The sequence below is a fragment of the Pseudarthrobacter sp. NPDC092424 genome, from assembly GCF_044754925.1.
Classification (GTDB): domain Bacteria; phylum Actinomycetota; class Actinomycetes; order Actinomycetales; family Micrococcaceae; genus Arthrobacter.
Genome location: NZ_JBIVQC010000002.1, coordinates 515,576 through 570,466, shown reverse-complemented (window position 1 = coordinate 570,466; position 54,891 = coordinate 515,576). Strand labels below are relative to the sequence as shown.

The window sequence follows — 54,891 nt, the reverse complement described above, 5'->3', positions numbered from 1 at the left end:
GAACAAAGGCAATGAATGAGGTCTGTGCACTGTGCGGCAGCTCGGTGGTGTACCAGAAGGTTGACGTCACGTGGCCCGGAAGCCCAACTCCGCACGACCTGTCCATTCCGGCCCACTGCAGCAACTGGCACTGCCCCCACGCGACTGTGCGCCACCAGCCGTTGGTGTGGACGGCACGGGAGCGGGTTGCAGGGCAGCCGGCAGCTGGGATGAGCAACGCTTCTTAGGGGCCCATGGGGATAAGCTCCCGGGCGCGGAAGCTGGGCGCCCGCCGTCCGGCCACCGAGAGATCACCGCGCGGCGAGGTACTCCCGCAGGCTGTCTTCTCCGATCGAGGGCGGCAGGCGGAAGTAGTCCACGGTTCCCCGGCGTGCGGCGGCCGTAAAGGGGATCAGGAACCAATTGCTGATGTTCCCCCGTTCCGGGCTCAGCGAAACTTCGGGACGCACCGAAGGAGGCCAGTGGGGTGGCTCCCAGTCCTGGTGCTCGCTCTTGTATCTGCGCCCTGACGGCGCGACCCAGCCGGGCGGTTCGTTCTTCGTTGCCGGAGTTGGTTTCCAGCCGCTGGTGTGCCTCAGCCGGTGGTGCTTGGGGCAGGGCTGTCCCAGGTTGCTGATTCCGGTGGTTCCGCCGTGGTGCCAGGCCAGCAGGTGGTCGGCCTCGTTGTCGAGGGAGTGGTTGCTGCATCCGGGGAATGGGCACTTTCCGTCCCTGAGACGAAGCCAGTTCCGCATGGCTTTAGTGAGCCGGTAGCTGGTACGGCCGATTTCCAGCGGTGCACCGTCGCGGGGGTCCACGAGCACCCGGTGGAAGGAGTCCGCTCCGCTGGCCACCAGCTGCCGCGCCATCGAGGCCGGGATCGGTCCGTAGCCATCCAGCATTGCAGGCTCGTCGGTCGTACCAAGGAGGGCGAAGACGGGGACGGTGACCAAGACTTCAGCGCGGGGAGCGGGAGCGTCGGCCGGTCCCCTTGTCCCGCCGTCGTCCGCGCTGCTGCTCGCGTTGTCACCGGCGCCGGTGCAGCGGATGCAGCCGCTGTCACCCCGAAGTGCTGCCGCAGCGAACAGGTCGGCGCGTAGCTGGGTGAGCGTTCGCTCCTCGTCCCGGCCCTGAAGGCCGCGGGCGACGGCGGTGATGCGGTTCCAGATCGCGTTCGCCTGGTGGGCCGGAAGGTAGGCGGACACCCTGGCCATGCCGTCCTGCTCGGGAGCGTATTCGAGGCACCGGTCCGCCACGCCTTTTGCATGGCGCGTTTCGATGCTGTGCGGATGGTTGCGTTCCCGCCAGATTCGGGCTTTCCGGCGGAAGCGGTAGGCGGGCATCTCCCCGGGCGGGCAGCCGCGCGCAGCGTCCGGTGCGTCGGGGTCGAGGAAGTGGGTCTCCAGCGCGGCTGCGGCGTCCCGGTCGAGGGTCGCGGTCTCTTCCACCATCACCCGGGCGTGCTGCCACGACACCGTCCCGGCACGAAGGGCTGCCAGCGTCCGGGGCAGTGTGGTCGACAGGGCGTAGGACTGTAATAGGAGGGCGCCGGCCGCCCGGTCGCCGATGGCGAGGACGCAGCCGACCTCCGCGGCGATGGCCATTTCCTGGGCCTGCACGGGCATGCCCGGGGCAGCGATAGACCGGGCGGAGTCCGCGTACCGGGCTGCGGCATCGGCTTTCAGGGCGGAAACCCGGGCCTCGGTCTGTGCCACACCCGCCAGGATGTCCAGGCATTCGTCAGCGACAGCCGCCAGGGGATCGTTAGCCTCAGGGACCCGGGCAGCCGATGCGGCTACCTCGGCGTGCAGCACGGCAAGGGCGGCATCGATCGCCTCGAATGCCCCCATCGCCGCTTCGCTTGCCATGTACTAACTATGAAAAGGGGGTCTGACATTTTGAGGGGGTTTGGGGGCCCGCGCAAAAAAACTTTCAAAAACTTTTTTGCGTGGGCCTACATCCGGGCGGCCAAAGCGGTGCCAAGTATTTGCTACCCGTTCGCTGAGGCCTGGTTGAGCGCTGGAGGGCGGAGAGCACCCATCTCCAGAGCCGCCGGCTCAACGCTTCAGCGTCGAGTCAAACAGTTCCCGCAACTCGCTGAAGTGGCGTTCTGTTGCAGCGTCGTTGTAGGCCGCGGAATCAGCCATGGTGTAGCCGTGGGCGGCGCCGAGGTAAATTTCGTTCGACGCCGGAAGGCCGGCCGCCGCCAGCGCCTTGCCCAGGCGGGCGACAGCATCCCGGTCCATGCTCCTGTCATGGTCGGCATGGCCGAAGACAAAACGTGCCTTCGCGTGGGCTAGCCCAAGGTGCGGACTGTCCGGGTCGTCCGTGGCCAGTCCGCCCCCATGGAAGCCCCCGCATGCGGCGATCCTTTCCGGGTGGGCCGTAGCTGTTCGGACTGCAAGGCGGGCACCCATGCAGTAGCCCGTGGTGCCCATGGGACCGGGGGAGACGCCGTCGACTGCGTTGAGGGCGCTGAGCCAGGCGTCGATGTCCCGAAGGGCTAGCCCGGCGGTTAGCCGGCCGATGCGGGGGAAAGCGAGCTGCCCTGCGGTTTTGCGTCCGGCCTCACTGGTCAGATCGATACCGGGGTCCAGTTGGGCAACCGTTCCCTCGCGGTAGAACACGTTGGGAGCCATGACGATGTAGCCCCAGTCTGCGATGCGCTGTGCCATTTCCTCGATCCGGGGGCGGAGCCCGAAGGCGTCCATGTAAAAGAGGATGCCCGGAAAAGGGCCTTCGCCGGTTGAGGGCCGGGCGAGGACGGCTTCGGCCAGGCCGTCCGGGGCGGTGATCTCGATCATTCGGTCAGGATACCGTCCGGCGCACTCACGCGGGCGGCAGCCGCTTTCGGACGGAAGTCGGGAAGATGGGGTATGCGTCAACGGAATGCCCCTCCTCGACCATCCGCACCGCCTCGAATCCGACAACCAGGCGCGCGGAAGGGCCCTCACCGGCGTGGTGGGTTCTTGGGCGACGTGGCACTTAGGCCGGAGCGCAGGGCAGGAGGTCTGCATCGCCGCGCTGCTGACGCCGCTTCCGTATCGCGATCTACAGGCTCCTTGAGCGCAAGGTGCCGGTAGGCTCTCGCTATGGAGGTTCCCACAGTTTCGGTAGTCATCCCTACCCGCAATGACGGTCCCGAGCTGAAGGTCTGCCTTGCCATGCTGGCCGGGCAGACCAGGCCCGCCGACGAGATCATCGTGGTGGACAATTCGAGCAGTGACGACACTGCTGCCATCTGCGCAGCAGCGGGCGTGAATCGGATATCCGTGGACCTGCCGGGCATCCCTGCGACTGCTGCCGCCGGGTTTGACGCGGCAGCGGGGACGATCATCGCCCGGCTTGACACGGATTCGCGGCCGCCGCGTGACTGGCTGGAACACGTGGAGCGGATCCTCCGTACCGCCGGAGCCCGCACGGCAGTGACGGGCCCTGGTGATTTCTATGGCGGAAACGCCCTGGTCCGCTGGGCGGGGCGGCACGTATTCCTCGGCGCCTACTTCAGCGTGATCGGCTTCCTGCTGGGCCATCCGCCAGTGTATGGCTCCAACTTCGCCCTGCGCCGCGAGCTCTGGGCGGCAATCCGCGCCTCCGTCGTCCGGGACAACGACCTGGTCCATGACGACCTGGACATCTCCTACCGGCTGCGGTCGGACATGGGCGTTGTGTACGATCCGACGCTGAAAGTCGGGGTTTCGGCTCGGCCCTTCGCCAGTTGGTCATCCTTCCGGCGCCGCATCGTGATGTCGCTGGTGACCTTCCGCGTCGAATTCCGGGACGAACCGCCCCTGCGCCGGCGGCGGGACCGTGTTCGGTGGCGCCGGGAACAGCTCTAGTCCTGTGGCGCCGGCCGGTCCGCCTTGGCGTAGAGGGTGATGAGGTCCCGGCTGAACTGGTGCGGTGTCGTTTCGCAGGGGCTGTGGCCTCCACGGTAGATGCCGATCCGTGCCTTGATGTCCTGGGCAAAGAGCCGGTGCAGCCGGAGCGGCCACAGGTCGTGTTCGCCCACGGCAACAAACTTGGGAAGGGATGCCTCCGCCAGTGTTCCACGGAGGTCCGGCGCTTTTTGCATCAGGGTGTAGATGTCGCGGACGGCTTGCCTGCGGGTGAACCGGAAGCGGTGGTTGACGAACCTGCGCCGCCCCGGCGGGACATGGACGAACCTGCCACTGCGGATGCCCCAGATCAGCAGGGCAGCACCGATCCTGCCATTCACCCAGCTGCTGAAGCGGCCCACGCGGCTTACGCCTCTGAAGCTCTGGCCGGCCTCGGGCGGACAGCTCTGGAGGGTCAGGGACCTGAACAGTTGCGGGCGCTGCGCGTAGGCAAGCTGGGCAACGATGGCGGCGAAGGAATAGGCCACCACATGGACCGGGGTGGCCGTGGTTTCCAGGACGGCCACGAAGTCATCGACGAACAGCTGGTAGTCGTAGTGCCGCCGGGGCGGAACCAGGTTTTCCGGGCCAGCGGCCGCGGAGCCGTACTGCCCGGCGAGGTCGTAGCTCAGCACGAAGTAGCCGGCGTCGGCGAGGTCGGGCATCATGAGCACGAAATCCTCTTTGGAACCAGTAGCGCCGGGAACCATCACGATGCACGGATTGTCCGGATTCCCCAGGGCCAATGCCGCCAGGCTGCCGCTGGGCGCTTCGATGGTGCGGCGCACCGATCCCTCGGGAGGTGTGGTCCAGTCGACGTCGCCCAGTTCTGCATCCAGGCGGGCCGCGGCATCCACCCGGGCAGAGCCAAACTCCTCGGGGTCAAGTTCCGTGCCTGGATCTGCCATGCTCCAAAGATAGCCCCGGCGGCAGTGCCTGGCCGGCGGCAGGGTGAGTGAGTTCGTCAGGCAACACGCCTGACGAAGGCATGGAGCCGGCGGTACACCTCCTGGGACTCGGGGTAGCGGTAATCCTGTTGCCATGTGTGCTCTGTGTTTGTGCTGGACCAGCCATAAATGAGGGTTTCCACCGGAACAGAAAACTGCCGAAGCCGCCTAATGAAGTTGAGGTTTGCCCGGTAGAAGAAGTCGCGTTCCGACGTGGTGACCAAAACCGGCGGGTGCCCCTCGTCCAGCCACTCAATCGGTGACACAAAAGCGGCCGCGTCCTTGAGGTGGCGGAGCTGCCGGCGCGACCGGAGCGACCGCCGCGCGCCTGCAGGCGGCACCGATGCCGGCAGCAGCATCCGGACAAAGTTCAAGCTGAGGACAAAGCTGTCTTCGAAGAATACGGAGAAATCAACGGCGCTGCAGTGCTGTACCAGTCCCTTGACGTGCGCACCCGGAACCGCGGGCTGCAGGGAGTAATGGGCAGCCAGTTCAGGCCGCAGGCTTGCTGCTGCGAGCAAAGCTGCGATTTGCCCGCCGGCCGAATCACCGCCCAGGACCAGGCGCTCCGGGTCCCCGCCGTAATCGCGAATGTGGCCGGCCACCCACGCCAGCGCCGCATTCGCGTCCTCCAGAACGTGGCCCATATGGAACCGCGGTGCCTGGCGGTAGTTGACGTTGACTACCACCATTCCGCCCAGCACCTGGCTGGCACAGTATTTGGTCACTGCCGCCTTGTCCCCGGACGTCCAACCTCCGCCATGGAAATAGACGTACACGGGCAGCGGATCTGCGGCGGCCTGATCCGGGGACGCCGGGCCCGTCAGGTCAATGTCCGTCAGGTCAATGGGTGCCAGGACATCAAGACGGTGGGCAGGCATGCCGTCACCGGCATAGTCAATGTCGTGTGTGTACTCCACATCCGTGATGGGGTCTGTGTTGAACCTTGCCCGCTCGCGCGGTCCCACGGCCATCATCAGAAGCCGCCAGGTCCACACCGGCACGCGGCGCAGCACTCCCCGTGCGTTGCGGGCGAGCGAAAATGGGCTCCCGGACTGGGCGGGCACCGCGGTCATCCCGCTATTTTACCGGGCTGTGCCGGGCGTGTGGACCCCGTCAGTCCTGGCGGCCCTCGAGGATGCGCCTGGCGTTCTCCTGCGCCTCCAATGCCTGCCCAGTCACAATTTCGCCCCGCAAGTGGCCCGCCGCGGAGAGGATGTGCCGGAGTTCCGGGACTGTGCGCGGCGTGCTGACGCCATGGTGCACCATGGCGTGGCAGTTGGCGCAGAGTGGGACAAGGTCCGTGACAGGATCCAGTTCGTAGCCCGCGCCCAGGCGGCTCGCCGGTACGGTGTGATGCACGTGGATGAAGCCATCGCCAATTTCTCCGTAGGAGGCCTCGAAGGAGAAGCCGCAGGCGGTGCAGGAAGTTCCATGGAACGCCAGGCAAACGCGGCGTGCATCGGGGTCGCGCTCATAGCGGTTGGCGCCAACAGTGCGGGTCGCCTCGGGCGGGCAGGTGCCGGGAACGACGTCGAAGGGGTCCGCCGCTACTGGCCCCAGTTCCCGCCAGAGCCTGCGAATGCCCGGACCGGCCGATGGCGGGACGGACAGGACATCGGCGTCCGGCGCGTCGACCCAGTGGATGTCCGGCACTGCCGCGGCAAGGGCGGCAAGCGGTATCTGCTCGCCCAGGGGCACCAGGGCGTCAAAGGCAATGCCCACGTACCGGCCGCCGGGAACGCCCGCGATTCCATGCCCGGGCCCGGCGGCCCGGGAAACCACCACGCCGTGCCCGACGATCCCGCTGCCTGCCTCACTGCTGCCCTGGAACAGCAGCCAGGCTTCCGTACCTGGCCGGATGTTGCGGTAACCACCGTTATGCCAGCTGGCCAGGTAGCGGCCGGATTCAAGGACCTGGTCGACGGCGGCACGGTAGTTCCAGCGGGTCCAGCGTACGGCGCTCCACACCAGGATCACGGCGGCCGCGGCCGCTCCGGGCTCAGTTCCTGCCATGAACGATCACCCGGCCGGTCCGCGCCGGGAGATGAGAACCGGGCCCCGGGCGTGGTGGAGGACGGCATGGGCTGTTGAACCAATCGTCTCCCTGAGGAAACCGTGCCCCTTGGTTCCCACAACGAGCATCCGTGCCTGGGTCGAGGCTTTCAGGAGGGCATGGGCGACTGAGGTGTCGGCGACGACCTTGCCGTCTACAGGGACGCCGGGCGCCAGGGCCCGGGCGCGGCTGACCGCCGAGGCAATGACTTCCCTGGCTGCCATTTCGGCGGCCAGGGCGTCGAACGGATCGGGGTGCCCGTAGCCGGCAGGGGTGTGCCGGACGTGCAACACCGTAAGTCCGGCCCGTGATACTGACGCCATCGCACAGGCATCTTCAAGTGCAGTAGGCGACCCCGACCCGTCGACGGCGGCGACGACGGGTCCTTCGGGGTGGGTGTCGGACCGGATGACGGCAACGGGGCAGGTTGCGGTGGCGGCCAGTTCGAGGCTTACCGATCCCACCAGCAGGCCAAGGAATCCGCCCAAACCCCGGCTGCCCACGGTAACCATAGCCTGGCCGGAAGACACTTGGGCCAACTGCGATGCAGGCAGTCCGTGCAGCAGGGTGCCTTCAACCTCCAGCCCTGGTACGGCTGACCTGGCTGTGTCCACTCCTTCCTCAAGGACCGCCTGTGCTGAACGCTCAAGCCCGCTGTCGGCAACACCGGGGACCGGACCCAGGTTCCTGGTCAACAGGGGCCAAATGGAGACATGAACCACGTGCAGGGGACAGCCGCGCAGGTCCGCCTGGTGCGCTGCCCAACGGAGGGCCCCCTCAGCCTCGGCCGACCCGTCACAGCCGGCAATGATGGCTTTGTCCTCCTGCACCCGCTCCTCCATTCCTGCCCGGGGGGACCTTCGGCACTGGAAGGGCCTGCGGGGGCGCTCCATGCTGATGTGGTGGGGCACTGTCCACCCGCTTATCTAAGCAGGCGTTGCAGGCTGGGGGAAGCAAGACGCTGACATCCGAGGAGCATCGCATGAACGGTGTGGCAGGAAGACATCACCCCGGGCAGATTCGATGGCCAGAACGTCATCGTGATCGGGGCGGCAACCGGCATCGGGATGGCGAACGTCCGGTGCGGAGGATCATTGGCGCCATGCTTGCCCTGGCAGCCCTGCTGCCCGGCTTCCCCGCCGCTGCTGAGGCTGTTCCGCCAGTAACTGTTCAGATTGAAGATACGGCAGGGGTCCTGGACCGGAACACGCTGCTGCCGGCCCTGGAGGATATCAAGTTTCACGAGCCTACCCGGGTGGTTGTGTATACCTACAACGGCAGCGCGGAGGACAACCTCAACGAGGAAGTCCTGAGGTTCGCGCGGGCCGGGCATCCGGAGTGGATCAGCCCTGACGGGCAGAAGTGGGCGGACGGACTCTTCATCTTCGCCCTTGACCCCGTAGGCCGCCATGTCGGTACCTACATGGGTGAAGACCGCAAAGTCTCCCTCCAGCAGCGGGACGCCATCCAGGACGCGGCCAGGGAGCTTTTGCGTGAAGCCCAATGGACGGAGGGGACCATTGCAGGCGTCCGGCGCGCGGCAGAGCTCATCAACCAGCCGTGGTATCAGTCCGCGGCCTTCCTGATCACTGCGTGGCTTACGGCGGGGACGGCGGCCCTGGGAGCGGCGGCCTGGCTGATCGTGCGCGCAGTCACCAGGTCTGCCAGCCGAAAGGAAATAGAACGCGGGGACCAAAGCTACGCCAACGTCAGCATGGACCTTGAGGTGACGGAACTGAACGCCGGTACCATCCCCGGGTCATCGCGGTACGGAGGCCAGGTGCTGGAGAAGCACCGCACCTTCCTCAACCGCTATGACCTGGCCAGCGGACTCGCCAACAGGGTGCATGCTTTGTCCAAGGGGTCGCTGGGCATGCGCAGGAATCTCAGGCTCGCCCGTGACTACGCCGATGCCGCGTCCGAACTGGACGCCCTGGACGACGTCATTGCGGACAGCAATGCCCTCCTGAACCGGGGCAGCACCTGGCAAACGGCCTGGGACCGGCAGTTGGCGCCCTTCCGCAGCGACCTCGCGGGACTGGAACAGCTCCTCAACAGGCGGCACGGGCAGGGAGGTTCGGCAACGGCGGCGGCGCTCCGGTCCTTCCGCGCCCAGAGCCTGCGGGACATCGAGCGGTGGACCGTTGACCTGGCAGAGGAAAGGATCAGCCCGGAAAGGGCGCTGGACGGCCTCTATGAAGCCCGGACCCGGCTGGCCGGCCTGTTGGAGAACCACGCAGGGACAGTCATCGAAGGCTATGCGAAGAATAAGCGTGAGGCAGAGCTGATGCGCAAGGAGATGGAAGCGGCACAGGACGGCCTCAACCACAAACGCCGGCCGAGCTACGAGCCGAGCATCCTCGGCACCGTTTACCCCTCCTACCAGTTCTTTTCCGTTGCCACCTTCAACTCAGGCTTCAACACCGGCGTCAGCAGCGTCAGCTCTGCCCGCAGCGGGGGCGGCAGCACCACCGGGTACGGGAGCAGCGGCGGGAGCTTCTCCGGGTCCGGCAGTTCGTCCAGCTTCTGAAGGGCTCCCGGCCCTTTGGAGGACCAGGACTACCGCGCCCGGCGCACGCTCCGCCCCCAGACCTGACGCGGCGACGTTATCCATCACGGAACCAATCACCGTCGCCGCCGCAGAAACTGCGGCGCATAGTACGGATGTCCACATACTCTGGGCACATGAGCGAGCGAAGCAGTACCTGGCATGTGCGCCACAAGGAGAGCCTGAGCCGCGGCGAGCGCGCGGCAGATGTCCTCCGCAACGGTATGGGCAGCTGGCCCTTTGTAGGATTCTTCCTCGCATTCATGGCGGCCTGGGCCGTGGTCAACTCCTACGTCCTTGCAGGAGGCGCATGGGACCCCTATCCCTACATCCTCCTCAACCTCTTCCTGTCCATGCTGGCCGGCCTCCAGGGCGCCATCCTGCTGATCGCTGCCAAGCGGCAGGATGCGATCGCCGCGGCGATGGCCCGCCATGATTACGAGACGGACGTGCAGTCCGAGTCAGAAATCGAACGGCTGACGGCCATCAACAATGAACAACTTGAGTTGCTGAACGAGCTGCGGGCACTGCTGCAGCGGGCCGAAGCGCTCGCGGACAAGGATGACGGCGGCCCGGCCCGCACCACGGGGGCGGGCACATAAAACACGACGGCGGCCGGCTGGCGGTTACGACGCCGGCCAGACCACCTTCGTCTGCCATTTGGCGGGATCCGGTTCCTTCTCCGGATCAGTCAGGTAGTACTCCCACATGCTGTCGGACGGCGTGAGGCCCTCCGCGTGCATCCGCTGCTGGATGGCGCCGTAGGTCTCCCCAAGGGTGTCGTAGGGTCCGATGTGGATGGCTTCGAAGGCGTCACCCCCGGGCAACACCACCGTCTGCACTCCATCTGCTCCGGTGAAGGGGTCGGCTATGGGGAAGCCCGCTTCGACGTCCACGGTGTCCGTGGGCATGCCGCGATACCTGGCGAAAGGAGGGCCGGCGGGGAAGACGCCCTGTTTCTGGGTGGCCGCCATGACGGCGCCGAAGGCACGGCCGAAAAACTCGGTGAGCGCGCTCATGGGGACACGCTCACGAAGTACAGCGGCCGGCTGCTCCGTGGTGTGGATCTTCCTGGGCTGTGCATCGTTCATGGCACCAGCCTCCGCTGCCGGCGGCCGGCGGGACAGGGCATAAAGCCCCTAAACCAGGTGCCGCCTCAGCCGGCTGCAACGTAGGCCTCGCGCATCCACTCCTGCACCTCGCCGTCGAGGGCGCTGCTGTCCTGGAGTTCCAGGTGGTGCATCCAAACGCCGGGGGAGGGATGGGCCACCTCCTTGAAGCGTGGTGATACATCATGCCGCGGAAGGGGAAGTGAAAGGACCAGCGGAATGTTCGAGGTGACATACATGCCCGGACGCCACAGGTACGCGAAGCTGCGGCGCCGGCTGAACGCGATCCGGCTCTTGCTGACACGGATATCCATCGGCCCCAGGCTGGCGGCCATCCGTTCCGCCGCCTCGTAGATTGCCTGGGCCGGGGGTGACCCTTCCAGGAAGCGGGCAACGGTCCAGGCATTGCCGTCGGGTTCCACGTGCCCGAAGCCCTTGACCCTATTTCGCGGCGTCGGCAAGGTCGTCCGCCCATTTGGCCGCCCGGCTTTCCTCGCCGGTGAGCAGTGGCCCTTCCGTGCCCTTGACGTAGAACGCCATGGGTCCGCCGATAATGCTGGCCCCGGCCTCCTTGAGGGCGCGGGTAATCTTCCTGCCCGCGTCCCCGTGGATGAACAGCTTGAGCCGGGTATCGAACGCAGCCGCCTTCACTCCGGCCAGTCCGCGGGCGGCCAGGTCTCCGAGTGCGCGGACGATCGCCGGAGTGGGCCGCCAGCCATTGATCGGACTACCGACGACGAGCAGATCGCCGGCCTGGATGCTCCCGGGCTCGAACCCGTCCACGGGAACAGCCCTGGCACCGGCGCCGAGTCCGGAAGCAACGGCCTCGGCAATCGCCTTGGTGTTTCCGTAGCCGGAGTCGTACAGGATGACAGCCTTCATATCGTCGCGTCCTTTGCGGTACCAGGAAAAGCGGACCTTCCGTTCCAGCAAGGTACCCGGAAAGCGCAGGCATGCGGCAGGGTCAAAAGTCACCAGACCGGGTGGAAAATACAGGCTGGAGCTCGGGCCTAAATGCCCTAGTTTGCCCGCGCGGGGCCGGATACCTTCGGCGTATGCATAACGACCCTCCGCAGCCTGCCACCGAAGTCCTCCGCCCGGGCGACTGCTGGGACCTCCTGCACGGTGTTTCGGTGGGGCACCTGGCAGTGACGGTGGACGACCATCCGGAAATCTTTCCGGTGAACTTCAAGGTGGACGACGAATCCCTCGTGTTCCGGACCGGCGAGGGGACCAAGCTTCGAAGTACCGGCGGCCATTCCGTCGTCGCACTGGAAGCCGATGGATTCGACGCCACCACCCGGACGGCCTGGAGCGTCCTGGTCAAAGGCCACGCCGTTGTGCTGAAGCCATCCCCGGAGCTGCTGACCGGCGTCGGGCTGACGCTTTTCCCGTGGCAGGCCGGGCAGAAAGACCATTTTGTCCGGATTGTTCCCGGATCGGTCACGGGACGCCGGTTTGGAATCACGTCACCGCTGACCTGGTGGAACCAGCTGGACAGTGCCCCGCGGGCGGACCGTGAATGAGGCGGCCGGCAGGTCCGCTTGAGGCTGCGGACACCACCGGGCTGACTGGGCACATGGCCGCCGGTTCTCCCCGGGGAAGCCGTGCCGGCAGACTTCTCCGGCTATATCCCCTGGTAGCGCTGACCTCAAGCATCATCCTGGTCACCCTGCTCCTGCCGCAGTTCGGCCTCGAAGAGCCGGTCCGGCTGCTCGCTTCGGCCTATGCCGCCGCCGTTGTGCTCGCCAGGTCCGTGTCCATGATCCGGTCCCTCCGAAAGGGCCGCTGGGGCATTGATCTCCTGGCGCTCATGGCCGTGGCCAGTACCGTCGCCGTGGGCGAATACCTCGCCGCGCTAGTGGTGATCCTCATGCTTGCCAGCGGAGAAGGGCTTGAAGACTTCGCCCACGGCCGGGCAGTACGCGAGCTGAGGTCCCTGCTGGACCGCGCGCCCCGGTTCGCGCACCGGGAGATGGCCGGACCGGTCCTGGACGACATACCCGTCGATGCGGTGGTGCCGGGGGATGTGCTGGTGGTGCGTCCCTCCGAGCTGGTGCCGGTGGACGGCGAGCTCCTGTCGGATTCGGCCGGCATGGACGAATCGTCGCTGACGGGGGAGAGCCTGCCGGTGGAGCGGCGCCGCGGGGAACTGCTGCTGAGCGGGTCAGTCAACGGCGAGGCGGCCATCAGGATGCGCGCGGCCGCCACTGCTGCCGATTCCCAGTACAGCCGGATCATCGCCCTGGTGGAGGAAGCTTCCGCCAGCAGGGCTCCGGTGGTGCGGCTGGCGGACCGCTACGCGGTGCCTTTCACCGTTCTCGCCCTCGCCATGGCGGGAACTGCATGGCTGCTGTCCGGGGACGCTGTCCGTTTCGCCCAGGTCCTGGTAGTGGCGACGCCCTGCCCGCTCCTCATAGCCGCACCGGTGGCATTCCTGGCGGGCACCAGCCAGGCGGCCCGCAAGGGCATCATCATCAAGAACACCAGCACCCTCGAACAGCTGGCCAGGGCGCGGACCGCCGTCTTTGACAAGACCGGAACCCTCACGTCCGGCCGGCCGGTGCTGGACAGGGTGGAACTGGCCGCCGGACCGGAAACAGGGTCCGGCGGCCCTCTTGACGAGGACCGGCTGCTGCAGCTGGCCGCATCCGCTGAACAGTTCTCGTCCCACGTCCTTGCCGCATCCGTCATCACAGCCGCTGCCGCGAGGAACCTTCGGCTCCTCCCGGTGGCTCAGGCAACGGAACAGGCCACGCAGGGTGTGGAAGCAGAGTGCGGCGGCCAAAGGGTACTGGTAGGCAAGGCAGGACTCGTCCACGCTTCAGCAGGCGGGTTCCGGGCAGTCGCGCTGGAAAGCGGGCAGCTGGCCGTCTATGTCGCCGTCAATGGAACCTACGCCGGCGCCCTGGTCATGAAGGACCCGCTGCGCGCTAACGCAGTGGATACGCTCTCTGCGCTCCGGCGCCTTGGCATCCGGCACACCATGCTGCTCACCGGCGACGCCGGCGCGACCGCAGCCCATATCGCCCGGGAGGCCGGCATCCGGCACGTCCAAGCTGAATGCCTGCCCGCCGACAAGGTCAGGTCCGTGGCCGCCATCGCCGACCGCCCGGTCCTCATGGTGGGCGACGGCGTCAACGACGCCCCGGTCCTGGCCGCGGCGGATGTTGGCGTCGCCATGGGCGCAAAGGGTGCGACGGCGGCTAGCGAGTCCGCCGACGTCGTTGTCATGCTGGATGACCTCTCCAAAGTGGCCCTGGCAGTGGCCGTTGGAAAACGCACGCTGTCAGTGGCGCTGACCAGTATCTGGGTCGGAATCGGTGCCAGCATCGCCTTGATGGCAGTGGCCATGACCGGGTACATACCGGCGGTCACCGGGGCCCTCCTCCAGGAACTCGTCGACCTGGCCACGATTGTGAACGGGTTGCGGGCCCTTCACGGTGCAGACCGCCTTCCGGGCATGATGTCCTCCGCCTCAACCACCCAGGAGGCGGAGTACATGTGAGGACGGCGGACGGCCTGACCTCCACGCAGGCGGCGGAGCTTCTCCAGCGGACAGGACCCAACCTCCTTCCGGCGGAAAAGCCCGTACCCCAGTGGCGGAAACTCTGGGGCGAGATGACACATTTCTTTGCCCTGATGCTGTGGTGCGCCGCTGTCCTTGCCTACGTCGCCGACATGCCGCAACTGGCAGTGGCGATTGTCGTCGTCGTCATCGTCAACGGCGTCTTCGCCCACATCCAGCAGGAACGTGCCCAGCACGCTGCCGCCAGGCTCCGCGGGCTTCTGCCCGCGGACGTGGTGGTGCGGCGGGACGGACGGGTCCGCACGGTCCACGCAAGCGAACTCGTGACCGGAGACGTGGTGCTCCTGGCCGCCGGTGACCGCGTGCCGGCCGACGCGGTCCTGGACACGGCATCAGCCTGCACTGTGGACGAGTCCATGCTGACCGGCGAGAGCGAGCTGGTGCCCAAGAAGGCAGGTGATGCCGCATGGGGTGGAACCTTCCTGGTCAACGGGGAGGGCGAAGCGGTTGTGACGGCAACCGGTGCCCGGACCCGGCTGGCCGGAATCGCTGCATTGACAAGCCTGGCCGCGCCTCCGCCCACACCGCTGTCCCTCGAGCTGCGCAGGATAGTCCGGGTCATCGCAGGTGTGGCCCTGGCAATCGCCGCACTCTTCTTCACCACTTCGCTGCTGGTGGGCTTCCAGTGGCGGGACGCCTTCCTGTTCGCCATCGGCGTGGCCGTGGCCCTCGTCCCCGAAGGCCTGCTGCCCACTGTCACTCTTTCGCTGGCCATGGGCGCCCAGCGGATGGCATCCCGCAAGGCACTGGTGCGCAACCTGGAAGCCGTGGAGACCCTCGGCTCCACCACCTTCATTTGCACCGACAAGACCGGAACGCTGACCCAAAACAGGATGAACGCCGTCGAAGTCCTCACGACGGCCGGCCGCGTCCAGCTGGCGGGCGAGGGGTACCAGCCCGAAGCGGCGGTGGAAGGGGAAGGGATCGACCGGGCAGCAGAGGCAGCGCTCGCGGCGCTCGCCGCATCCCAAGGAGGCGCAGAGTTCCGCGACGGGCAATGGCGGGCACAGGGGGATCCAATGGAAGCCGCCATCGATGTGCTTGCCCGCAGGCTGACCGGCCGTACCGCACAGCGGGAAACACCCTCACGCCGCATCGCCTTCGATCCTGCGCGCCGCCGCGAAACGGCGGTTATCGGAACGGACGCGTACTGCAAGGGCGCCCCGGAAGCCGTTTTCCCCTTGTGCCGCGACGTGCCGGCGCTCCTGCGGGACGAGGTGACGGGCATGGCATCGAGGGGCCTGCGGGTGATCGCCGTGGCACGGCGCCGGCTGGACGCCGATGATCCTGCGGCCGGAAGATGGGAGTCCTGTCCTGCGGAGCTCATCGAGCGTCATATGGAGCTGCTGGGCCTGGTCGGCCTACATGATCCGCCCCGGACCGACGCGGCGGAAGTCATTCAAGCCGCGCGCAGGGCGGGGCTCAAGCTGGGCATGATCACTGGCGACCATCCTGAAACTGCCGCGGCCATCGCCCGCGAAATCGGCCTGATCGGGTCACCGGAGTGCGTGCTGGAAGGCGCCGGCCTTCCCGACGACGAACAGATGCTCGGTGCACTGCTGGACCGGGACGGGGTGGTGGTGAGCAGGGTGTCCCCGGAACAGAAACTCCGCGTGGCCAAGGCATTGCAGTCCAGGGGCCACGTAGTGGCCATGACGGGCGACGGCGTCAATGACGGGCCGGCACTCCGCGAAGCCGATATCGGCGTGGCCATGGGCCTGACCGGCACCGATGTGGCCCGCGAGGCCGCGGACCTGGTCCTCCTCGACGACCACTTCGGCACCATCGTGGCCGCCATCGAGCAAGGCCGCGCCACCTATTCCAACATCCACCGGTTCCTGACCTACCACCTCACGGACAATGTGGCCGAGCTGACCCCTTTCGTCATCTGGGCGCTCTCCGGCGGGCAGTTTCCGCTTGCCCTCGGCGTCCTCCAGATCCTGGCCCTGGACATCGGCACCGACCTGCTTCCCGCGCTGGCGCTGGGGGCTGAGCCCCCGGGCAAGCACGTCCTGGCCCGGCCGCCGGAGCGGCGGCACCTGATGGACAGGCAACTCATGATCCGGGTTTTCTGCGTGCTGGGGCCCGTGGAAGCGGCGGTGGAAATGGCGGCGTTCTCCGCCGTGCTGTTCGGCGGCGGCTGGATCCGCGGCGAAGCCCCGGAGGCGGGGCTCCTGATGGCAGCCTCCGGGGCCGCCTTCACCGCCGTCGTCCTTGGCCAGCTCGCCAACGCCTATGCGTGCCGGAGCGCGACGGCGGCGCCGTGGAGCCTGGGCTGGGGCACCAACAGGCTCCTGGCCTGGGCCGTCCTGGCCGAACTGGCCGTCCTCGCCGCGTGCCTGTACATTCCCCAGGCCGCTGCGCTGCTGGGGCACGCCCCGCCGCCGCCTGCCGGCTTCGTCCTGGCGCTCCTGGCGATACCGGCGGTCCTTGCCGCCGACTGGGCCTACAAGGAAATCAGGGGCCGGAAGCGCCCGGGCTAGCCGCGGCCACCCGTGCCCGCCCGCCCGTCCCCGCAGGACCAAAGACTCTGCCCGCCGGGTTCCGGACGGGCACAGAATCGAGGAATGAAAGCTGCCGCGCCAACATCCGTCAATAACGCCCGTGTGATATGGATCGAGGAGACGGGCATCGGGGACATAGCCTCCGTTGGGGGGAAGAATGCCTCACTCGGGGAGCTCAGCCGGTCCCTGCGGTCGGCCGGCGTCAGCGTTCCGGAAGGGTTTGCGACCACGGCGTCGGCCTACAGGGCGTTCCTGGAAGCCAACGCCCTGGTGCCGCGGATCAAGGAACTCGTTGCGGACTACCGCAGCGGACAGTCAACGCTGCGGCAGGCAGGCGCCGCCATTCGGGAGCTTTTCCTCGCAGCGACCTTCCCGGAGGACACGGCTGCCGGCATCCGCGAACACTACCGGGCACTCTGCCGCCGGGCAGGGGAGCAGCAGGTGCCGGTGGCCGTCCGCAGCAGCGCCACAGCTGAAGACCTGCCCGATGCCAGTTTCGCCGGCCAGCAGGAAACGTTCCTGAACGTGGCGGGGGAGCGGGCGGTCCTGGACGCCTGCCGCCGCTGCTACGCCTCGCTGTTCACCGACAGGGCCATCACCTACCGCGAGATCAAGGGGTTTGACCACCTCGATGTTGCCCTGTCCGTGGGCGTCCAACGGATGGTGCGGTCCGACGTCGGTGCTTCCGGAGTGATGTTCTCGATCGACACCGAGTCGGGGTTTCCCGGCGCCGTCCTCATCAGTGCCGCGTGGGGACTCGGGGAAACCGTGGTGCAGGGAACCGTCAACCCGGACAAGTACCAGGTGTTCAAGCCCCTGCTCGCCAATGCTTCGCTGAACCCCGTCATTGAACGGCACGTGGGGGCCAAAGAACGGAAAATGGTTTACAGCCATGGCGGCGACGCCCGCACGAAAATGGCGGAAACCACCCCGCACGAACGCAGGTCCCTGGTGTTGTCGGATCCGGAAGTTGTCCTCCTTGCACGGTGGGCCGCGGCCGTTGAGGACCACTACGGGCGCCCGATGGACATGGAGTGGGCAAAGGACGGCATCACCGGCGAACTGTTCATGGTGCAGGCGCGGCCGGAAACCGTGCAGGCCCAAAAGACGGGCTCAACCTTCCGGACGTACCGTCTTCGGCAGCAGGGCAAGCTCCTGACCGCCGGGGCCGCAATCGGCGACTCCATTGCCCGGGGTCCGGCCTGCGTCATCCGTGACCCAAAGGACATTGAAGACTTCGTGGACGGCTCCGTCCTGGTGACCCGGATGACCGATCCGGACTGGGTGCCGGCGATGAAGCGGGCGGCAGGAATCGTCACCGACCATGGAGGACCCACCAGCCACGCCGCGATCGTCAGCCGCGAACTGGGGGTGCCGGCCGTCGTCGGCACACGGAACGCAACGGAAGTCCTTGCCAACGGCGCACCGGCGACCTTGTCCTGTGCCGAAGGCGAAGAAGGGCACGTCTATGAAGGGCTGCTGGACTTCGCCGTGGAAGAAGTGGACATGGCCACCCTTCCCGCCACCCGGACGGCTGTGATGGTCAATATTGGCAGCCCAGCCGCCGCATTCAAGTGGTGGCGGCTGCCGGCCGCGGGCATCGGCCTCGCGCGGATGGAATTCATCATCAACAACCTGATCCGCATCCACCCCATGGCCCTGGTCCATCCCGAGCGCGTCGCCGATCCGGAGGCCGCCGCGCTGATCGAAGACCTGACCCGGGGCTACCCGGACCGCCGGGAGTATTTCATCGATGTCCTGGCCACCGGGATCGCGAAAATCGCGGCGCCCTTCTACCCCAAGCCCGTCATTGTCCGCCTCAGCGACTTCAAAACCAACGAATACAGCCACCTCATCGGAGGCGGCGCCTTCGAACAACCCGAAGAGAACCCGATGCTCGGCTTCCGCGGAGCCTCTCGCTACTACAGCGAACAGTACCGGGAGGGGTTCGCGCTGGAATGCGAAGCCCTCAAGCGGGTCCGGGAACACATCGGCTTTTCCAACGTGGTCGTCATGGTCCCGTTCTGCCGGACGGTGGGCGAAGCTGACCTCGTGATCAAGGCCATGGCGGACCACGGGCTGGTCCGCGGCGAAGCGGGGCTCGAGCTGTACATGATGTGTGAAATACCGGCCAACGTGGTGCTGGCCGGCGACTTCGCGCGGCGTTTCGACGGCTTCTCCATTGGTTCGAACGACCTTACGCAGCTGGTCCTGGGAGTGGACCGCGATTCCGAGCAGCTGGCCGCGCTCTTTGATGAACGGGATCCGGCGGTCACCACCATGATTGCCGAGGCCATCGGCAAGGCCCACGCCGCCGGGATCAAAATCGGCATCTGCGGACAGGGCCCCAGCAACCACCCCGACCTCGCCGAATTCCTGGTGGACCAGGGCATCGACTCCATCTCGCTGAATCCAGACACGTACCTGCGCACCATCCCCATCATTGCGGCGGCCGAACAGCGGCTCGGCAAACAGGCCTAAAGGCACTGGAAGCGGCCGCGCCTTCACTGGTACTGATGAAGCCATGACCACGTCGCCGACCGCTGCTGCTGCGAAGCCGCCCTTCGACGCCGTGATCTTCGACCTGGACGGCGTGGTCACGAACACCGCATCCGTGCACCGCGCCGCCTGGAAGGACGCGTTCGACCGGATCCTGCAGGACCCCCGGATCCCGCCGACTGCAAACCGGGCCCCGATGACCAAGGCCGACTACCTGAACTTCATCGACGGCCTTCCCCGCGAGGATGGCGTCCTGAAGTTCCTCGCCGCCAGGGGAGTGGAGATAGACCGCGGGACGCAGGCCGACGAGCCGGGGGCATGGACAGCGGTTGGCCTTGGCGCCTTGAAGAACCGCCTGTTCCTGGAACGCCTGAAGCGCGGCGGCGTCCAGGCCTACCCGGGAACGCTGCAGCTCCTGCAGCGGCTTTCCGGCGCCGGGGTGCGGGCCGCCCTTGTCACGTCCAGCCGCAACGCCTCGGCGATCCTGGAGTCAGCAGGACTTACCCGCTATTTCAACGCGGTGGTGGACGGCACCCTGGCCGCAAGCCTCGGGCTGCAGGGAAAGCCCGCCCCGGACACCTTCCTCGCGGCAGCGTCCCGGCTCGGAGTCCTCCCGTCCCGCTCCGTCGTCATCGAGGACGCGGTGCCAGGCGTACTCGCAGGGCACAAGGGAGGTTTCGGCCTCGTCGTGGGAATTGACCGCAACGGAATCCGGCGCGAACTCGAGGCGGCCGGGGCCGCCGTCGTACTCAATGACGTTGCGGAACTGGACCTGGGACTCGTTGCCGGTGATCCCTGGCAGCTTGTCTACGAAGGATTCGATCCCGGGCACGAGGGGCACCGGGAAGCGCTAACCACGCTGGGAAACGGCTACTTTGCCGTACGGGGCGCCGCCCCCGAAGGGGGGCCCTTCAGCTATCCGGGCATGTACCTTGCCGGGGTCTACAACCGCGTGGTTGCCTCCGTGGCGGGTGAAGAGCTGCTGGAAGAGCACATGGTGAACGGCCCCGATTGCCTTCCCCTGGACCTGAGGTTGCCGGGCGGAACATGGTGGTCCGAGGGAGGGCTGGTGGTCCTTCGGGAACGCAGGACCCTGGACCTTCGGGCCGCCGTCCTGGAACGGCGGCTGCTCCTGGAAGCGGCCGGCGGGCGGCGCATGGAAGTGGTCCAGACCAGGTTCGTCTCGATGGCCGAGCCCCATCTGCTGGGCCTCGCCACGAGGATCACACCCCTGGGCTGGAGCGGAACCCTTGAAGTGCGCAGCGGCATCAACACCGGCGTCCGGAACGCGAATATCACCCATCCTTCCTCGGGGCCGGGAATCCACCTCACGGACAGGACCGGCCCCGGACTGGCCGGCACTGATCCGGCGGACAGCACGGCTGTGGTGCAGGCGGAGACCACACAAAGCCTGGTCCGGATCGCGTCGGCCTTCCGAACCAGCGTGGCCGGCGGAGCACTGCCAGGCCTGTCGGGCCGGAAAGGTGGCCTGCACTTCCAATCCTTCACGGTCGCCCTCGAGGAGGGGGCGACGGCGTCGGTCACCAAGACGGTGGCGGTGGTGACATCCCGCGACCACGCGATCTCCAGTCCCGAATCCGAAGCAAGGGCGGTGCTGGACCGCGCGGGCGGCGACTTCGACGCGCTGCTGGCTGCCCACAGTTCGGCGTGGCGGCAGGAGCTGCGGCCGTTCCTGGTGGAGATGGACGCCCCCGTGCAGGTCCGGATGGTGCTGAACCTGCATATTTTCCACCTTCTGCAGACCCTCGCCCACCACACCGCCGAGCTCGATGCCGGAGTCACCGCCCGGGGCCTGCACGGGGAGGGATACCGGGGGCATGTCTTCTGGGACGAACTGTTCGTGCTGCCCCTGTTAACGTCGCGGACGCCGTATGTCGCCCGCGCCCTGATCAACTACCGCTGGCGCAGGCTTCCGGCTGCCCGCCACGCTGCCCGGCTGCTGGGGCTGCGGGGAGCAAAGTTTCCATGGCAAAGCGGCAGCGACGGCCAGGAGGAAACCCCGAAGTGGCTGTACAACGAAAGATCCGGGCGGTGGGTCCGGGACCATTCCCACATGCAGCTGCACGCCGGGCTGGCGGTCGCCTTCAACGCCTGGCAGTACTTCCAGGCCACGGGCGACTCAGCGTGGCTCCATCACCGGGGAGCGGAACTCCTGATCGAAGTCGCCCGGTTTTTCGCATCCCTGGCCGAGTACGACCAAGCCTCCGGGCGATACCACCTCAAAGGAGTGGTGGGACCCGATGAATACCACACCGGCTACCCGGCGCGGAGCCGGCCCGGACTGGACGACAACGCCTACACCAATGTCATGGCGGCCTGGGTGTGCGTGCAGGCCGCAGAACTCACCACCACCGCCCACGGCAGCGAGCTGGCCGAACTGCTGGAACGCCTTGGCGTGGCCGGTGGTGAACCGGACGGCTGGGCGCGCGTCGGCAATGCAATGTACGTGCCTTTTGGCCCCGACGGTCTGATCAGCCAGTTCGAAGGCTACGAACACCTGCAGGAACTGGACTGGGAGCATTACCGGGAACACTACGACAGCATTGAACGGCTTGACCTGATCCTGGAAGCCGAGGGGGACGAAACCAACCGGTACAAACTTGCCAAGCAGGCCGACGTCCTCATGCTGCCGTACCTGCTGGGGCATGAAGGCCTCGTCGCTTTCCTCAACGGGCTCGGCTATGCGTTCACAATGGAACAGCTGCACCGGACCATTGAGTACTACCTCGCCAGGACGGCACATGGATCCACCCTCAGCCGTGTTGCCCACGCATCGGTGCTGGCCGGGGTCGATGCCGACCGCGCCTGGGACAGTTTCCGCGAGGCACTGGATGCCGACCTGGACGACACTCAGCATGGCACCACCAGGGGCGGCATCCATTTGGGTGCCATGGCAGGAACCATCGACGTCATCCAGCGCAGTTTCGCCGGGCTGCGGATGAGCGGCGACACCCTGGAGTTCGCCCCCAACCTGCCCACGGGCCTGAACGCCGTCGCCTTCGAGGTCCGGTACCGCGGCCACTTCCTTACAGTGCGCCTCAAAGACGGGCACATGGGCGTCTCCTCCGCGCCGGGAGAGGCGCTGCCCATCAAGCTCCGGGTGGACGGCCGGAACACGACGCTTGCCCCCGGCCAGGCAAGGGACTTCGCCTCTCCCCGCCAGACGAAGGGACCGGCCGCCTCATGACACCGGTGGAACGACTGGGGATCCTGACCAGTGGCGGCGACTGCCCGGGGGTGAACGCGGTGATCCGCGGTGCCGTGCTGGCGGGAGCCGTCACGCACGGCTACGAGTTCGTCGGCTTCCGCGACGGCTGGCGGGGAGTCGTGGAGCACGACGCATTGCCCTTGCCGCGGCACGCCGTGCGCGGCATCTCCCGGCTGGGCGGAACCATCCTGGGAACATCCCGCACCAACCCGCTGTCGGAAGGCGGGGCGGAGGCGGTGCGTGGCAGTTTCCTGCGCCACCGGCTGGAGGGCCTCATCGCGATCGGCGGCGAAGGCACACTGGCCGCGGCGAAGGCACTCGCGGACCAGGGCCTCCATGTCATCGGGGTGCCCAAAACGATCGACAACGACCTCGGCGCCACGGACTACACCTTCGGGTTCGATTCGGCAGTGCAGACCGCCACCGAAGCCATCGACAGGCTGCGGACCACGGGCGAATCGCACCACCGCTGCATGATTGCCGAGGTGATGGGCCGGAACGCCGGCTGGATCGCGCTGCATGCGGGAATGGCGTCCGGCGCCCATGCCATCCTGATTCCGGAACACAGGGTGGCCCTGCAGCAGGTAGCCGCCTGGGTGACCTCGGCCCGGGACCGCGGGCGGGCACCGCTGGTGGTGGTGGCTGAGGCATTTACGCCCGAAGGGGAAGACGCGCCCTACGCGCCCCGCGGCCTGGATACCTTTGGACGGCCCCGGCTCGGCGGAATCGGGCTTGCCCTTGAGCGGGAGCTGCAAGAGCTGACGGGGATTGAAACCCGGGCCACCGTCCTCGGCCACATCCAGCGCGGCGGCGAACCGACTGCTTTCGACCGCGTCCTGGCCACCAGGCTGGGTATGGCCGCGGCGGGGGCAGCAGCTGCAGGCCTGTGGGGAACGATGGTTTCTCTCCGCGGCACCGAGATCGTCAACGTCGGGCTGGAACAGGCCATTGGAGCCTTGAAGGTGGTCCCCGAATCGCGCTACCAGGAGGCGGCGGTGCTGTTCGGCTGACAGGCTGCGCGTGCAGTGGCGGCAAGGTGTACGCGGCTAGGCGTGGGCGGCCACGTATTCCACCAGGCCCCCCACGGTGGCCACCGTGGGATAGTCCTGCTCGGGGATGTCCACCCCCGTGGATCCTGCGATGGACTCCACCAGGCGGAGGAAGTCGAGGGAATCCAGCTCCAGGTCCTGGCGCAGCCTCGCGCCGTCGACGAGGTCCCCGGGTTCGACGTCGGGCGCCACCTGGCCGATTGCCGCCTGGACTGCCGCCCGGGCATCCTGCTGGTTCATAGCTCCTCCGGGGTCTGCAACAGCTCATCGATACGGGACAGGAAACGGCCGCCGCGCAGGCCGTTGCTGACCCTGTGGTCCGCGGACAGGGTTGCAGTGGCGGCGTGGCGGATTCCGAGCATGCCGTTATGGGCCCAGGGCTGCTCCGTGACCCTGCCAAAGCCAACCATGGCGACCTGCGGCGGATAGATGACCCCGTACACGCTTTCCACACCGAGGTCGCCCAGGTTGGTGACGGTGATGGTCGGATCGGCCATCTCGGCCCGCTGCAGCCGGCCGGCCCGCGCCCGGGCAACGAGGCCCCGCAGCTGCTCCATGAGTTCGTCGAGCGTCAGGGCGTCCGCATCATGCAGGGCAGGTGCCACGAGCCCGCCTTGGCGCAGGGCCACCGCCACCCCAAGGTGCACGGCTGTGCCGGGGCGGAAGGAGCCGTCCGCGAAGAAGCCATTCATCTCCGGCACTTCCTTCGCCGCCAGCGCCGTGGCCTTGAGCAGCAATGCTGACGGAACCAGGCGCGAGGCGACCGGCCGCTCCTGGTTGGCCGACGCCATCCACGCCATGGCAGCCGCCAGGTCCAGGGTTGTGGCCAGGTAGTAGTGCGGGATCTCCTTCTTGGAATGGGACATCAGCGCTCCCACCGCCTGCCGGAGGCTTTCCGCCTTCCCGCCCGGCGCCTCCTTCCGGGGTCCGCCGGATGCTTCGCGGCGCACATCCGCCTCGGTCACCGCTCCCTCCGGCCCGGTTCCGGACAGGCCCTGCAGGTTCACGCCAAACTGTTCCGCCAGCCGGCGCGCCAGCGGCGAGGAGCGCACCCGGCCGCCCCGGCCCGCGCCGGAGGAAGCCGCGTCCGGCACCCGGTCCGGGGCCGGTGCTGCAGGAACGGGCATCCTGGTGGGGGACGCTGCGGCGGCGCGTTCGACGTCGGCACGCGTCACCGCACCGTTCCGGCCGCTCCCGTGGAGCGAGCCGACGTCGACCCCCAGCGAGTGCGCCAGGTGCCGTACGGGGGGCGGAAGCTTTGCATTCCGGTCAGCGGGAGCCCGGCCACTGGGAGCCTGGTCAGCGGAAGTCCGGTCCCTGGCGGGTCGTCCGGAGGGCAGCTGCGCGGGCGTGGCGGTGATCCGGGCGATGGGCGTCCCCACATCCACCGTGTCGCCGATCTCCACGAGGAACTCGGCAACGACGCCTTCCTCGAAGGATTCAATGTCCATCACGGTCTTGTCCGTGTCCACCGCGGCAATGAGATCGCCTTTGCGGACATAGTCGCCGGGCCTGACGAGCCACTCCACCACCTTGCCGTGCTCCATGTCAGCGCCCAGGGACGGCATCCGGAACTCAGCCACGGGTACCCGCAGCTTCCCTTGCTGCAGCCACTACCCGTTCCACCGACGGCAGAGCGGCGAGCTCCATGTGCTTGGCATACGGCACCGGCACCTCCGCGCTGCAGACCCGTTGCACCGGGGCATCCAGGTCAAAGAAGGCATGTTCGCTGATCCGGGCTGCTATCTCAGCTGAGATGCTGCCGCTGCGCCAGCCCTCGTCCACCACCACTGCCCGGTGCGTCCTGCCGACGCTGCCGAGGATGGTGGCATCGTCGAGCGGCCGCAGGGTCCGCAGATCGATGACCTCCGCGTCGACGCCTTCCGCTTCCAGCTGGTCAGCGGCTTCAAGCACGGCCGGAAGGGTGCCGCCGTACGTGATGAGCGTAACGCCGGTGCCCGGGCGCAGGACGGCGGCCGTGCCGATGTCCACCGGTCCGGCGTCGTCCGCCAGCTCTCCGGCGACGTTGTACAGGGATCCGTGCTCAAAAATCAGGACCGGGTCCGGGTTTTCCAGCGCGGTCCAGAGCATGCCGCGGGCGTCGGCCAGCGTGGCAGGGGCCAGGATTCGCAGGCCGGGGATGTGCGCGTACCAACCTTCCAGGCTGTGCGAGTGCTGCGCGCCCAGCTGACGGCCGGCTCCGGTGGTCATTCGGATGACGATCGGCACGTTGAACTGCCCGCCGGACATGTGCAGCAGCGTCGCTGCGTTGTTGACGATCTGGTCCAGCGCCAGGAGGCTGAAATTGACCGTCATGATTTCGACGACCGGCCGCATCCCGCCCAGCGCGGCCCCGATGCCGGCGCCTACGAAACCCGACTCGGACAGCGGCGTGTCGCGGATGCGTTCCGGCCCGAATTCCTCCAGCAGGCCAAGGCTGACGGCGAAGCTCCCGCCGTAGCGGCCCACATCCTCGCCCATCAAGAAGACCCGGCCGTCGCGTTGCAGGGCGTCGCGGAGGGCCGCACGCATGGCTTCGCGGTACGTGGTCTTCATCCTGCTGCCCGTCCTTCCTCGGCGTCAACGCTTCTCTCGCTGTAGACGAACCGGGTGAGGTCTTCCACGGGTTCGAGGGTTCCCTCCTCGGCGAAATCGACGCCGTTTGCCATCTCCGCGTCGATGTCCGCCTGCAGGCCGGCCCACTGCTCTTCCGGCAATTGACCGGCCGACTCCAGCGCGGCCTTGAGCAGGAGGATGGGGTCCCGCTCCATCCAGCGGGCTACTTCCGATTTATCCCGGTACAGCTCAGGATCGAACATTGAGTGGGCGCGGAAGCGGTAGGTGCGCAGCTCCAGGAAGTGCGGGCCGCCGCCGGCCCGAACCGCATCCACCGCCCGCCGGGCAGCTTCCTCGACCACGAGCACGTCCATGCCGTCAACGGTCCAGGCCGGAATCTCATAGCCCGAGGCCTTGAGTGCCATGTCCGTCTGGGACTCCGAACGGCTCAGTGCCGTGCCCATCGCGTACAGGTTATTTTCGCAACAGAAAAGCACGGGAAGCTGCCACAGTGCTGCCAGGTTCAGGCTTTCGTGGAATTCGCCCTCGGCCACCGCGCCTTCACCGAAGAAACAGACGGTGACCCGGCGCCGGCCGCACATTTTGTCTGCCAGGGCCAGCCCGACTGCGAGTGGAAGTCCACCCGCCACGATCGCGTTTCCGCCGTAGAACCTGGTTGCGGCATCAAAGAGGTGCATGGAGCCTCCACGGCCGCGGCAGCATCCCTCGAGCCGGCCATACATTTCTGCGAGGATGGCCCCTGCCGATACACCGCGCAGGAGTGCATGGCCGTGCTCACGGTAGGTGGCCACCACCGCGTCCTCGGACGCGAGAATTTCAAGTACGCCTGCGGCCACGGCTTCCTCGCCGATGTAGACGTGCAGGAATCCGCGGATTTTGGCGGCGCTGTAGAGTTCGATGCACTTTTCCTCAAGCCTGCGAACCCGCAGCATTTGCCGCAGGAGATGCCGGGCGTGCTCTGCATCCGGGATGTCCTGGCCCCGCACGGCGTTCATGGCCGCTGCCCTGCTTGCTCCAGCGTCGACAGGTCACCCTCCGGCAGGCCCAGTTCACGGGCCTTCAACAGCCGGCGGAGGATCTTGCCGCTGCGGGTCTTGGGCAGGTCTGGAGTGAAATCGACCAGCCTGGGGGCGACGGCTGATCCCAGTCGTTTGCGGGCGAAGCCGATGATTTCCAACCGGAGACCTTCGGACGGTTCGTATCCTGGCCGCAGTTCGATAAAGGCCTTGACCACTTCGCCCGCTACGGGATCGGGCACACCGATCACGCCGGCCTCCGCCACTGCAGGATGCTCCATCAGGCAGCTTTCGACCTCGAAGGGGCCGATCAAGTGGCCTGACGACTTGATGACGTCATCCCCGCGTCCTACGAACCAGAAGTACCCGTCGGCGTCGCGCTTTGCAAGGTCGCCGGTGAGGTACCAGCCTCCCGCGAAACAGCGCCGGTACCTCTCCTCCTCGTTAAGGTAGCCGCGGAACATCGATGGCCAGCCAGGGCGGAGCGCCAATTCGCCCATGACATCGGGTGCGGTGACGAGTCGGGCTGTGCCGTCCTCGATGACCGGCTTGCCCTGGCCGTCCCTGGCGACCAGGGCGGCCTCGATCCCGGGCAGGGGCCGGCCCATGGAGCCGGGACGGATAGGCATTGCCGGGTAGTTGGCGATCATGATGCCGCCGGTCTCGGTTTGCCACCAGTTGTCGTGGACGGGCAAGCCGAGGACGTCCTGGCCCCACATGACTATTTCGGGATTCAGTGGCTCGCCCACGCTGGCCACGAACCGAAGTGCGGAGAGGTCATGCCCGGCGGCCTTGTCTGCGCCGGCCTTCATCAGCATGCGCAGCGCGGTGGGGGCTGTGTACCAGACGGCCACCCTTTGCTCGGCGAGGATCCGGTACCAGCGCTCCGCGTCCAGTTCTTCCTCATCGACGACGGCAGTGACCCCATGCGCCAGTGGGGCGATGATGCCGTAGGACATGCCGGTCACCCAGCCCGGATCTGCGGTGCACCAGTAGATGTCATCCGGGTGGAGGTCCAAGGCGTAGGTCCCGGTGGCGTAGTGCGCAACTACGGCCTCATGGACGTGTACAGCCCCTTTGGGGGTGCCGGTGGTGCCGCTCGTGAAGTGCAGCAGGGCCATGTCATCCGGTTGGGTCACGGTGATGTCCGGCGACGGGTCGGCAGCCGCCATGAGTTCTGCAAGGTCAAAGGTTCCCGGTTCCGGCGTCCCCTCCGCGTCAGCCAGCAGGACAACGCGCAGGTCGGGCAGGCTGTCCCGGATAGGGGCCACCTTCTTGCGGTACAGGGCCCTGGTGGTCACCAGCGCCCGTCCCGCCCCAAGATGCAGTCTTTGCCGCACCGGTTCGGGGCCGAAGGCGGAGAAAAGTGGGCAGAAGACGCTGCCGTTCTTGAAGGTCCCCAGTACCGCCGCATAGAGGTCGGGGCACCGGCCCAGCAGCGAGAAGACCCGTTCACCCCTCTGGATACCAAGTTCCCGGAGGACCGAGGCAAATTTCCCTGACTCTTCTGCCAGAGCCAGGTAGGTCAGTGAACGCACCTGGCCGTCTGCCCGGACAAAACGTACTGCTTCCCGTCCGCCCTGCCCGCCGTCCACGTGCCGGTCAACCGCTTCATACGCGATGTTCAGCCCCCGGCCCCCGGGCAGCCCGGACAGCTCCCGCCGCGCTTCATCCCACGTGAAGGCCTGGCAGGCCCCGTCGTAGTCCGCAAGGTTGGGCGGTATGCGAAACGACGCGCGGTCTTTGGTGATCAACGGCCAGCGGGTGGGTCTCTCGATTCGAGTCCTCATCGTCTCATCAGGTTTCGGCTATTCGGGTTTGGGAGGCGTGACTGTGCCGGCCGTGTCCCCACCATCAATGACAAACTCAGCGCCGGTGACAAACGACGATTCGTTGGACGCAAGATAGAGGACCAGGTTCGCCACTTCACCCGGATGCCCCTCCCGGCCTATGGCAACGCGGCTCATGTCCATCTCCAAACCGGCCGTCATGGGTGTGGAGATGACTCCTGGATGCACGGAATTGGCTCTAATGCCGTAGCGTCCCAAATCGAGGGCCACACTTTTTGTCAGTCCGCGCACCCCGAACTTTGAAGCCGTGTAACCAGGAATCTGCTCATATCCCCGAAGGCCCGCAATCGAGGAAATGTTGACGATTGAGCCTCCCGTTGATTGTTTGAGGGCCGGTATAGCTGCCTTGATCCCATTGAAGGTTCCGGTCAGGTTGACGGCGATCACCGCGTTCCATTGATCCAATGTGTACTCTTCGATGGAAGCAAAATTCACGATGCCTGCATTGTTGACGAGGATGTTCAGGGCACCAAATGCCTCTACAGCGGCTTTCACCGCCGCCTCCCACTCCTGCGGGCTTGTCACGTCCAGGTGGACGTAGAGGGCGCCCGACCCCAGGCGCTCAGCGGTTTTCTTTCCTTCCTCGTCCAGGACGTCGGCTATGACCACGCGTGCCCCTTCGCCATGCAGCCTGGCCGCCACAGCCGCCCCAATGCCCCGTGCCCCGCCGGTGACGAGGGCTACTTTGTCGATGACTCGTTCCATTCGAGTTCCTCCTTGTGATTGCACCAAAGGCGTGTGGGTTGTTTCCAGCGGAGTGAATGGCTCCCGAAAGGCTTATGGCCGGGCGCTGCCGTGCCGTGGTTTACGCCGGACCGGGGTTTGCCCGGCACCTCCACCATCCGCCCTGGGTACGCACCGTTCCAGAGCCAAAAGTCCTGACTCTGGAAGTAGTGCGGTGGCCGGTCCGATCCTCCCGGCAAGGATCTGGGGCAGGCCCGCAGCGTTGGCGCCTGCATCAAAGGTCAAAGCGGCAATGCGTCCTGCGCCCGGTTCAAAGGTGAGGTCCTGGTTGCCTGACTGCGCCGGAACGGGTTCTGTGTCGGAACAGCGCCGGGCGCGGACGGCATGGGGCGGCGCGGGCGGCAGTGTACTGCCCCGAATAGCCGCGCGGGGCCGTGAAGGGCGAAGGCACTGTGGGCACGGTTGCGGCTGAACGCCACGTCGTCGGTGTTGAGCCTGGATATCGATCCCGGATCTCGTCTTGTTCAGGGGTGCTGCCACCTTACCCGCGGGTGATGGGGAGCTTCTTCGGCTCCGTAGGCTGCGCTTCGTCGGGAAGCGGCGCGCGGACTTCCAGGACTCCGTTGGTGTACGTGGCTGTAATGTCTTCTTCCTTTACACCGTCCGGAAGGGGAACGCTGCGGCTGAAGGATCCGTAGCGGAATTCAGAACGGAAGGTGCCTTTGTCTTTGTGTTCTTCTCTTTCCTGGCGTTCGGCACGGATCCGCAGGACCCCGTCCTCCAAGGTGACCGCGACGTCCTTGTCCGGATCGACACCGGGCATTTCGGCGCGGATTACGAGGTTACTGCCATCGACGTATTCCTCAACCCGGAGCGGAGCCGGGACGTCTGCGAAGTGGAACGCGCGTTCCAGCGAGTCCAGCATTTCTGCCGGGGAGCGCAACGCCATGTTGAAAGGGGAAGTCAAGCGGGAGGATGTAAACGGCGACCATTTGAGTAAGTCAGACATGACGGGTTCTCCAGGTTTTAGGCCGGGAAGGCCAGCGTGAGGGCCGGTGTCCTTCGATTACATACCCGCCCGGGGCACGTGCAACAGGGCCATAAGGCCCTCCCTCTGGATCGACGCTGATCGACGCTGTCGGTCCACACGCATTGGCGAACAGCGGGCAGGGGGTTTCCACTTCTGTCCCCGGGCTGGTGCAGGCGCTAGTCTGTAATAAGCACTAGGTGCGGCTTGAGCTGTCATCAGCGGATGCAGGCCCGGCCTGCCCGAAACACCTATGGCAAGACTTTATGTCGACTAGCTCCTTTCCGGCCTGAAGCCTCGTCAGATGAAGCCCTCAGGGGTCTGGAAGGTCTGGATCATGGCTGGACATTTCGAAGTCTTCATCGACCGCCGTTCCTACGTCCGTTTCCGGCTCATGGCGCCTGACGGAGCGCTGCTGGCGGTTTCAGCGCGCTTCAGTGATAAGAAAGCCGTGGCGACAGCCATATCCGACGTCCGCGCGTGTGCAGGCATGGGCCTCATCGAAGACCATTGCGTTGCTGCCCGCGCGGCTGAGGCGATCGGCACGCCCAGCCACCCCCGCACCCGGAACCAGTTACAGAGAACGGCCGCCAAGAGAAGGGCTAAAGCCTCCTTCGGCTCCGGGCGCGAACCTGGGCGGCCGGACGGCTTTGCCATGGAAAGTGAACACGTCGGGGAGGTGCTCGCCGGCCTGGCAGGCCACGCGGTGAGCACCCTCTCCCTCACGAGTTCGGGCGTCTCATGCGGACTCACCCTTTCCCGCCCAAAGAGGACTTCCGCCTTCGGCGGCAGCGGGGCGCTGGTGCAACTGCTGAATGACCTGCAGACCGGATTCGGTGAGGGGCCGGGAATCACGGCCAGAACCGAACAGGCCACAGTCCTGGTCCGGGATCTGGCCGACGATTACCGCTGGCCACGGTTAGCCCGGCCCGCTGCCAGCCATGGCATAAGGTCCGTCCTGGGCGTGCCCGTGCCCACTGAGGATGGGGTGAGCACCGTACTGACCTTGTGCGTCGACCGACCGGACGCATTTGACTATGCCGGCATTTGTGCTGCGCAAGAATTCGCCGCACAGGCATCACGGATCCTCCGGCCGGCACTTCGGATCGCCGAGCTGAAAGACACGGTGGAGAATCTCCACGCGGCCTTGGCCACCAGAACTGTCATCGACACTGCTTTGGGGGTGATCATGGCCCAGAACCACTGCGGTCACGACGCCGCCATCGCCATCCTCCGTGGTGCATCGAGCTCCAGAAACGTGAAACTGCGGGACGTCGCGGCGTCCGTTCTCGTTTCCGTCTCCGAGGAACACCTCCCAGTGCACTTTGACGCCTAGTCTGTCCCGCAACTCTCAGTGCGTACGTGGAGCTGCGAAGCAGGACCAAAGCCTCTACATGCCAGCCTCCCGGGGGTGGAAGCTTGAACTGCAAGCCGGGGGCGCGGCCGTGCTCAGTCCACACCATGGCCGGATTCTTTCCAGGACGCCATCAGCAACAAAGAACGGACCAAGGGAGTATGAGATGTCTGCATCATCAGCGCATCCGGGTATAGGTGCCGGCCACCATCGAACATCACTCGAGCTCACTGCACTTGCCGCGGGTGCCGTCTTCGCCCTCGTCGGCGTTCTGGGTTTCATCCCGGGCGTCACTACGAGCTATTCGGAAATGGCTTTTGCCGGACCCGACTCAGGGGCCATGCTCTTCGGTGTCTTCCAAGTCTCCATCCTGCACAATATCGTCCACCTGCTCTTCGGAGCGGCAGGGTTGGTCATGGGCAGGACCGCAATCCAGTCGAAGTATTACCTGATCGGCGGCGGTGCGCTCTATCTGGTGATCGCGCTCTATGGGCTCCTGATCGATCAGGCATCTTCCGTGAATTTCATCCCCGTCAACGCCGCGGACAACTGGCTCCACGTCGTGCTTGCGGTCGTCATGTTGGGCCTGGGAATCTTCCTTGGCCGAGCGGTCTCGGGCAGCCCCAGGCGCCAGTAACCGGACAGTTGCGGCCGCTGAGCTCCCCGGGCTCAGCGGCCGACGACGGCGAACTCCGCCAGGCGCGCCCCACCTTCCGGGAACGCGCCCCCAACCTTCCGGGAAACCTTCCGGGAAAAGATCGCGCAGGCCGCGCTGAAAAGATCGCGCAGGCCGCGCTGGGAAAAGATCGCGCAGGCCGCGCTGGGAATCGCGCAGGCCGCGCCGGAAAAGATCCCGCAGGCTAGTTGCCGCGGTCCAGCATCTTCTGCACATCCCGCACGGTCCGGAAGGCCCCAACACAAAGCAGGGCAAACCCGGAAACGCCCAGGATGGAAGTCTGCAGGACCTGGCCGGCCACCATAAGGCACAGCCCCAAAGCCAGCAGCGTCAGTCCGCGGCGGGCCCGTGCCCGGTTCCCGCGCAGGAGGGCGTCACCGTCCAGCAGCGAGGACAATCGCGGGTCCTCATGCTGCAGTTCATCGCCGATGCGGTCGAGTTCCCGCTTCTCGAACTCAGAGAGTGACATCAGGGCCTCCTCAAGGCTGCCTCTGTCAGCCTTTGTGGGCGGACTTCTTCAGCCTGGTGATTATGGTTGGGCAGGGCGGATTGGTCAGGACGCCGTGCGCCGTGGATCCCAGCAGGAGCCGGCCGAAGCTGCCGCGGCCCCGGCTGCCCAGCACCAGCAGGGCTGCCCCTGTTGCCGCGTTGATCAGCGCGTCTGCGGGCTCCATGACGGTTTCCAGGACCTCCTTGATTACCAGTCCCGGGTAGTCCTGCCGGATTCCCGCGGCTGCTTCGGAAAGCACAATCTGTTCTTCTTCAACCACCAGCTCGGCAAAGCTGCTGGATGGCAGTCCGGCCTTGATCCAGCGGTTCGGCCCGGTAAAGGCGTACACCACGGTAAGCTCCTCACCCAGGTTGTCGGCTTCGGCAGCGGCGAAGGCGACTGCCTGGGTGGACTCGCGGGATCCGTCCACGCCCACCACGACTCCCTTGCCCTGGGCCTCGTGGGTACCGACGACGGCCACGGGGACTTCCGCCGTCGCCGCCACCTGAAGCGCGCGGTCGGTGAGCGCGCCGCGTGCGTGGCTGCTGGAACCCACCACCAGCATCGAAGCATTCTTCGCATAGTCGCCCAACGTTGAGCCGATGCCGCCTTCGAGGAGATCGAGCGTGAAGGCCAGGCCGGGCTCAGCCGCCCGCAGCCGCTGTCCGGCGACCTCGAGCAGGTCCAGTCCGGACTGGCGCAGGACGTCCACGTAGGGGAGCGCCTCGCCGGCCATCCACCGGTCGTCGATGACATGGAGCACCGCAAGCGGCACCTTTCGGCGATTGGCACGGGCCGCTGCCCACATCAGTGCCGCACTGGACGCTTCGGTGTCGCTGATGCCGACGGCGATGGGCTGGCTGGATGTCATGGATCCTGTCCTCATTCCTGTTCGAGTGGACTTCATTTCTGGTTCAGTGGCCGAATTCGCGTGATGATCGTGGGGCAGGGCAGGCGCTTGAGGACACCGTGTGCCGTTGAGCCCAGGACAAGCCGGCTGATCCCGCCGCGTCCCCGGTTGCCGACCACCAGCAGCCTGGCACCCTCTGCTGCCTGAACCAGGGCCTGCGCCGGATCGCGGCCCGGCTCGAGCCGCTGGTGAACCACCAGGTCCGGATAGTCGGCCATCAGACCGGCGACGGTTTCAGAGAGAACGATCCGCTCCTCTTTTTCCATCAGCTCGGCGACGAGTTCCGGGGTGAATCCTGCATCCGGAAGACGGTCAGGGGGGCTGTAGGCGTACACCACGGTCAGCTCGTCGCCCTCCCGGTCCGCCTCGGCGGCTGCAAAGGCCACCGCGCGCACCGCTTCTTCCGATCCGTCGACGCCGACCACCACCCCGGGCCGGCCCTCCGTAGCCTGGGTTCCGACGACGGCGACAGGGACATCCGCCGACGACGCCACCTGCAGCGCCCGGTCGGCAAGCACGCCGCCGAGGTGCCCGCTGCCGGACCCCACCACCAGCATGGACACCCGGTCCGAATAGTTGGCCAGGGACCGGCCCACTCCGCCGGCCAGCACGGCGGTACTGACCTCAAGGGATGGGAACTCCCGCGCCCGTGCCGCTGCGGCCTCAAGGATCCGTTCCCCAGACTCCTGGAGTACGCTGCGCCACGGATAGGGTTCGGAAAGCCAACGCTCGTCCACGACGTGCAGGATCACCAGCGGGAGCCGGTCCCTGTGGGCCCGCCGGGCCGCCCAGGACACTGCTGCGTGGCTCTGGGGCGTGTCATTCGTGCCGACGGCAATGGGCTTGCGGGCTGCCATGTCCTGCTCCTGCGGGGTCCTTTACGGGCGTATGCCACCAGCGTGGCCGCAAAACCCCCGGGGAGGTAGGGCCCAAAGTCACCCTTTTCCCATGCCTGGCCGTTCACACAGCACCATGTTCATCAGTATGCTTACTTTATTGACTGACCGATACGTGGAAAGGCATCACCATGACTGAGCAGGAACTCCCCGACGACCAACTGGAAGTTGTTCCGGAGCAGGACGTCATCCTGGACGAGGCCCCCGGCGCTGCCTCTTCCCTCGGACTGGACCCCGTCCACGGAGAACCGGACAGCTATCCGGGCGCTGCCGAGGAAAACCCGGACGCCTGGCAGGAGGACCCACTGCTCCAGGAGGAGGCCCAGGCCGGGGAACATGGCGACTTTCCCGGCGGGCACGCAGTCACGTGAGGCTGCCGTGAGCGGCCACGCAGTGACGGCCCGCAGCGCGCCGGGCGGGGCTAGGGTTAACCCATGAGCGGTGTAGCGGAATCGACCGTCAGCTTTCAATCACGTTTCGCCCGGGAGCTGCCCGAACTTGCTGTTCCCTGGCAGGCGGAAGAGGCGCCCGAACCCCGGCTGCTCGTCCTCAACGAGGCCCTCGCAGGGGAGTTGGGACTGGACCTGGCTTTCCTGCGCAGCCCGGAGGGCGCCAGGTTCCTGGTGGGCAACGACGTCCCGCCGGACGCTGCGCCGGTCGCCCAGGCGTATGCCGGCCATCAGTTCGGCGGCTATTCGCCGCTGCTCGGCGACGGGCGCGCCCTCCTCCTGGGTGAGCTGCCGCTGCAGGGGAGTTCGTCCGACGGCGACCGGTTGCGGGACGTCCACCTCAAAGGGTCGGGCCGCACACCCTTTGCCAGAGCCGGGGACGGCCGTGCCGTCGTCGGACCCATGCTTCGCGAGTACCTGGTGAGCGAGGCGATGCACGAGCTGGGAATCCCCACCACCCGCTCCCTGGCCGTGGTGGCCACCGGCCGCCCCGTGCGCCGTGACACGATGCTGCCCGGTGCGGTGCTGGCACGGGTTGCCGCCAGCCACCTGCGCGTGGGTACGTTCCAGTACGCGCGGGCCACGGACAATCCCGACCTGTTGCGCAGGCTCGCTGACCACGCCATAGCACGCCACTATGCGGCGGCAGCGCAGGCCGGCAACCCTTACCTGGCGCTGTTCAGGGCCGTGGTTGAGGCCCAGGCGTCGCTGGTGGCGCAGTGGATGCTGGTGGGGTTTGTCCATGGCGTCATGAATACGGACAACATGACCATCTCCGGTGAAACCATTGACTACGGGCCCTGCGCCTTCATGGACGCATTCAATCCGGCCGCCGTGTACAGCTCCATCGACACCGGCGGGAGGTACGCCTACGCCAACCAGCCTGTGGTGGCGGAGTGGAACCTGGCCCGCCTGGCCGAATCGCTGCTTCCCCTTATCAACGAGGACCAGGAAAAAGCGGTAGAGCCCGCAGTGGAAGTGCTGGGGGAGTTCCGCCGCCGCTACAGCGACGCCTGGACAGCGGGCATGGCCTCGAAGCTGGGTCTGGCCGGACATCCGGCAGGAAGCCCGGAGGCAGCGGAGGTGTCCCAACTGGTCGACGGCGTCATCGCCCTGCTTAGGGACGGTCCGGTGGACTATACGCAGTTTTTCCGCCGCCTCGGGGATGCGGCCCTCGGAAACACCGGGCCGGCGCGCGGAATGGTCCTGGACCTTGCCGCCTTCGATGCCTGGGCGGAGCGGTGGCGGGCCATGGCGCCGGACGCCAGCCTGATGGACCGCGTCAATCCCGTCTATATCCCGCGCAACCACCTGGTGGAAGAAGCCCTGGATGCAGCCACCGCAGGTGACATCGGCCCGTTCCAGCGCCTCGTCGCAGTCCTCTCCGAGCCATACCGGCGGCGGCCGGGGCTGGAGCGCTACGAGGAGGCAGCCCCCGAAAGCTTTGGTGATTACCTGACGTTCTGCGGAACCTGAACGCCAGCCAACTGCCGGATGTTTAACGGGGAAAGGGCGGCATTCGGGATGATTTCCGAATGCCGCCCTTTCCGGCCCTTGGTGCTGCCTAGGCCACGCGCACGAAGGAGGCGCCGGCGAGCCAGCTGAGCGAGTGCACGTCCGTCTTGTAGCCGTCGATGCCGCCGCTCACAACCTGGCCGTCGCCGGCGTAAACGCCGACGTGGCCGGAGGTGATCACCAGGTCGCCGGGGGCCGGGGTGGAGACCACGGTTCCGTACTGGTAGAACTGCGTGGGGGCAAGATCGCCAACGCTCTTTCCGACCGAGCGCAGGGCGGTCTCGACCATGGCGGTGCAGTCCTGGTTGATTCCGATCTGGCTGTAGGCGGAGGCGAGGATCCCTGCGCCGGTGCCCGTGCCGGTGGACTCGGCCGGCGCGGTGGACGCGTAGGACAGGTTCATGCCGGTGTTCGTCGGCGCCGCTGCAGTCGTTTGGACCGGTGCGGGTGCGGGCGCAGGTGCAACTGCCGGTGCAGCCGCCGCAGAGCCTGCGCCGGGGATCTCGATCTGGTCGCCCGGGTAGATGATCGTGTCGATGGAGAGGCCGTTGACCGCGAGGACATCGGCCAGAGCCACACCGTGGGCAGCGGAGATCGCGCCCAGGGTGTCGCCGGAAACCACGGTGTGCACGGTGGCAGCAGTTGCCGCGGCAGCAGTTGCCGCGGGTGCGGAGGACGTCTGGACCGACGTTGCTTCAGCGTCCGGGCCGCTCACACCTGCCTGGGCGGGGGCGCCGACGCTGAGCGCAATGCCGGATGCCGCGGCTACTGCCAGTGCGGGACGGCCGAAGGTCCGGGCCAGGCCCTGGACGGTGATGGAGCCGGTCGGAGTTGCACGATGACGGGCGGTGGTGGAAATTTTTGACACAGTGAATCGCCTCTCCCATGCCTGCGGGGTGAGCTGTCGGGTTCGGGCTGGAGATGCCCGGTCGGAAGCATCCGCACAAGCGGAAAGGCTTTCGACTTAACCCCTAGGCCTCAATGAGGCCGTGGAAACTTGGTTCCCCCGTCCCTGCCAATTGGAAACGGTGGTATCCCGGTCCAGCGGCAGGGCTCGGCAGGCTGGTGGGAATGTCCCATCGGGGAGGGACACCACTCGACCGTAACCCGCCGTCCAGCTAAATGTCACGTTTGGATAACATCCGAGGCCCTTCTCTCGGATTAGGCTATCGTTTGGATTCACCCTGCATGGCGCGCTGACCTCGAAAGACGCCCGCGGCCGACGGGTCCGAAGTGAAATGCATCACATCGTAACAATCCCGGACTGCTGCCTGCGGTTTGCGCGCCTGCAAGCTCAGTCAGCCCTTGAAGGATGTGGTATTGCGGACTATGTCCCGGGGCCGCGATCACGGCCCCGCGCCGTGCCCCCGGAAGCCTGCATCCGTGACCGGTGGTGGTCGCCCAGCAGGGCATGGGGCCATTGGATGGCGGTGGGCCGGTACTGACGTGCGTGGCGGCCGGGGCTAGGCTTTGGGCATGCCTGATTTTGAGCGGTTCCGGCTGATGCTGGAGGAGGAACGCACCCGCAAGGTGGCGCTCCTGCCGGCCCTTCGTGCGGATATCGCCTCGGCTAATTCGGCACGTCAGAACGCAAATGTGGACGACGAACACGATCCAGAAGGCTCCACCATCGCGTTTGAACTGTCGCAGGCCTCCGCGCTCCTCAAGCAGAGCAGCGCCGGCCTGGACCAGGTGGAGGCCGCGCTGGACCGAATCGATGACGGGACGTACGGCATCTGCGCGGTGTGCGGCGAAGCCATTGCGGAGGGCCGCCTCGAGGCCAGGCCCTGGACGCCCTACTGCATCACGCACGCAGCGGCGGGACGCCGGTGACAACGGTCCAGGATGTGGCCGCATTCATCGACCGCACGTTGCAGAACGAGGGTACCTGGTACAGGGCGGACGACGTCGAGGGGCGGCTGGGCGGCAGCCTGGCCTCCTACGGGGCATCTGTGGGTGCCGTGCGGGGAACCGTCAGGGACGCGCTGCGGAAGTTCCGGGACCTGGACCATGACGGGGTGGTGTTCCTGGCTTCGGCACTTTGGGGCGTGCCGAAGCCAGGGAGCAGGCCTGTCTTTGAACGGAGACTTGCAGCGGTGGTGCTGCTTCAGGCAAGGGTGGGTCTGCTGCGGCACACCGACCTGACCCGCATCGAAGGGTTCCTCAGGTCCGCGCACACCCCGGAACTGACAGATCCGCTCATGGCCGACGTCCTTGTTCCGCTGCTTGGCGCACTCGGCGAAAAGGACCGGAGGCGGGCCGTTACGGTGCTGGATCGCTGGAAGGCGGATCCGGATCGTCAGCTACGGGCCGCGGCCCGGATCGGAGGGAACCATGAATGACCGGTACAACCTTGAGCGGTTCACGGCCGCCCAGGACAGCGGTGGGACATACCACCAGGCTTTGGCCGAGCTGCAGACAGGGCATAAACGCAGCCACTGGATGTGGTTTGTGTTCCCGCAGGTTGCCGGGCTCGGCCAAAGCCCCACGTCACAGCGCTACGCGATCGGATCTCTCGAAGAAGCCAGAGCCTATCTGGCGCATCCGGTGCTGGGCCCCCGGCTCCTGGAATGCGCACAGGCACTCGCCGCCCATGCCGGGCGCTCCGCGGACGAAATCCTGGGCGGCATCGACGCGCGCAAACTGCACTCGTCCGCGACCCTGTTCCTCCGCGCAGCGCCCGGGGAGACGGTGTTCAAGACCGTCCTCGCCACGTTCTTCGACGGCGTGCCCGACGCCGCGACGGACCGGCTGCTGTTGGACATGCCGGACCACGCGGCAGAATAGCTGCGCTCCGGCGGCGGTGCCGGCGGCCGGTCGTGCCGGGCTACGGCGTGGGGTTGCCGCCGTTGACGTTCAGCGTCTCGCCCACCACGTAACTGGACTCCGGCGAGGCCAGGAACACGTAAGCAGGTGCCAGCTCGGCCGGCTGGCCGGCGCGCCCCAGGGGAGTGGACTGCCCGAATTCCGGCAGTTTTTCCTTGGGCTGGCCGCTGCTGACCTGCAGCGGTGTCCAGATGGGACCCGGCGCCACGGCATTGACCCGGATGCCCTTGGGCGCAAGCTGCTGCGCCAGGCCCTTGGTGAAGTTGTTGATGCTGGCCTTGGTGGTGGCGTAATCGACCAACGTCGGGGAAGGGTTGTAGGCCTGGATGGAGGTGGTGTTGATGATGGTCGAGCCCGGCGGCATGTGCGGCAGGGCGGCCTTGGTGAGCCAGAACATGGCATACACATTGGTCTTGAGCGTGTGGTCGAACTGCTCATCCGTGATGCCTGCCAGCTCCTCCTGGGCCACCTGCTTGCCGGCGTTGTTCACCAGGATGTCGATGCTGCCCAGGGCCGACACTGCGGTGTCCACCACTTCCCGGCACACGGCGGGATCCTTGAGGTCGCCTGGCACCTTGACGGCCTTCCGCCCGCTGGCCTCGATGAGGCCCGCAATGCGCCCGGCATCCTCCTCTTCCTCGGGCAGGTAAGAAAGGACGACGTCGGCCCCCTCCCGGGCGAACGCGATGGCTGTCGCGGCGCCGATGCCGGAGTCGGCACCTGTCACGATCGCCTTCCGGCCTTCCAGGCGGCCGGTTCCGCGGTAGGTTTCTTCGCCGAGGTCTGCCTTGGGAACCAGTGCCGCATCCAGGCCCGGCTCCGGCTGGTGCTGCTTCGGCGGGGAGATTTCCTCGTACGCGGTGACCGGGTTGCGAAAGGTGTACTGGTCTGTCATGGGTGGTCCTCCTGACGACTGGGAATGCTTCGCAGCAAAAGTAAGTAGGCTTACATTTCTACCCTAGGCATTGAAGCTCTCCCTGCCAACCCGCAAACCGGCCGCAGGTGGAAACCGGGTGAGGCGCCCCTGTCGCGTCCAGGGCCGCAGTCGTAATCTGGGACTGGAGGTGAATGCGATGGAGGCAGCACAGGGAGACCGCATCATCGTGCACGGACGGAACGTCGGGTCCTCCGACCGGCACGGCGTTATTGTCGAAGTCAGGGGGCCTGGCGGGACACCGCCGTACCTGGTCCGCTTTGACGACGGCCATGAAACAGTCATGTACCCCGGCGGTGATTTCGCCGTAGACCGCGGGCACGGTAACTGAACCACTTTTTGCTGAAGCATTTTTACCGAAGCCGTCTGTTACGAACGGGTGCGCCGCGGAGGGTGCGCCTGTCAGACTGGTGCGCATGGATCATTCAGTGACTTCCACCCCGCCCGTCCGGACCGGCCCGCGTGATCCCGGCGATGCCTGGGTGGAGGGCGGGCAGGGACGGTTTTGGGGCCGCTTCGGCGCCGCCGGCGTGCTGGCCTACGATCCCGCGAAGGGCGTCCTGCTGCAGCACCGCGCCACCTGGAGTCACAACGGCGGCACCTGGGGCCTGCCCGGAGGTGCGCTGCACGAGGGGGAAGGGGCAGTGGCCGGTGCCCTCCGTGAGGCGTGGGAGGAAGCTGCCGTTCCGGCGTCGAACGTTGATGTCCTCTTCACCTCGGTCCTGGACCTGGGCTACTGGTCCTACACCACCGTGGCGGTGCTGGCGCGTGAGCCGTTCGACCCGGTGATCAGTGATCCCGAGAGCATCGAATTACTCTGGGTGCCGCTGGCCGACGTGGAGCGCAAGGAACTGCACCCCGGCTTCGCTGCTGCCTGGCCGGAACTGCGGAAGCGGCTGGAAGCCCGGAAACCCGCCTAATAGTCCGGACCGTACTCCGCCGTCACCAGGATGGGAAGATGGTCCGAGTTCCCGCGCGGCAGTGTCTCCACGCTCTGGATGTCCAGTCCCAGCGACGTGGCGAAATCGAAGTGGCCCTTGAATACCTTGTACCGCGTATACGTCCGGCGGTTGCTGAGGGACAGCGCATAGCCTGAGTTCTTCATGTGCATGTCCAGGTTCTTGGTGAAGAACGGGTAGTTGAAATCACCCACCATGAGCGTCATCAGGCCTTTACCCATGGTCAGGAGTTCAGCGTGCGCGGCGTGGATCTGTTTGCGGCGCAGCGAGTTGGATGCCGTCAGCGGGGCAGCGTGAAAGGAGCCGATCACCAGTTCGTGCTGGGTCTCATTGTCCATGACCCGCGTGCCGATCAGGCGCTCATGTGCCGGGGCCAGTACCCGGTCATGCATCGACTTCTTCAGCGCGAACGACTGCGTGTTCATGGCCGTGAAGCGGCTGGTGCGGTAATAGATGGCCAGCCCCAGCCGGTTGCCCTTGGTGGCGTCGGCCAGATGGAGCGGGCCCAGCGTCTCCGGCAGGTCGCTGGAATCCACTTCCTGCAGGCACATCGCATCGATGTCATGGTTCCGGGCCAGGGCAAGGAGCTCGCCGCTGGCCTTGTGTTTGCGGAGGTTGTAGCTGATGACGCGCATGGAACTCCTCTTCCGAGGGTTGCTGACAGGACCCAGTTCCTGAGTCTACCCAGACGGCGCCGTCCGGACTCCAACATTTCGGCGAGTCCCGGCGGCGGGATGTTTTGGACAAGCCGTTAGAGTTAGTGCCGATTCACTTAAACATGCAGAAGGGGCCAACGGTGACCACAGACCTGCCTGAACTGGCTGAAGGACATTTCTACTACCAGGAGCTAGACGGCGGCCGGTTCCGTTCCACGATCCACGCCCAGGGTGCCTGGAACGTCCACGAGCAGCACATGGCGCCGGCCTCCGGCCTTTTGGCCGATCGCCTGGAGCGGCACGAACCCCGCACCGACATGCGGATGGCACGGCTCAGCTATGAAATCCTCGGCCTGATTCCCGGCGGCGACTTCCATATTGAAACCACCACGCTCCGGCCCGGCCGGACCATCGAACTGGTCCAGGCTGAGCTCGTGGCCAACGACCGCACCGCCATCCGGGCCACCGCCTGGCGCATGGCCACCTCGGACACCTCTGCCGTTGCCGCCGTGGAGGATGCCGCCATTGCCGGGCCGGACGATTGCAAGCCCTACGACGGGTCCGCCGTCTGGCCCGGCGGCTACATCCGCTCCCTCGAGATGCGCGTGGCCGAAGGGCATCGCCCGGGCGCCGGCAAGGTCTGGCTCCGCACCGATCACCCCCTGACGGACCGGGCGGACAGCGGCGACCTGGCCCGCCTCATGGGGATGGTGGATACGGCCAACGGCATCGCCGCACGCGTTCCCCCGGGCAAGGACAGCTATGCCTTCCCCAACCTGGACCTGCAGATCCACATGTACCGCCGCCCGGAAGGCGAATGGCTGGGACTGGACAACGCCGTGTCCTTTGGCAGGGACGGAATCGGCCTGACTTCCACGGTGCTTCACGACCTTCAGGGGCCCTTTGGCCGGGCCGAGCAGATCCTGACGCTGCGCCGCACCTGAGTCCTGGCCCTGCGCCGGGCTCCGCGCGTCAGGACCTGTTGTGGAACACCAGCCAGCCGGCAACGGTGGACAGCCCGGTCAGGGCAGCACCCCACAGGACGTCCACCACTACCAGCCGCAGCGGCCACACCTTCAGGGTGGCCGCGTTGGTCAGGTCATAGGTGGCGTAGGCGAAGGCGCCCAAAGCGGCACCGTAGCCCAGCGCGGTCAGCCAGGTGCCGCCGTCGAGCGCGGGACGAAGGGCGAAGAAGACGATTCCGGCGATGTAAAGGACGTAGAAGGCCACCGCGTAACCTAGGTGTGGCTTGTCCGCCAGCAGCTCCCCGATGTGACTGCGGTAGAACGGGTTCATGAGCTTGAGCCAGACGGCGTCAATCACGGCGAACGCGGCGGCGACAACGAGGAATTGCAAGATGACCATAAGGGAGCTTAGCAACATGCAGGACACCGGCCCCGGAGGGCGCACCCTGACGGTGGTGCGTCAGGAAACGTCGCTGGGCGCCGGGCGGGACCTTGAGTTCGGCCTGGAACTGCTGGCCAGGGCCAAGGCGGGCGGACTTGGACCCACCCTGCGGCTCTACCGGCCGGAGCCCACGGTGGCGTTCGGCCAGCGGGACACCAGGCTGCCCGGCTTCGCGGCCGCTGAACAGGCGTGCCGCGATGACGGCTTTGAGCCGCTGGTCCGCAGGGCCGGCGGGCGTGCGGCGGCGTACCATCAAGGCACACTGGTGGTGGATCATATCGAACCGGACCATGACGCCATCGCCGGATCAAAGACGCGCTTCGGCTACTTTGGCGGTCTCTTCGCCGAAACGCTGCTCAGGGTCGGAGTGCAGGCCGCAGTGGGCGAGATCCCCGGCGAGTACTGCCCCGGGGAATTCAGCGTGCACGGCACCGATGCCGCCAACGGCTCTCAGATCAAGCTGGTAGGCACCGCCCAGCGCGTGGTGGCCGGGGGCTGGCTGTTCAGTTCCGTGATCGTGGTGGAGGACTCCGGGCCCATCCGGAAGGTTCTGACGGACACCTACGCGGCGCTTGGTCTGGAGTGGGAACCGTCCACCGCCGGCGCGGCGGACGACCTGGTGCCCGGCCTTGACGTGGACGCCGTGGAAAAGGCGCTGCTGGAAACCTATGCGGGCCACGCCAGCCTGGTGGCGGCTCCCTTCAGCAGCCTGGAGGCGTGACCCGCGCAGGAGGCCGCGGTCAGTGCCCGCGTGCGATCCATTCGTCCAGCTGCGGCGCCTCGGCGCCGGTGGTGGTGCTGTCGCCATGCCCGTGGCCGCGGGTCAGCAGGATGGCCTTGAAAGTCCGGCTTCGCACTGCGGCGGCCACCGCGTCGGCGTCGTGCGCGGGGTCGATCAGCACGCAGTCGCTGTCATCGCCCACGATCCACACGGTGTCATCGCCCACGATCCACACGGTGTTGTCGACGTCCCAGGTGCCGACGTCGGGCGAAAACGTCCGGGCGCACCCTTGGAGCGGGCGATGACACCTTTGACTTTATGGACCATGGAAGGCTTCCCTAATGCAGATGGACAGAACGGTACCGGCAGCGCACCGCCGGTCCCGTTCTGTCTATCAAACGCGCTTTCTGGGGCGCTTTCCGCTACGCGGCCAGGCGGGTCCTGACCTCGGCGGCAGAGGGGTTGGTGGCGGCGGTGCCGTCCGGGAAGAGGACCGTGGGAACCGTGCGGTTGCCCCCGTTAAGCTGCTCCACGAGCTCGGCGGTGCCGTCCACTTCCTCGATGTTGATCTCGGTGTACCCGATGCCCTGCGCGTCCAGCTGTTTCTTCAGCCGGTTGCAGTAGCCGCACCAGGTGGTGGAAAACATGGTGATGGTGCCGGATTCGGGAGTGAAGTCCACAGGGCTCTCCTTGCTGTTGGTAATGGGGTCCGTCGGGGTCAACGGTATCGCGACCGGCGCTATTCCCGGGCGGCTTCGCAGGATGGCATGCTGGAGCCATGTGTGGACGCTATGTGATGGCACGTGCCGTGGGTGACCTGCTGGCCGGGTTCGACGCCGCCCTGGAGGACGAGGTGCACGTCCCGCCGTCGTGGAACGTGGCGCCCACCGATGAGGTTCCCATCGTCCTGGAGCGCCTGGTGGAGGACGGCGGACCAGCGCCACGGCACGTGCGCCAGCTGCACGTGGCGCGCTGGGGCCTGGTGCCCTCCTGGGCGAAGGATCCCTCGATCGGTTCCCGGATGATCAATGCCCGGAGTGAGTCCGTGCTGGAAAAGCCGGCTTTCCGGAAGGCTGTGCGGTCCCGGCGCTGCGCCGTCCCCGCGGACGGCTACTACGAATGGAAGCAGGGGCCCGGCAAAGCTAAGCAGCCCTATTATGTGCACCCCGGCACGGACCACGGGCTGGCCTTTGCCGGCCTCTACGAATGGTGGAAAGACCCTTCCGTGCCGGACGGGGAGCCGGCACGCTGGCTGCTCTCCACTTCCATCCTGACGGCAGACACCCCGCCGCCCGGGACGGAATCAACTGTCTTCGGCAAGCTGACGGAGCTGCATGACCGGGTGCCGCTGCCCATGGACAAGGACACCATGCGTGCCTGGCTCGACCCTGCAGCGGACGACGCCGCGGAACTGGTGGATCTGGTCCGGGCGCGGGTGCGGGACGTGGCGGCGGACTGGAAAGTGGAAACGGTTGGCCGGGAGGTGGGCAACGTACGCAATAACGGCCCGGAACTCATCCGGCCGGTGGAGGCGCTGTTCTAGCAGCCCCCTCAAGCAGCCCCTCTGGCGGCGGCGCCGCTCAGACGGTGACCGTGCCGGCGTCGTCCACTGTCCAGGAAGGGTTGTACGCAACTTCCCAGCGGAAGCCGTCCGGGTCCGCAAAGTAGCCGCTGTAACCGCCCCAGGGCTGGGTGACCGGTTCGGCGATGATGCTTGCGCCGGCAGCGGCCGCCTCCGCCATGACCCGGTCCACCTCATCGGTGCCGGGCAGGTTGTGGCTCAGTGTAATGCAGGGAACCGGGCCAGGGGCGTCCACGCCCGCCTCGGCCCGCATCTGGCCTGCATCCCAGAGGGAGAGGACCAGGCCGTGGTTGACCTGTATGAATACGACGTCGCCCTCCAGTTCGCGGTGGACCGGCCATCCGAGCCCGTCGACGTAGAACGCGCGGGACGCGGCAACACTGCGGACACCTAGCGAGATGAAGTCGACTCTGGGTTGCATGCTTCGATACTGTCAGACGATGGCGACAATTCAAGGAAATGATAGGGACGCCCTGGCGGACAAAGAGCAGCTTGCTGCCGTACGGGTCGCCGTTGACGAGGTGGATGACCAGATCGTCACCCTCATCGCCCGGCGCGAACGGCTCATCCGCATCGCCGGAACCCTTAAAGGGGACGACGCCGAAGTGCGGGCACCCGGACGCGTGGAACGGATCATCGAGCACGTCCGTTCGGCCGCGGAAAAGAAGGACATCGACCCGGACATCGTCGAATCCACCTACCGGGCCATGATCTCCGGGTTCATCGAACTCGAAATGCGCGTGCACAAAGGCAACGGCTAAAACCCTCTAGAGGGACTCGGAGACCGGCACGCCGGACTGGAAGTCCCTTCCGTCCGCCTCGCTGAAGGCGGTCATCACATGGCCCTCGCCCAGCCCGTTGATGGCGGCGAGCGGGAACTGCCCGGTAATGCTGGTGGCCGAATGGGTCACGCCGGAGAGGTCATAGTCCTCTTCTATGCCCTGGTCCCGGTTGAACGAGTAGAAGGCGATGGCCTCCCCGTTCATGAATTCGATGCACAGCCGCCGCTGCGCGGAGTAGTCCGGCGTGGCCCCCATCAGGCCCACCACATAGGCGCCGGAACCGGGAATGCTGCCGTCTATGTCAAAAGTGGCGATGGCAGTGGAGTCCTGCGTTGTGAGGCTTGCCTGCTTGAGGAGTGCGTCATCGGTGCTCATGGCTCCATCCTGCTCCCTGCCGCACCGTCAGTCCACCCCCGTCTAGGTTTTGTCCTGGCCCCGTCGTAGACTGGAATTATTCGAACACATATTCGAATAATTCGTTCGTTCCATCCGGGGAGGCAGCCATGGGCCTGTTCAGTGAATCCGTGGATGTGGCGTGCTCTCCGGACGGCGAGCCCCGGGAACTCTGCTGGGGCGGGCGGTCATACACGGTCTGCGCCGAACCGGTCCGCTGGTATGAGCGCCGCCAATGGTGGGCGGAGGAACGCCGCGCGCCCCTGGGCAGCGGGCCCGGCCTGGTGGACCATGAAATCTGGCGCGTCCAGGTCCTGCCCGCCGCCGGTCCGGAAGCCAACGGTCCGGATGCTGCGGGGGAGCCGCTCACCCTGGACCTTTCCCGCCATACCGGCAGCGGCCGCTGGCGGCTCCTGCGGATCCACGATGCACTGCGGCCCCGGACAGCATGAGCTTCACCCACCTCCACGTCTCCACCGCCTTCAGTGCGCACTACGGGGTCTCCTGGCCCGAGGAACTCGCCCAGGCCGCCGCGGCGGACGGGGCAACAGCGCTCGCCTGCACGGACCGGGACGGCCTGTACGGAACCGTCAAGCACCTCAAAGCCTGCATGGCCGCGGGAATCGATCCCATCGTCGGGGTGGACCTCGCAGTTTTCGACGACGACGGCGACCACCGCACCCAGGTGTCCGGCCGGGTGGTGGTACTGGCGCGCGGAAACAACAACGGGGCAGGTTACCGTGCCCTGTGCCGGCTGGTATCGGATGCCCACGCCCGCACCTCGGGCAAATCCGGGGGAGCGGTCCCGGCTGCCGTCACCCGCGCGGAACTGGCATCGCGCACCTTGGACCCGAACACCCTCAAACCCGTCCTCACCGTGCTGATCGGCCCTGACTCGGACGTGGGCCGTGCCATGGGCGGACGGCGCTACCTGCGCCCCCGCACCCTGTTCAAGGCATGGCTGGACGCCATGCCCGCCGGCACCGTGGTGACCGAAATCGTCTCCCAGCTCAGCCCTCCCGGGACGCCGCTCAGCACGGCCCACGCCGTCCGTATGCTCAAGCTCGCCGAAGAGCACCGCATCCCCGCCATCCTCACCAACGCCGTCAGGTACTGTGCCGCGGACGGGGCGCCCACAGCGGACGTCCTGGACTCGGCCCGCACCCTGAAATCCCTCCCGGAGCTCGCCGGCGAACCGCTGCTGCAGCCCACCGGCCGGGGCTGGCTGAAAACATCCGCGCAGATGCTCCAGCTGGGCAAGGAAATCATCTCCGCGGCCGGCTATGGCGCCGCGGACCTCAAACAGCTCATGGCGCAGACCGAGGCGCTCGCGGACCTCTGCCGGATCGATCCCGCATCGGATATGGGCTGGAAGCGGCCGGTGGTTCCCGAAGCCTCCGTCCTTGGCATCAGCCAGGACCCGCATGCGGAACTGACCCAGCGCTGCCACGCCGGGATCGGCAGGCGGTTCTCCGGTATCGCCGGGTCAGCTGAACGGGACATGCTGGCCCGCCTGGAGCATGAACTGGGCATCATCCGGAACCTGGGGTTTTCCGCCTACTTCCTGACCGTGGCAGAAGTGTCCCGGATGATCCAGGAAATGGGGGTCCGCGCCGCTGCGCGCGGCTCGGGGGCGTCCAGCCTGGTTAACTACCTCATCGAGGTCAGCCACGTGAACCCCCTGCAGCACGACCTGATTTTCGAGCGGTTCCTGTCGCGGGACCGGGCCACCCTGCCGGACATTGATATCGACGTCGAAAGCGCCGAACGCCATAACGTCTACCACCGCATCTTCGAACGCTTCGGCGCGGAGCGGGTCACGCTGATGAGCATGCAGAACGGTTACCGTGCCCGGGGTGCTGTCCGGGACGCGGGGCTTGCCCTGGGCATGGATGACGGTGAAGTGGGGGAGATCGCCAAGCAGCTGTGGCGGTTTTCGGCCGGAAAGTTCCGCGAGGCGCTGCAGGAGAAACCGGAGCTGCGCGGGTTCGCCGGCCGTGTGGAGCGGCGGGACGCGGACGGAAACCAGCAGCTGGACATGCTGGTGGACCTCACCGAACGCCTGGACCGGCTGCCCCGGCACATCTCCATGCACCCGTGCGGGGTGATCCTGGGGGATGCCACCCTGCTGGACCGCACTCCCGTGCAGCCCAGCGGCCTCGGGCTGCCCATGAGCCAGTTCGACAAGCACGACATGGACCCCATGGGGATGCTCAAGCTGGACGTGCTGGGCGTCCGGATGCAGAGTGCCATGGCCTTTGCTGTCCGGGAGGTCATCCGCATCCATTCCGGCAAGGAGGACGTGGTGTCCGCGGGCCGCCACGCGCCCGGACCTGACGGCTCCGGGCCCGACTACATTGCGGACAACGGCCGCATCGACCTCAACGCCGTGCCCCTGGATGACGAAGCGACTTTCGAACTCATCCGCAGCACCCACACCCTGGGCTGTTTCCAGATCGAGTCCCCGGGGCAGCGGGAGCTGATCGGCAAAATGGCGCCGCGCGAGTTCAACGACCTCATCATCGATATTTCGCTGTTCCGGCCGGGGCCCATGAAATCGGACATGGTACGCCCTTTCCTTGAACACCGGCACGGGTTCGCCCCCGAGGTCTATCCGCACCCGGACCTGAAGCCCGTCCTGGCGGAAACACACGGGGTCACTGTTTTCCACGAACAGATCCTGAAGACCTTCGATGTCATGACCGGCTGCGGCCTGGCGCGGGCGGACGAATTCCGCCGTGCCCTGGGCAACGAAGCGCTCGAACTGGGCGTGGAGGAGTTCTTCCGCAGGGAAGCACGGAAAAACGGCTACACCCCGGAAGTGGTGGACAAGGTCTGGGGGACCCTTAAGTCCTTTGGCAGTTTTGGGTTCTGCAAAGCCCACGGTGCCGCCTTTGCCGTGCCCACCTACCAGTCGGCCTGGCTCAAGGCGCACCATCCGGAAGCCTTCCTGGCCGGCCTGTGGGAGCACGATCCGGGAATGTATCCCAAGCGGCTGCTCGTGGCTGAAGCGCGGCGGATGGGCATCCCCATCCTTCCCCTGGACATCAACCGCAGCCACGCCGAGTACCGGGTGGAGCGGATCCTGTCCGGGCCTGATACCGGAAAACTGGGCATCCGGCTGAGTTTGAATGGGATCTACGGCCTGTCCGCCACCGAACTTAAGCGGATCGTTGCGGGCCAGCCGTACGACTCGCTTGCCGATCTCCGCGCCCGGGCCAGGGTCAGCAAGCCGAACATCAAACGGCTGGCCCAGCTGGGCGCTTTTGATTCACTGCACCGGGAAGCCGGCGGTACGGCAAACCGGGCGGACCTGGTGCACCACCTTCAGGAGCTCTCCGCCCCGGGCAGCGCGCGGAAAGGCAGGGAAGTCCTCGAGGGACAGCTGTCCCTGCCCCTGGGCGATATTGAACTGCGCAACGTTCGGCCGGGCCTTCCCGCGCCCACCCTGGCAGACAATGTCCGTGCGGAGCTGGATCTGCTGGCCGTGGACGTCAGCAGCCACCTGATGGACAGCCACCGGCCGCTGCTGGACAGCCTGGGGGTGACCACGGCGGACAAGCTGCTGGGCCTGCGCAACGGCACCGAAGTGCTGGTGGCCGGGGTGCGGGTCGCCACCCAGACGCCTCCCATGCGCGGGGGCAGGCGGGTGGTGTTCATCAGCATTGACGACGGCACCGGATGCATCGACTCGGTTTTCTTCCACGAGGCCCAGGAAAACGCCGGCCCGCTCCTGTTCGGCACCCGGCTGCTGCTGATCCGGGGGACCACCCGCCGGACAGGGCCGCGGGGAATCAGCCTCAGCGCCAGCATGGCCTGGGACCTTGCCCGCCCGGAGACACTCCCCGTCCCCGCGGCCGCGTTGGTCGGCCCTCCGCAGAACCTATAGCATTGACGGTGGCTGGCTGTGGTCCCCGTACGCCACAAGCTATGAAGCCGTAACTTTGAATAGGAGACACCCGTGTCAGATGCCCAGCAGATCACCCTTCTCGTCGATGGCGAAGAGACCAAGGTGGCTACCGGGACAACCGGTGCGGAACTCTTCTTTGAGCGCCGCGACGTGGTCGTGGCCCGCGTCAACGGCGAACTGAAGGACCTGGACCAGGAGCTGCCGGAAGGCGCCGACGTCGAGGGCGTCACCATCGATTCCCCCGACGGCCTGAACGTGCTCCGCCACTCCACCGCCCACGTCATGGCCCAGGCGGTGCAGCAGCTGCGGCCGGACGCCAAGCTGGGGATCGGCCCCTACATCACGGACGGCTTCTACTTCGACTTCGACGTCGCAGAACCGTTCACCCCCGAGGACCTCAAGACCCTCGAGAAGATGATGCAGAAGATCATCAACCAGAACCAGAAGTTCGTCCGCCGCGTGGTCAGCGAGGACGAAGCCCGCGAGGCCATGAAGAACGAGCCCTACAAGCTCGAGCTCCTGGGCAAGAAAAACGAGGCCGCCGAAGCCGGGGAAGGCGTCAACGTCGAGGTGGGCGCCGGCGACATCACCATCTACGACAACGTGGAGCGCAAGGAAGGCACCACCGTCTGGTGTGACCTGTGCCGTGGCCCGCACCTGCCCAACACCAAGCTGATCTCCAACGCCTTCGCGCTGACGCGCTCGTCCTCCGCCTACTGGCTGGGCAACCAGAAGAACCAGCAGCTGCAGCGCATCTACGGCACCGCCTGGCCCACCAAGGAAGCCCTCAAGGCTTACCAGGAACGCATCGCCGAAGCCGAACGCCGCGACCACCGCAAGCTGGGCTCCGAACTCGACCTGTTCTCCTTCCCGGACGAACTCGGATCCGGCCTGCCGGTGTTCCACCCCAAGGGCGGCATCATCCGCAAGGAGATGGAAGACTACTCCCGCCAGCGCCACGTCGAGGCCGGCTACGACTTCGTCTACACGCCGCACATCACCAAGGGCCACCTGTACGAGGTTTCGGGCCACCTTGACTGGTACAAGGAGGGCATGTTCCCGGCCATGCACGTGGACGCCGAACTCAACGAGGACGGCACCGTGCGCAAGCCCGGCCAGGACTACTACCTGAAGCCGATGAACTGCCCCATGCACAACCTCGTCTTCCGCTCCCGCGGACGGTCCTACCGTGAACTGCCGCTGCGGCTGTTCGAATTCGGTTCCGTGTACCGGTACGAGAAGTCCGGCGTGGTGCACGGCCTGACGCGGGTGCGCGGCATGACACAGGACGACGCCCACATCTACTGCACCCGCGAGCAGATGAAGGACGAGCTGACCAAGACCCTGAACTTCGTCCTGGGCCTGCTCAAGGACTACGGGCTCAACGACTTCTACCTGGAACTGTCCACCAAAGACCCCGAAAAGTACGTTGGCGACGACGCCACCTGGGAAGAAGCCACCCGGACCCTCGCCGAGGTGGCGCAGGAGTCCGGACTGGAACTGGTTCCGGACCCGGGCGGGGCTGCCTTCTACGGTCCCAAGATTTCCGTGCAGGCAAAGGACGCGCTGGGCCGGACCTGGCAGATGTCCACCATCCAGCTGGACTTCAACCTGCCAGAGCGCTTCGAGCTGGAATTCCAGGCCGCCGACGGAACCCGCCAGCGGCCGGTCATGATCCACCGCGCCCTCTTTGGTTCCATCGAGCGCTTCATGGGTGTGCTCACCGAGCACTACGCCGGCGCGTTCCCCGCCTGGCTGGCTCCTGTCCAGGTGGTGGGCATCCCGGTGGCGGAGGCCTTCAACGAGTACATGTTCGACGTCGTTGACCAGCTCAAGGCTGCGGGCATCCGCGCCGAGGTGGACACCTCCTCAGACCGCTTCCCCAAGAAGATCCGCACCGCCAGCAAGGACAAGATCCCGTTCGTGCTGATTGCCGGCGGGGACGACGCCGAGGCAGGTGCCGTGTCCTTCCGCTTCCGTGACGGAAGCCAGGACAACGGCGTGCCGGTGGCCGAGGCGGTCAAGCGGATCACCGAAGCCGTCCGCAACCGGACCAGCTAGCGGAAACGGAACACACCGTGCAGGAAAACACAGGCGCCGGGTATCCGGGGGATTCGGGCGTAACGGACGACTTCGACCTCGCCGGTGTTCCGGACGCCTTCCAGCGACTGTGGACCCCGCACCGCATGGCGTATATCAAGGGCGGCCAGCACCAGTTCAAGAACCAGGATGACTGCCCCTTCTGCGTGGGTCCCGCCCGCACGGACGAGGAAGCGCTGATCGTCTACCGAGGCAAGACCTGCTACGTGGTGCTGAACCTGTTCCCGTACAATCCGGGCCACCTGCTGGTGTGCCCTTACCGGCACGTTCCGGACTATACCGACCTCACCGTGGAGGAGACCGCCGAATTCGCCGAGCTCACCCAGACCGCCATGCGCGTCCTGCGGAAGGTATCCAATCCCGGCGGCTTCAACCTTGGCATGAACCAGGGCGTCGTGGGAGGCGCCGGCATTGCGGCCCACCTGCACCAGCACATCGTTCCCCGCTGGGGCGGCGACGGCAACTTCTTCCCGATCATTGCCCAGACCAAAGCCATCACCCAGACCCTCGATGAGGTCCGCCGGCAGGTGGCCGAGGCCTGGCCCGGGGAGACGGATGCTTAACAGGCACGCCAGGGGATTCTTTACCGCACTCTTCACGCCGCTGGCCAGATGGCTGCTGCGGATCGGCGTTTCGCCGGATGCGGTCACCATCGCGGGAACGGCGGGCGTGGTGGTTGGCGCGCTGGTGTTCTATCCGTCGGGCCAGTTGTGGTGGGGCACGCTGTTCATCACGGCCTTTATCTTCTCGGACGTCCTGGACGGCATCATGGCCCGGATGCAGAACGTGAAGAGCCGCTGGGGCAACTTCCTTGACTCCACGCTGGACCGCATTGCTGACGGCGCCCTCTTTGCCGGGCTGGCCATTTGGTTCTTCACCGGCGGGTCCAACGTGCCCATTGCCATGGCGGCCACCATCTGCCTGGTCCTGGGCATGGTGGTTTCCTATGCCAGAGCCAAGGCCGAATCCCTGGGGTTCACCGCGAACGTCGGGGTGGCCGAGCGCGCCGAACGACTGGTGTCCGTCCTGGTGGTCACCGGGTTCACCGGCCTGGGCCTGCCGCCGGTGGTGCTGCTGGCCACTCTGGTGCTGCTGGGCGCAGCCAGTCTTATCACCGTGGTGCAGCGCATCGTTTCCGTCCGCCGGCAGGCCATGGCCGAGGCAGCGCCGGCGGATTAACCCTGATTAAGCCGGCGGCCCGCGGTGGGACTAGTATTAGGACTGCCCGGTCAATGGACCCGGCAATCCGTGTGTGTCAAGGCCGGCAGTTCCGTGCCGCCTGCACGCCGGGCGAAGGTCATCTATCTACCCATAGGGGTTTTTGTGTCTACACCTGATGTAAGCAGCGAAGCCGGTTCGTCCGCGAACAGCGTCACGGGCAGCAACCGCGTCAAGCGGGGCATGGCCGAGATGCTCAAAGGCGGCGTCATCATGGACGTCGTCAACGTCGAACAGGCCCGCATCGCCGAAGACGCCGGTGCTGTGGCCGTGATGGCGCTGGAACGCGTTCCGGCGGATATCCGTGCCCAGGGCGGCGTGTCCCGCATGTCGGACCCGGACATGATCGACCAGATCATCGACGCCGTGTCCATCCCGGTCATGGCCAAGGCCCGCATCGGCCACTTCGTTGAAGCCCAGGTCCTGCAGTCCCTCGGCGTCGACTACATCGACGAGTCCGAGGTCCTCACCCCGGCCGACTACATCAACCACATCGACAAGTGGAACTTCAAGGTTCCCTTCGTCTGTGGCGCCACCAACCTCGGTGAGGCACTGCGCCGCATCAACGAGGG

At 66.5% G+C, this 54,891-nt stretch carries 55 protein-coding genes and 1 riboswitch (1 of these 56 running past the window's edge); of the genes, 28 read left to right on the top strand and 27 right to left on the bottom strand.

The features are described from left to right. Positions 1-290: 290 nt before the first annotated feature. Both ACIQCN_RS05640 and ACIQCN_RS05635 read right to left on the bottom strand, forming a co-directional pair. Positions 291-1,847, bottom strand: coding sequence for a DUF222 domain-containing protein (locus tag ACIQCN_RS05640; protein ID WP_400609819.1), 1,557 nt, complete (start codon positions 1,845-1,847; stop codon positions 291-293). Positions 1,848-2,036: 189 nt separating this feature from the next. After that, positions 2,037-2,783, bottom strand: coding sequence for a dienelactone hydrolase family protein (locus ACIQCN_RS05635; RefSeq protein ID WP_400609817.1), 747 nt, complete (start codon positions 2,781-2,783; stop codon positions 2,037-2,039). Between the two features lie 288 nt (positions 2,784-3,071). Here ACIQCN_RS05635 and ACIQCN_RS05630 point away from each other — a divergent pair, with 288 nt between their 5' ends. Further along, positions 3,072-3,818 carry a glycosyltransferase gene (locus ACIQCN_RS05630; protein WP_400609815.1) on the top strand — a complete coding sequence of 249 codons (747 nt, stop codon included), beginning with the start codon at positions 3,072-3,074 and terminating at the stop codon, positions 3,816-3,818. Here ACIQCN_RS05630 and ACIQCN_RS05625 read toward each other — a convergent pair. Genes ACIQCN_RS05625 through ACIQCN_RS05610 form a run of 4 tightly spaced genes read right to left on the bottom strand, consistent with a single transcriptional unit; the run spans position 3,815 to position 7,690 of the window. Then, entirely contained in the window at positions 3,815-4,765 is a 951-nt protein-coding gene (locus tag ACIQCN_RS05625) for an alpha/beta fold hydrolase (RefSeq protein ID WP_400609813.1), read from the bottom strand. The genes ACIQCN_RS05630 and ACIQCN_RS05625 overlap by 4 nt on opposite strands. A 56-nt stretch (positions 4,766-4,821) precedes the next feature. After that, on the bottom strand, positions 4,822-5,880 hold the full coding sequence (locus tag ACIQCN_RS05620) for an alpha/beta hydrolase (RefSeq protein ID WP_400609811.1): 1,059 nt from the start codon (positions 5,878-5,880) through the stop codon (positions 4,822-4,824). A gap of 40 nt (positions 5,881-5,920) precedes the next feature. Further along, a complete protein-coding gene (locus tag ACIQCN_RS05615; RefSeq protein ID WP_400609809.1) occupies positions 5,921-6,820 on the bottom strand; it encodes an HNH endonuclease in 900 nt (299 codons plus the stop codon). A gap of 6 nt (positions 6,821-6,826) precedes the next feature. Further along, on the bottom strand, positions 6,827-7,690 hold the full coding sequence (locus ACIQCN_RS05610; protein ID WP_400609807.1) for a universal stress protein: 864 nt from the start codon (positions 7,688-7,690) through the stop codon (positions 6,827-6,829). A 272-nt stretch (positions 7,691-7,962) separates the two neighbouring features. Here ACIQCN_RS05610 and ACIQCN_RS05605 point away from each other — a divergent pair, with 272 nt between their 5' ends. Next, positions 7,963-9,390: a DUF5129 domain-containing protein gene (locus ACIQCN_RS05605; RefSeq protein ID WP_400609805.1), complete on the top strand. Its 1,428-nt coding sequence runs from the start codon at positions 7,963-7,965 to the stop codon at positions 9,388-9,390. Between the two features lie 155 nt (positions 9,391-9,545). Then, positions 9,546-10,010 (top strand): DUF1003 domain-containing protein, encoded by a 465-nt coding sequence (locus ACIQCN_RS05600; RefSeq protein ID WP_400603504.1) that lies wholly within the window; start codon positions 9,546-9,548, stop codon positions 10,008-10,010. Positions 10,011-10,034: 24 nt separating this feature from the next. Here ACIQCN_RS05600 and ACIQCN_RS05595 read toward each other — a convergent pair whose 3' ends face one another. The 3 genes from ACIQCN_RS05595 to ACIQCN_RS05585 all read right to left on the bottom strand — a co-directional run bounded on the left by ACIQCN_RS05595 (position 10,035) and on the right by ACIQCN_RS05585 (position 11,399). Next, positions 10,035-10,499: a GyrI-like domain-containing protein gene (locus ACIQCN_RS05595; protein ID WP_400603506.1), complete on the bottom strand. Its 465-nt coding sequence runs from the start codon at positions 10,497-10,499 to the stop codon at positions 10,035-10,037. A 65-nt stretch (positions 10,500-10,564) separates the two neighbouring features. Further along, positions 10,565-10,939, bottom strand: a complete 375-nt coding sequence (locus ACIQCN_RS05590) for a DUF5655 domain-containing protein (RefSeq protein ID WP_400603508.1) — start codon at positions 10,937-10,939, stop codon at positions 10,565-10,567. Positions 10,940-10,958: 19 nt separating this feature from the next. Beyond that, positions 10,959-11,399, bottom strand: a complete 441-nt coding sequence (locus ACIQCN_RS05585) for a flavodoxin family protein (protein ID WP_400603510.1) — start codon at positions 11,397-11,399, stop codon at positions 10,959-10,961. A gap of 173 nt (positions 11,400-11,572) precedes the next feature. Between ACIQCN_RS05585 and ACIQCN_RS05580 the strand changes: the two genes are divergently transcribed. From ACIQCN_RS05580 to ACIQCN_RS05555, 6 genes are all read left to right on the top strand, one after another. Then, on the top strand, positions 11,573-12,043 hold the full coding sequence (locus ACIQCN_RS05580) for a pyridoxamine 5'-phosphate oxidase family protein (RefSeq protein ID WP_400609803.1): 471 nt from the start codon (positions 11,573-11,575) through the stop codon (positions 12,041-12,043). Next, entirely contained in the window at positions 12,040-14,025 is a 1,986-nt protein-coding gene (locus tag ACIQCN_RS05575) for a heavy metal translocating P-type ATPase (RefSeq protein ID WP_400609801.1), read from the top strand. The genes ACIQCN_RS05580 and ACIQCN_RS05575 overlap by 4 nt, the downstream gene beginning before the upstream one ends. Further along, positions 14,022-16,589, top strand: coding sequence for a cation-translocating P-type ATPase (locus tag ACIQCN_RS05570; RefSeq protein WP_400609799.1), 2,568 nt, complete (start codon positions 14,022-14,024; stop codon positions 16,587-16,589). Before ACIQCN_RS05575 ends, ACIQCN_RS05570 begins: the two co-directional genes overlap by 4 nt. Positions 16,590-16,673: 84 nt before the next feature. Next, positions 16,674-19,091 (top strand): phosphoenolpyruvate synthase, encoded by a 2,418-nt coding sequence (ppsA, locus tag ACIQCN_RS05565; protein ID WP_400609797.1) that lies wholly within the window; start codon positions 16,674-16,676, stop codon positions 19,089-19,091. 43 nt (positions 19,092-19,134) lie between these two features. Next, positions 19,135-22,317, top strand: a complete 3,183-nt coding sequence (locus tag ACIQCN_RS05560) for an HAD-IA family hydrolase (protein ID WP_400609795.1) — start codon at positions 19,135-19,137, stop codon at positions 22,315-22,317. Beyond that, on the top strand, positions 22,314-23,348 hold the full coding sequence (locus ACIQCN_RS05555; RefSeq protein WP_400609793.1) for an ATP-dependent 6-phosphofructokinase: 1,035 nt from the start codon (positions 22,314-22,316) through the stop codon (positions 23,346-23,348). The genes ACIQCN_RS05560 and ACIQCN_RS05555 overlap by 4 nt, the downstream gene beginning before the upstream one ends. Positions 23,349-23,384: 36 nt before the next feature. Here ACIQCN_RS05555 and ACIQCN_RS05550 read toward each other — a convergent pair whose 3' ends face one another. The 7 genes from ACIQCN_RS05550 to ACIQCN_RS05520 all read right to left on the bottom strand — a co-directional run bounded on the left by ACIQCN_RS05550 (position 23,385) and on the right by ACIQCN_RS05520 (position 30,523). Then, a complete protein-coding gene (locus ACIQCN_RS05550) occupies positions 23,385-23,627 on the bottom strand; it encodes an acyl carrier protein (RefSeq protein ID WP_400609791.1) in 243 nt (80 codons plus the stop codon). After that, positions 23,624-24,970 (bottom strand): 2-oxo acid dehydrogenase subunit E2, encoded by a 1,347-nt coding sequence (locus ACIQCN_RS05545; RefSeq protein WP_400609789.1) that lies wholly within the window; start codon positions 24,968-24,970, stop codon positions 23,624-23,626. Before ACIQCN_RS05545 ends, ACIQCN_RS05550 begins: the two co-directional genes overlap by 4 nt. Beyond that, positions 24,963-25,943 carry an alpha-ketoacid dehydrogenase subunit beta gene (locus ACIQCN_RS05540; protein WP_400609787.1) on the bottom strand — a complete coding sequence of 327 codons (981 nt, stop codon included), beginning with the start codon at positions 25,941-25,943 and terminating at the stop codon, positions 24,963-24,965. Before ACIQCN_RS05540 ends, ACIQCN_RS05545 begins: the two co-directional genes overlap by 8 nt. Then, complete coding sequence (gene pdhA / locus ACIQCN_RS05535) at positions 25,940-26,959, bottom strand: pyruvate dehydrogenase (acetyl-transferring) E1 component subunit alpha (RefSeq protein ID WP_400609786.1); 1,020 nt, start codon at positions 26,957-26,959, stop codon at positions 25,940-25,942. Before pdhA ends, ACIQCN_RS05540 begins: the two co-directional genes overlap by 4 nt. Continuing rightward, positions 26,956-28,770, bottom strand: coding sequence for an acetate--CoA ligase (gene acsA, locus ACIQCN_RS05530; protein ID WP_400609784.1), 1,815 nt, complete (start codon positions 28,768-28,770; stop codon positions 26,956-26,958). Before acsA ends, pdhA begins: the two co-directional genes overlap by 4 nt. 18 nt (positions 28,771-28,788) lie before the next feature. Further along, the gene (locus ACIQCN_RS05525; RefSeq protein WP_400603531.1) at positions 28,789-29,535 is read right to left on the bottom strand and encodes a glucose 1-dehydrogenase; all 747 of its coding nucleotides are present in this window, start codon (positions 29,533-29,535) and stop codon (positions 28,789-28,791) included. A gap of 520 nt (positions 29,536-30,055) precedes the next feature. Next, entirely contained in the window at positions 30,056-30,523 is a 468-nt protein-coding gene (locus ACIQCN_RS05520; RefSeq protein WP_400603533.1) for an Hsp20/alpha crystallin family protein, read from the bottom strand. 322 nt (positions 30,524-30,845) lie between these two features. Here ACIQCN_RS05520 and ACIQCN_RS05515 point away from each other — a divergent pair, with 322 nt between their 5' ends. Both ACIQCN_RS05515 and ACIQCN_RS05510 read left to right on the top strand, forming a co-directional pair. Then, complete coding sequence (locus ACIQCN_RS05515) at positions 30,846-31,877, top strand: ANTAR domain-containing protein (RefSeq protein WP_400609782.1); 1,032 nt, start codon at positions 30,846-30,848, stop codon at positions 31,875-31,877. 184 nt (positions 31,878-32,061) lie between these two features. Further along, positions 32,062-32,532 (top strand): DUF4383 domain-containing protein, encoded by a 471-nt coding sequence (locus ACIQCN_RS05510; RefSeq protein WP_400603537.1) that lies wholly within the window; start codon positions 32,062-32,064, stop codon positions 32,530-32,532. A gap of 223 nt (positions 32,533-32,755) precedes the next feature. Here the strand turns inward: ACIQCN_RS05510 and ACIQCN_RS05505 are convergent, their stop codons facing one another. Genes ACIQCN_RS05505 through ACIQCN_RS05495 form a run of 3 tightly spaced genes read right to left on the bottom strand, consistent with a single transcriptional unit; the run spans position 32,756 to position 34,828 of the window. Next, positions 32,756-33,040: a DUF3040 domain-containing protein gene (locus ACIQCN_RS05505; protein WP_400603539.1), complete on the bottom strand. Its 285-nt coding sequence runs from the start codon at positions 33,038-33,040 to the stop codon at positions 32,756-32,758. Positions 33,041-33,065: 25 nt separating this feature from the next. After that, on the bottom strand, positions 33,066-33,932 hold the full coding sequence (locus tag ACIQCN_RS05500; RefSeq protein WP_400603541.1) for a universal stress protein: 867 nt from the start codon (positions 33,930-33,932) through the stop codon (positions 33,066-33,068). A gap of 32 nt (positions 33,933-33,964) precedes the next feature. Then, positions 33,965-34,828: a universal stress protein gene (locus ACIQCN_RS05495; RefSeq protein ID WP_400609781.1), complete on the bottom strand. Its 864-nt coding sequence runs from the start codon at positions 34,826-34,828 to the stop codon at positions 33,965-33,967. 170 nt (positions 34,829-34,998) lie between these two features. Between ACIQCN_RS05495 and ACIQCN_RS05490 the strand changes: the two genes are divergently transcribed. Continuing rightward, a complete protein-coding gene (locus ACIQCN_RS05490) occupies positions 34,999-35,238 on the top strand; it encodes a hypothetical protein (RefSeq protein WP_400609780.1) in 240 nt (79 codons plus the stop codon). Positions 35,239-35,301: 63 nt separating this feature from the next. Next, entirely contained in the window at positions 35,302-36,792 is a 1,491-nt protein-coding gene (locus ACIQCN_RS05485) for a YdiU family protein (RefSeq protein ID WP_400609778.1), read from the top strand. A gap of 88 nt (positions 36,793-36,880) precedes the next feature. Here ACIQCN_RS05485 and ACIQCN_RS05480 read toward each other — a convergent pair whose 3' ends face one another. Continuing rightward, entirely contained in the window at positions 36,881-37,699 is an 819-nt protein-coding gene (locus ACIQCN_RS05480; protein ID WP_400603550.1) for a LysM peptidoglycan-binding domain-containing protein, read from the bottom strand. Between the two features lie 3 nt (positions 37,700-37,702). Further along, positions 37,703-37,872, bottom strand: a riboswitch (cyclic di-AMP (ydaO/yuaA leader). Positions 37,873-38,307: 435 nt separating this feature from the next. On the opposite strand from ACIQCN_RS05480, the gene ACIQCN_RS05475 reads away from it, so the two are divergent. The 3 genes from ACIQCN_RS05475 to ACIQCN_RS05465 are packed head-to-tail and all read left to right on the top strand — an operon-like array spanning position 38,308 to position 39,618. Continuing rightward, complete coding sequence (locus ACIQCN_RS05475) at positions 38,308-38,664, top strand: TraR/DksA family transcriptional regulator (RefSeq protein WP_400603551.1); 357 nt, start codon at positions 38,308-38,310, stop codon at positions 38,662-38,664. Beyond that, positions 38,661-39,173 carry a DNA alkylation repair protein gene (locus tag ACIQCN_RS05470; protein WP_400609776.1) on the top strand — a complete coding sequence of 171 codons (513 nt, stop codon included), beginning with the start codon at positions 38,661-38,663 and terminating at the stop codon, positions 39,171-39,173. The genes ACIQCN_RS05475 and ACIQCN_RS05470 overlap by 4 nt, the downstream gene beginning before the upstream one ends. Beyond that, positions 39,166-39,618, top strand: a complete 453-nt coding sequence (locus ACIQCN_RS05465; RefSeq protein WP_400609775.1) for a DUF1810 domain-containing protein — start codon at positions 39,166-39,168, stop codon at positions 39,616-39,618. Before ACIQCN_RS05470 ends, ACIQCN_RS05465 begins: the two co-directional genes overlap by 8 nt. A 40-nt stretch (positions 39,619-39,658) precedes the next feature. Here ACIQCN_RS05465 and ACIQCN_RS05460 read toward each other — a convergent pair whose 3' ends face one another. Then, positions 39,659-40,552: a glucose 1-dehydrogenase gene (locus ACIQCN_RS05460; RefSeq protein WP_400609773.1), complete on the bottom strand. Its 894-nt coding sequence runs from the start codon at positions 40,550-40,552 to the stop codon at positions 39,659-39,661. A gap of 178 nt (positions 40,553-40,730) precedes the next feature. Between ACIQCN_RS05460 and ACIQCN_RS05455 the strand changes: the two genes are divergently transcribed. Beyond that, on the top strand, positions 40,731-40,922 hold the full coding sequence (locus ACIQCN_RS05455; protein WP_377216083.1) for a DUF1918 domain-containing protein: 192 nt from the start codon (positions 40,731-40,733) through the stop codon (positions 40,920-40,922). A gap of 85 nt (positions 40,923-41,007) precedes the next feature. Continuing rightward, positions 41,008-41,511, top strand: coding sequence for an NUDIX domain-containing protein (locus ACIQCN_RS05450; protein WP_400609771.1), 504 nt, complete (start codon positions 41,008-41,010; stop codon positions 41,509-41,511). On the opposite strand, the gene ACIQCN_RS05445 is transcribed toward ACIQCN_RS05450, so the two are convergent. Then, complete coding sequence (locus ACIQCN_RS05445) at positions 41,508-42,185, bottom strand: endonuclease/exonuclease/phosphatase family protein (protein WP_400603559.1); 678 nt, start codon at positions 42,183-42,185, stop codon at positions 41,508-41,510. The genes ACIQCN_RS05450 and ACIQCN_RS05445 overlap by 4 nt on opposite strands. 161 nt (positions 42,186-42,346) lie before the next feature. Here ACIQCN_RS05445 and ACIQCN_RS05440 point away from each other — a divergent pair, with 161 nt between their 5' ends. Beyond that, the gene (locus ACIQCN_RS05440; protein ID WP_400609769.1) at positions 42,347-43,150 is read left to right on the top strand and encodes a thioesterase family protein; all 804 of its coding nucleotides are present in this window, start codon (positions 42,347-42,349) and stop codon (positions 43,148-43,150) included. A gap of 28 nt (positions 43,151-43,178) precedes the next feature. On the opposite strand, the gene ACIQCN_RS05435 is transcribed toward ACIQCN_RS05440, so the two are convergent. Then, complete coding sequence (locus ACIQCN_RS05435; RefSeq protein ID WP_400609767.1) at positions 43,179-43,571, bottom strand: DUF2177 family protein; 393 nt, start codon at positions 43,569-43,571, stop codon at positions 43,179-43,181. A 16-nt stretch (positions 43,572-43,587) separates the two neighbouring features. Here ACIQCN_RS05435 and ACIQCN_RS05430 point away from each other — a divergent pair, with 16 nt between their 5' ends. Continuing rightward, positions 43,588-44,334 carry a biotin/lipoate A/B protein ligase family protein gene (locus tag ACIQCN_RS05430; protein ID WP_400609855.1) on the top strand — a complete coding sequence of 249 codons (747 nt, stop codon included), beginning with the start codon at positions 43,588-43,590 and terminating at the stop codon, positions 44,332-44,334. Between the two features lie 19 nt (positions 44,335-44,353). Here the strand turns inward: ACIQCN_RS05430 and ACIQCN_RS05425 are convergent, their stop codons facing one another. Further along, on the bottom strand, positions 44,354-44,560 hold the full coding sequence (locus ACIQCN_RS05425; protein ID WP_400609765.1) for a hypothetical protein: 207 nt from the start codon (positions 44,558-44,560) through the stop codon (positions 44,354-44,356). 196 nt (positions 44,561-44,756) lie between these two features. After that, positions 44,757-45,014, bottom strand: a complete 258-nt coding sequence (locus ACIQCN_RS05420; protein WP_050684421.1) for a mycoredoxin — start codon at positions 45,012-45,014, stop codon at positions 44,757-44,759. Between the two features lie 98 nt (positions 45,015-45,112). On the opposite strand from ACIQCN_RS05420, the gene ACIQCN_RS05415 reads away from it, so the two are divergent. Continuing rightward, a complete protein-coding gene (locus ACIQCN_RS05415) occupies positions 45,113-45,877 on the top strand; it encodes an SOS response-associated peptidase (RefSeq protein WP_400609763.1) in 765 nt (254 codons plus the stop codon). 37 nt (positions 45,878-45,914) lie between these two features. Here ACIQCN_RS05415 and ACIQCN_RS05410 read toward each other — a convergent pair whose 3' ends face one another. Further along, complete coding sequence (locus ACIQCN_RS05410) at positions 45,915-46,337, bottom strand: VOC family protein (protein WP_400609761.1); 423 nt, start codon at positions 46,335-46,337, stop codon at positions 45,915-45,917. A gap of 19 nt (positions 46,338-46,356) precedes the next feature. On the opposite strand from ACIQCN_RS05410, the gene ACIQCN_RS05405 reads away from it, so the two are divergent. After that, on the top strand, positions 46,357-46,677 hold the full coding sequence (locus ACIQCN_RS05405) for a chorismate mutase (RefSeq protein ID WP_400603568.1): 321 nt from the start codon (positions 46,357-46,359) through the stop codon (positions 46,675-46,677). 6 nt (positions 46,678-46,683) lie between these two features. Here ACIQCN_RS05405 and ACIQCN_RS05400 read toward each other — a convergent pair whose 3' ends face one another. Then, complete coding sequence (locus ACIQCN_RS05400; protein WP_400603570.1) at positions 46,684-47,073, bottom strand: hypothetical protein; 390 nt, start codon at positions 47,071-47,073, stop codon at positions 46,684-46,686. Positions 47,074-47,201: 128 nt separating this feature from the next. Here ACIQCN_RS05400 and ACIQCN_RS05395 point away from each other — a divergent pair, with 128 nt between their 5' ends. The 6 genes from ACIQCN_RS05395 to pdxS form a co-directional block, all read left to right on the top strand. After that, positions 47,202-47,543 carry a DUF6504 family protein gene (locus ACIQCN_RS05395; RefSeq protein WP_400609759.1) on the top strand — a complete coding sequence of 114 codons (342 nt, stop codon included), beginning with the start codon at positions 47,202-47,204 and terminating at the stop codon, positions 47,541-47,543. Further along, a complete protein-coding gene (locus ACIQCN_RS05390) occupies positions 47,540-50,980 on the top strand; it encodes a DNA polymerase III subunit alpha (RefSeq protein ID WP_400609757.1) in 3,441 nt (1,146 codons plus the stop codon). The genes ACIQCN_RS05395 and ACIQCN_RS05390 overlap by 4 nt, the downstream gene beginning before the upstream one ends. A gap of 72 nt (positions 50,981-51,052) precedes the next feature. Beyond that, on the top strand, positions 51,053-53,062 hold the full coding sequence (gene thrS / locus ACIQCN_RS05385; protein WP_400609755.1) for a threonine--tRNA ligase: 2,010 nt from the start codon (positions 51,053-51,055) through the stop codon (positions 53,060-53,062). 17 nt (positions 53,063-53,079) lie between these two features. Next, positions 53,080-53,664: an HIT family protein gene (locus ACIQCN_RS05380; protein ID WP_400603575.1), complete on the top strand. Its 585-nt coding sequence runs from the start codon at positions 53,080-53,082 to the stop codon at positions 53,662-53,664. Then, complete coding sequence (gene pgsA / locus ACIQCN_RS05375) at positions 53,657-54,280, top strand: phosphatidylinositol phosphate synthase (protein WP_400603577.1); 624 nt, start codon at positions 53,657-53,659, stop codon at positions 54,278-54,280. Before ACIQCN_RS05380 ends, pgsA begins: the two co-directional genes overlap by 8 nt. Before the next feature lie 144 nt (positions 54,281-54,424). Then, positions 54,425-54,891: the 5' portion of a pyridoxal 5'-phosphate synthase lyase subunit PdxS gene (gene pdxS, locus ACIQCN_RS05370; RefSeq protein WP_377216101.1), read on the top strand. 460 nt of this gene lie beyond the right edge of the window; 467 of the gene's 927 nt are visible here — the first part of the coding sequence; its start codon is at positions 54,425-54,427; the stop codon falls past the right edge of the window.

What these genes read in the sequence shown, in the direction of transcription:
- ACIQCN_RS05640 (WP_400609819.1), bottom strand. Translation starts at nt 1,847, where the DNA reads ATGGCAAGCGAAGCGGCGATGGGGGCATTCGAGGCGATCGATGCCGCC.
- ACIQCN_RS05635 (WP_400609817.1), bottom strand. Translation starts at nt 2,783, where the DNA reads ATGATCGAGATCACCGCCCCGGACGGCCTGGCCGAAGCCGTCCTCGCC.
- ACIQCN_RS05630 (WP_400609815.1), top strand. Translation starts at nt 3,072, where the DNA reads ATGGAGGTTCCCACAGTTTCGGTAGTCATCCCTACCCGCAATGACGGT.
- ACIQCN_RS05625 (WP_400609813.1), bottom strand. Translation starts at nt 4,765, where the DNA reads ATGGCAGATCCAGGCACGGAACTTGACCCCGAGGAGTTTGGCTCTGCC.
- ACIQCN_RS05620 (WP_400609811.1), bottom strand. Translation starts at nt 5,880, where the DNA reads ATGACCGCGGTGCCCGCCCAGTCCGGGAGCCCATTTTCGCTCGCCCGC.
- ACIQCN_RS05615 (WP_400609809.1), bottom strand. Translation starts at nt 6,820, where the DNA reads ATGGCAGGAACTGAGCCCGGAGCGGCCGCGGCCGCCGTGATCCTGGTG.
- ACIQCN_RS05605 (WP_400609805.1), top strand. Translation starts at nt 7,963, where the DNA reads ATGCTTGCCCTGGCAGCCCTGCTGCCCGGCTTCCCCGCCGCTGCTGAG.
- ACIQCN_RS05600 (WP_400603504.1), top strand. Translation starts at nt 9,546, where the DNA reads ATGAGCGAGCGAAGCAGTACCTGGCATGTGCGCCACAAGGAGAGCCTG.
- ACIQCN_RS05595 (WP_400603506.1), bottom strand. Translation starts at nt 10,499, where the DNA reads ATGAACGATGCACAGCCCAGGAAGATCCACACCACGGAGCAGCCGGCC.
- ACIQCN_RS05585 (WP_400603510.1), bottom strand. Translation starts at nt 11,399, where the DNA reads ATGAAGGCTGTCATCCTGTACGACTCCGGCTACGGAAACACCAAGGCG.
- ACIQCN_RS05580 (WP_400609803.1), top strand. Translation starts at nt 11,573, where the DNA reads ATGCATAACGACCCTCCGCAGCCTGCCACCGAAGTCCTCCGCCCGGGC.
- ACIQCN_RS05575 (WP_400609801.1), top strand. Translation starts at nt 12,040, where the DNA reads ATGAGGCGGCCGGCAGGTCCGCTTGAGGCTGCGGACACCACCGGGCTG.
- ppsA (WP_400609797.1), top strand. Translation starts at nt 16,674, where the DNA reads ATGAAAGCTGCCGCGCCAACATCCGTCAATAACGCCCGTGTGATATGG.
- ACIQCN_RS05560 (WP_400609795.1), top strand. Translation starts at nt 19,135, where the DNA reads ATGACCACGTCGCCGACCGCTGCTGCTGCGAAGCCGCCCTTCGACGCC.
- ACIQCN_RS05555 (WP_400609793.1), top strand. Translation starts at nt 22,314, where the DNA reads ATGACACCGGTGGAACGACTGGGGATCCTGACCAGTGGCGGCGACTGC.
- ACIQCN_RS05550 (WP_400609791.1), bottom strand. Translation starts at nt 23,627, where the DNA reads ATGAACCAGCAGGATGCCCGGGCGGCAGTCCAGGCGGCAATCGGCCAG.
- ACIQCN_RS05540 (WP_400609787.1), bottom strand. Translation starts at nt 25,943, where the DNA reads ATGAAGACCACGTACCGCGAAGCCATGCGTGCGGCCCTCCGCGACGCC.
- pdhA (WP_400609786.1), bottom strand. Translation starts at nt 26,959, where the DNA reads ATGAACGCCGTGCGGGGCCAGGACATCCCGGATGCAGAGCACGCCCGG.
- acsA (WP_400609784.1), bottom strand. Translation starts at nt 28,770, where the DNA reads ATGAGGACTCGAATCGAGAGACCCACCCGCTGGCCGTTGATCACCAAA.
- ACIQCN_RS05525 (WP_400603531.1), bottom strand. Translation starts at nt 29,535, where the DNA reads ATGGAACGAGTCATCGACAAAGTAGCCCTCGTCACCGGCGGGGCACGG.
- ACIQCN_RS05520 (WP_400603533.1), bottom strand. Translation starts at nt 30,523, where the DNA reads ATGTCTGACTTACTCAAATGGTCGCCGTTTACATCCTCCCGCTTGACT.
- ACIQCN_RS05515 (WP_400609782.1), top strand. Translation starts at nt 30,846, where the DNA reads ATGAAGCCCTCAGGGGTCTGGAAGGTCTGGATCATGGCTGGACATTTC.
- ACIQCN_RS05510 (WP_400603537.1), top strand. Translation starts at nt 32,062, where the DNA reads ATGTCTGCATCATCAGCGCATCCGGGTATAGGTGCCGGCCACCATCGA.
- ACIQCN_RS05505 (WP_400603539.1), bottom strand. Translation starts at nt 33,040, where the DNA reads ATGTCACTCTCTGAGTTCGAGAAGCGGGAACTCGACCGCATCGGCGAT.
- ACIQCN_RS05500 (WP_400603541.1), bottom strand. Translation starts at nt 33,932, where the DNA reads ATGACATCCAGCCAGCCCATCGCCGTCGGCATCAGCGACACCGAAGCG.
- ACIQCN_RS05495 (WP_400609781.1), bottom strand. Translation starts at nt 34,828, where the DNA reads ATGGCAGCCCGCAAGCCCATTGCCGTCGGCACGAATGACACGCCCCAG.
- ACIQCN_RS05490 (WP_400609780.1), top strand. Translation starts at nt 34,999, where the DNA reads ATGACTGAGCAGGAACTCCCCGACGACCAACTGGAAGTTGTTCCGGAG.
- ACIQCN_RS05485 (WP_400609778.1), top strand. Translation starts at nt 35,302, where the DNA reads ATGAGCGGTGTAGCGGAATCGACCGTCAGCTTTCAATCACGTTTCGCC.
- ACIQCN_RS05475 (WP_400603551.1), top strand. Translation starts at nt 38,308, where the DNA reads ATGCCTGATTTTGAGCGGTTCCGGCTGATGCTGGAGGAGGAACGCACC.
- ACIQCN_RS05465 (WP_400609775.1), top strand. Translation starts at nt 39,166, where the DNA reads ATGAATGACCGGTACAACCTTGAGCGGTTCACGGCCGCCCAGGACAGC.
- ACIQCN_RS05460 (WP_400609773.1), bottom strand. Translation starts at nt 40,552, where the DNA reads ATGACAGACCAGTACACCTTTCGCAACCCGGTCACCGCGTACGAGGAA.
- ACIQCN_RS05455 (WP_377216083.1), top strand. Translation starts at nt 40,731, where the DNA reads ATGGAGGCAGCACAGGGAGACCGCATCATCGTGCACGGACGGAACGTC.
- ACIQCN_RS05450 (WP_400609771.1), top strand. Translation starts at nt 41,008, where the DNA reads ATGGATCATTCAGTGACTTCCACCCCGCCCGTCCGGACCGGCCCGCGT.
- ACIQCN_RS05445 (WP_400603559.1), bottom strand. Translation starts at nt 42,185, where the DNA reads ATGCGCGTCATCAGCTACAACCTCCGCAAACACAAGGCCAGCGGCGAG.
- ACIQCN_RS05435 (WP_400609767.1), bottom strand. Translation starts at nt 43,571, where the DNA reads ATGGTCATCTTGCAATTCCTCGTTGTCGCCGCCGCGTTCGCCGTGATT.
- ACIQCN_RS05430 (WP_400609855.1), top strand. Translation starts at nt 43,588, where the DNA reads ATGCAGGACACCGGCCCCGGAGGGCGCACCCTGACGGTGGTGCGTCAG.
- ACIQCN_RS05415 (WP_400609763.1), top strand. Translation starts at nt 45,113, where the DNA reads ATGTGTGGACGCTATGTGATGGCACGTGCCGTGGGTGACCTGCTGGCC.
- ACIQCN_RS05410 (WP_400609761.1), bottom strand. Translation starts at nt 46,337, where the DNA reads ATGCAACCCAGAGTCGACTTCATCTCGCTAGGTGTCCGCAGTGTTGCC.
- ACIQCN_RS05405 (WP_400603568.1), top strand. Translation starts at nt 46,357, where the DNA reads ATGGCGACAATTCAAGGAAATGATAGGGACGCCCTGGCGGACAAAGAG.
- ACIQCN_RS05400 (WP_400603570.1), bottom strand. Translation starts at nt 47,073, where the DNA reads ATGAGCACCGATGACGCACTCCTCAAGCAGGCAAGCCTCACAACGCAG.
- ACIQCN_RS05395 (WP_400609759.1), top strand. Translation starts at nt 47,202, where the DNA reads ATGGGCCTGTTCAGTGAATCCGTGGATGTGGCGTGCTCTCCGGACGGC.
- ACIQCN_RS05390 (WP_400609757.1), top strand. Translation starts at nt 47,540, where the DNA reads ATGAGCTTCACCCACCTCCACGTCTCCACCGCCTTCAGTGCGCACTAC.
- pgsA (WP_400603577.1), top strand. Translation starts at nt 53,657, where the DNA reads ATGCTTAACAGGCACGCCAGGGGATTCTTTACCGCACTCTTCACGCCG.